This window comes from Pseudomonas sp. AB6 (assembly GCF_034314105.1).
GTDB lineage: Bacteria > Pseudomonadota > Gammaproteobacteria > Pseudomonadales > Pseudomonadaceae > Aquipseudomonas.
Window position 1 is genome coordinate 344258 of record NZ_JAVIWJ010000001.1, and the last position, 57671, is coordinate 401928.

Sequence of the window (57671 nt, forward strand, 5' to 3'; positions counted from 1 at the left end):
GCCGAGCAAGGTCTGGACAAAGAGAAAGCCGACAAGCTCGCGCAAAAACTGAAGAAAGGTAAGGGCTTCGACCTCGAAGACTTTCGCGATCAACTGCAACAGATGAAAAACATGGGCGGCTTAGGTGGCCTTATGGACAAGCTGCCAAGCATCGGCGGCATGAACGTGGCCCAAATGGGTAACGCTCAAGGCGCGGCCGAGAAGCAGTTCAAGCAGATGGAAGCCATCATCAATTCGATGACGCCTGCCGAGCGCCGAGACCCTGACCTGATCAGCGGCTCGCGCAAGCGCCGGATCTCCCTGGGTTCAGGTACTCAGGTGCAGGACATCGGGCGTCTGATCAAGCAGCACAAGCAAATGCAGAAAATGATGAAAAAATTCTCTGCGAAAGGCGGCATGGCAAAAATGATGCGCGGAATGGGCTCAATGATGCCCGGCCGCACTGGCCCGAAAATGTAATTGCAGTGCCCTCATATGGAGGTTCGCCTCCAGTAATCCTGCTTTTGGCGGGATTGAAATGCCGCTGTTTACAGCGGCTCCATAGCAGATCTCGATGGCATGGCGGTAGGCGCCTGAAAAAGACATTTGCAAAAGTGCGGATATTCCTTAGAATATGCGGCCTTTCGGGCACCTATGCCCGTTGTGCATCTTAGATTTGCAGCACGACTACAGGAACGATGCTTATATGCTTACCATCCGTCTTGCCCTCGGCGGCTCCAAAAAGCGCCCGTTTTACCATTTGACCGTGACCGACAGCCGCAACCCGCGCGACGGTTCACACAAAGAACAAGTTGGTTTCTTTAACCCGGTTGCTCGTGGTCAAGAAATCCGCCTGTCTGTGAATAACGAACGCGTTGCCTACTGGCTGAGCGTTGGTGCACAACCTTCTGAGCGCGTTGCTCAGTTGTTGAAGGACAATGCTAAGGCTGCGGCCTGAGCAATATGAACGCGACGCCAACCATTGCAGATGATTTGATCGTTATCGGCAAGATCTACTCGATTCACGGCGTTCGCGGCGAAGTGAAGGTTTTTTCCTTTACTGATCCAATTGGTAACCTCCTGGATTACAAACACCTCACGCTTCGGCGCGACGGTGAAGTACGACAGGTAGAGCTGGTCAGTGGACGCTTGCAAAACAAGTTCCTGGTCGCAAAGATCAAAGGTCTCGATGACCGTGAAGAAGCTCGTCTTCTGGCCGGTTTTGAAATCTGCGTTCCGCGTAACCTGTTCCCTGATCTGACCGACGGCGAGTACTACTGGTACCAGCTTGAAGGTCTCCAGGTCATCGACCACCTCGGGCAATTGCTCGGGAAGATTGATCATCTGCTGGAAACCGGCTCGAACGATGTAATAGTGGTCAAGCCTTGTGCAGGCAGCCTGGATGATCGCGAACGCTTGTTGCCCTATACAGAGCAATGCGTGTTGGCAGTCGACCTTGGTGCTGGCGAGATGAGGGTGGATTGGGATGCGGACTTCTAAGCGACATGGCTAGCCTACGCGTAGAAGTGATCAGTTTGTTCCCCGAGATGTTTTCCGCCATCAGCGACTACGGCATTACCAGCCGTGCGGTGAAACAAGGGCTGCTACAGCTGACTTGTTGGAATCCGCGGGACTACACCACTGATCGTCACCACACTGTTGATGATCGCCCTTTTGGCGGTGGTCCGGGCATGGTGATGAAGATCAAGCCTCTGGAAGATGCTCTGGTTCAGGCCAGGCATGCAGCAGGGGACGCGGCGAAGGTTATTTACCTGTCGCCACAAGGCCGTCAGCTGACTCAGTCGGCGGTACGCGAACTGGCGCAAGGGGAGGCTTTTATCCTCATCGCAGGTCGTTATGAAGGCATTGACGAGCGTTTTATTGAAGCTCATGTCGATGAAGAGTGGTCGATTGGCGACTATGTACTTTCCGGTGGCGAGCTGCCGGCGATGGTCCTGATAGATGCGGTTACGCGGCTGCTGCCTGGAGCTTTAGGGCATGCGGACTCTGCGGAGGAAGATTCCTTCACAGATGGTCTGCTGGATTGCCCGCACTACACCCGACCGGAGGTGTATGCGGATCAGCGTGTTCCCGACGTGTTGCTAAGTGGCAATCACGCACATATCCGGCGTTGGCGTTTACAGCAGTCCCTTGGGCGGACCTATGAACGACGACCCGATCTTCTGGAAAGCCGCTCGCTTTCTGGAGAAGAGAAAAAGCTGCTGGCGGAATATATTCGCGAGCGGGACGATAGTTAACGTATCGATGGTAGATCTTGATGATCTGCCTTAGGAGCACAGCATGACTAACAAAATCATTCTGCAACTCGAAGCTGAGCAGATGACTAAAGAGATCCCTCCCTTTGCCCCGGGCGACACTGTTGTCGTTCAGGTGAAAGTGAAGGAAGGCGACCGTTCGCGTCTGCAAGCGTTCGAAGGCGTAGTAATTGCCAAGCGTAACCGTGGTGTAAACAGTGCTTTCACTGTTCGTAAAATCTCCAACGGTGTTGGCGTTGAGCGTACTTTCCAGACCTACAGCCCGCAAATCGACAGTATGGCTGTGAAACGTCGCGGTGACGTTCGCAAAGCCAAGTTGTACTACCTGCGTGACCTGTCCGGTAAAGCAGCTCGCATCAAAGAAAAACTGTCCTGATTTCAGTTTTTCCCGATGTAAAAAAGCAGCCTAAGGGCTGCTTTTTTGTTGACCGAATAAAAGTCTCTACAGACATACAGAGAGATCGCTCTACGCTCTCATTTGTGAAAAACTCCCGCTATTATTTTTCGCAGAATCCGTCACCCCCATGCCCGCCATCGACCACCCTTTGATCGACCGTTTTCTAGACACCTTGTGGTTGGAAAAAGGCCTGTCGGATAACACCCGCGATGCGTATCGCAGCGACCTGGCTTTGTTCAATGGCTGGCTTCAGGAGCACGGTATCGAGCTCGATCAGGCCGGTCGTGAACTTATCCTGGATCACTTGGCATGGCGCTTGGAGAAAGCCTACAAGCCGCGTTCAACAGCTCGCTTTCTTTCAGGGGTTCGCGGTTTCTATCGGTACCTGTTGCGCGAAAAGATGATTCAGATCGATCCAACGTTACGCATCGACATGCCCCAGTTGGGTCGTCCGTTACCAAAATCAATGTCCGAAGCTGACGTTGAAGCGTTACTGGCCGCACCGGACCAGAGCGAAGCCATCGGTCAACGCGACCGGGCCATGCTCGAGGTACTCTATGCCTGCGGGCTACGTGTCACTGAGTTGATTGGCTTGACCCTTGAGCAAGTTAATCTGCGTCAAGGTGTTGTGCGTGTGATGGGCAAAGGCAGTAAGGAGCGCCTGGTGCCGATGGGGGAGGAGGCAATCATCTGGATTGAGCGCTACCTGCGTGATGCCCGTTCAGAGTTATTGAACGGGCGCCCTAGCGACGTTTTATTCCCCAGTCTGCGCGGTGAGCAAATGACCCGGCAAACGTTTTGGCATCGGATCAAGCAACACGCTATGGTCGCTGGCATCAGTAATTCGTTGTCACCGCACACCCTACGTCACGCGTTTGCGACTCATTTGCTCAACCACGGCGCCGACCTGCGCGTGGTCCAGATGTTATTGGGACACAGCGATTTATCCACCACGCAAATCTACACCCATGTGGCGCGCGCTCGGTTGCAAGAAATGCACGCCAAGCATCATCCGCGAGGATAAACACCCGCTTTCCTCGGTCGGTCCCACATCAGCCGAAGTCGGCCTCACAGCCCTTATGTGATAGGCTTTGCCGGTTAGCAAATTGGGCATCACTAAAACGCCTTCGGTCCTCCGCGATCGCCGTTATTAGCTCCCCATAGACCATCGCCCGAGGAGTCCCCATGCGCGTGCCCCAGATTTTCGCCGCTGCAGCTATTGTGTTGGCCAGTTCATTTAGTATGTTTGCCTTGGCTGATGATGCCGCCGATAAAGCCATCCGTAAAACCCTCGACACACTGAAGCTCGATGTGCCGATCGATAGTATTGCGGCCAGCCCGCTGAATGATTTGTACGAAGTGAAACTCCAGGGCGGCCGCGTGCTGTATGCCAGCGCTGACGGCCAGTTCGTGATGCAAGGTTATTTGTTTCAGATGCAGGACGGTAAGCCGGTCAACCTGACCGAGAAAGCCGAGCGTCTGGCTATTTCAAAAACAATCAATGGTATTCCTACAGCTGAGATGGTCGTCTACCCCGCCATCGGTGAAACCAAGTCGCATATCACCGTATTCACTGACACCACCTGCCCTTACTGCCACAAACTGCATGCCGAAGTGCCGGAGCTGAACCGCTTGGGCATCGAAGTTCGCTATCTGGCCTTCCCGCGTCAGGGGTTAGGTTCACCAGGCGACGAGCAGCTGCAAGCGGTTTGGTGTTCCAAGGACAAGAAAAGCGCCATGAACCGTATGGTTGAGGGCAAAAACATAGACTCGGTGAAATGCGCTAATCCTGTTTCCAAGCAATACGCCATGGGCCAGTCTATTGGGGTGAATGGTACTCCGGCCATCGTGCTGGCAGACGGCCAAGTCATTCCCGGTTATCAACCAGCACCGCAAGTGGCCAAATTGGCGTTGAGCGCAAAATAATCCTGACATGCAGGGATAACCTCTGACGGTCAAGAGCGTGCGAATCATTAGCCGCTTCATTAATAGAGCCACCTCGCAGCAGGTGGCGGTTTTCGCGGCCGGCCTTGCGTCGGCCGTTTTATGGGGAGTTCATAGTGAAACCGGTCAAAGTAGGCATCTGTGGGCTTGGTACTGTCGGTGGCGGCACCTTTAACGTGCTTCAACGTAACGCTGAGGAAATTGCTCGTCGTGCCGGGCGTGGCATTGAAGTTGCGCAAATTGGCCTGCGTCGGCCAAATCCTAATTGCCAGGTAACCGGTATCCCTACGACCGCTGATGTTTTTGCCGTGGCCACCAACCCCGAAATCGATATTGTTATCGAACTGATCGGGGGTTATACCGTTGCCCGCGAACTGGTGCTCAAAGCCATTGAAAATGGCAAGCACGTTGTAACTGCCAATAAAGCCCTGATCGCCGTGCACGGTAACGAGATTTTTGCCAAAGCTCGCGAAAAGGGCGTAATCGTAGCGTTCGAAGCCGCAGTGGCTGGCGGCATTCCCGTGATCAAGGCGATTCGCGAAGGCCTTGCAGCTAACCGTATCAACTGGGTGGCCGGGATCATCAACGGCACGGGTAATTTTATTCTCACCGAAATGCGTGAGAAGGGTCGCACCTTTCCTGATGTGCTGGCGGAAGCTCAGGCATTGGGCTACGCCGAAGCTGATCCGACCTTTGACGTTGAAGGTATTGACGCTGCGCATAAGCTGACAATTCTTGCGTCCATTGCTTTCGGTATTCCGTTGCAGTTCGACAAGGCTTACACCGAGGGCATTACCAAGCTGACCACTGCGGACGTGAACTACGCCGAAGCGCTGGGTTACCGCATCAAACACCTGGGCGTGGCACGCAGCACCGCCGCAGGTATCGAGTTGCGGGTGCACCCGACCCTGATCCCTGCTGACCGTCTGATTGCTAACGTCAATGGTGTGATGAACGCAGTGATGGTCAATGGTGATGCGGCAGGCTCGACCTTGTTCTATGGCGCCGGCGCCGGTATGGAACCCACCGCATCATCAGTGATTGCTGATCTGGTCGACGTGGTTCGTGCCATGACCTGCGACCCTGAAAACCGCGTGCCGCACCTGGCTTTCCAGCCAGACTCGCTGTCCGCGCATCCGATTCTGCCGATCGAAGCCTGTGAAAGCGCTTATTACTTGCGTATTCAGGCCAAGGATCACCCCGGCGTCCTGGCGCAAGTGGCGAGTATTCTGTCGGAGCGCGGAATTAACATCGAGTCGATCATGCAGAAAGAAGTCGAAGAACACGACGGCCTGGTGCCGATGATTCTGTTGACTCACAGTGTGCTGGAGCAACGCATGAACGATGCCATTAAGGCACTGGAAGCGTTGCACGACGTGGTTGGACCGGTGGTTCGTATCCGCGTGGAGCATTTGAACTAGGCAGCAGCAAGCTACAACAAAAGCAAATCAACATCGCGGCAAGTTTCACGCCGCAAGCTGCAAGTAGAAGCCAAGCTGCTTTAACTTGTAGCTTGTAGCTTGTAGCTTGCAGCTCAAACCGAAGGTTGCCCCCATGCGCTACATCAGTACCCGCGGCCAAGCGCCCGCGCTGAATTTCGAAGACGTGCTGCTTACTGGCCTTGCCAGCGATGGCGGCCTGTATGTGCCGGAAAACCTGCCGCGCTTTACCCAGGAAGAAATCGCCTCTTGGGCGGGCCTGGCGTATCACGAGCTGGCTTTTCGGGTGATGCGGCCCTTTGTCAGCGGCAGCATTCCAGATGCCGATTTCAAAAAAATTCTTGAAGAAACCTATTCGTCGGGAGAAAACGGCGTGTTTGCCCACGGCGGTATTGCGCCTCTGCGCCCGCTGAACGGCAACGAGTGGGTGCTTGAACTGTTCCATGGTCCGACCCTGGCGTTCAAGGACTTCGCCCTGCAACTGCTCGGGCGTTTGCTCGACTACGTGCTAGCCAAGCGTGGCGAACGGGTGGTGATTCTCGGCGCGACCTCCGGCGATACCGGCTCTGCTGCTATCGAAGGCTGCCGTCGTTGCGACAACGTCGACATTTTCATCCTGCACCCGAACAAACGGGTGTCTGAAGTTCAGCGTCGGCAGATGACCACCATTGCGGGCGAGAACATTCACAACATCGCCATCGAAGGTAACTTCGATGACTGCCAGGAAATGGTCAAGGCCAGCTTTGCCGATCAGGGCTTCCTGAAGGGGACGCGCCTGGTGGCGGTCAACTCGATCAACTGGGCGCGGATCATGGCCCAGATCGTCTACTACTTTCACGCAGCCTTGCAACTTGGTGGCCCGGCGCGGTCAGTGGCGTTCTCAGTCCCAACAGGTAATTTTGGCGACATTTTCGCGGGTTATCTTGCGCGTAACATGGGCTTGCCGATCAGCCAACTGATCGTGGCTACCAACCGCAATGACATTCTTCACCGCTTTATGAGCGGCAATCAGTACACCAAGGAAACCTTGCACGCGACGTTGTCGCCGTCCATGGACATCATGGTTTCGTCGAACTTTGAACGCTTGTTGTTCGATATGCATGGACGTAACGGCGCATCTATTGCGGGCTTGATGGATACGTTCAAGCAAAGTGGCGCCTTTAGCGTCGATGCAGAGCGCTGGACCGAAACCCGCAAACTGTTCGATTCGCTGGCAGTCAGCGATGAAGAGACCTGCGAAACCATCGCCGAGGTGTTTGCAAACACAGGCGAAGTGCTCGATCCGCACACGGCGATCGGTGTCAAAGCCGCTCGCGATTGTCGCCGAAGCCTGGACACCCCGATGGTCATTCTGGGGACCGCGCACCCGGTCAAATTCCCGGAAGCGGTCGATAAAGCTGGTGTAGGAAAAGCGCTCGAGCTACCTGCACATCTATCTGATCTTTTTGTTCGTGAAGAAAAGTACACCGTACTGCCAAATGACTTGAAAGCCGTACATGACTTCGTTGCTCAGCACGGTAATCGCGGAGCACCTCTTTAACGGTATCGTCGTGTAACAACATAAGGCCTGCCGTTTGGCGGGCTTTTTTATTTCCGCGTGCCACACTCGTGAGGTATTGGATCCATATGGAATGGAATAGCGGTGAAGGAATTCAGCATGCACCCTGCGGGTGCCCCTAATAGAATTATTTTGTACACAGCCCTTCTGTTTTGGCTGTTATGTCTAAGTCAAGTGGCGTTCGCAGCTAATAGCTTACCGTTCAGACTCGTCCCGCCCTTTGTCAACCTGACGCCGTTGTCACTCGACCCAAAAGACAGGCAGTGGTTGGATCAACGCCAGAAATTGCGTGTGGGCATCTCGATTGCTGACTACGAACCGATTGACATCACCAGTGACCGTAATCGCTACCAAGGTATCAGCGCGGATTACCTGAGTCTGATTGGCAGTAAGCTTTCTGTCCCCATCCAGGTCGTCGGTTTCGCCCAGCGCAATGAAGCCGTTGAGGCGTTACGCAATGGCACTGTCGATATGCTCACGACGGCCAACGGCTTTGAGCGTGGGGTAAAAGCGCTTGAGTTTTCTGTTGATTACCTTCCAGACCGCTCAGTCATTGTTGGGCGAAGCAGTGACTTCACCCTGCCTTTAAAGTTGAAAGGCAAGAAAATCGTACTACTCGATGGTTACGCCGATGCTGAGGTAGTTCATCGGGTCTACCCGGCAAGTGAGGTGATTCTCGCTCCCAATCTGTTCAGTGCCCTTGAAGCACTGAGCCAAGGCGAGGTTGATGCCTTTATTGGTAACGAAGTCATCGTGCGTGCCTACATGGCTTTGCGGCCCTATATGGGGTTGCAGATCAAATCCGAAAGTGCGTTGCCGCCTATTGGTTTTTCATTCGCTACCCGTAAGGAAGACGCCGCTCTGGTGGCGCTGATCAATCTTGCGCTGGCGAGTATCGATGATTCGGTTCGGCGCGAAGTGCTCGGACGTTGGACTACAGGTCTGGGATCGGACGTTGCCCGTCAGCGCATTAAGCTGAATACCGCTGAACAAGCCTGGATTCGAAAGCATCCCCAAGTCACGGTCGTGTCCGGGCAACATGCGCCGTACCTTTACAAAGACTCAAACGGCCACTGGGTCGGCCTGAACGTGGACATGCTGGAGCGAATTTCACGCATGACGGGTTTGCAGTTTGTGCACAAAGAAGTGGCTTCTACCGAGGAAAGCATCAATTTGCTGCGAAGCGGTCAAGCCGATATGAGTACAACACTCGCCGAAAATAACGAACGCGAGCGATTTCTTGATTTCACATACTCGTTTGGAGGCAGCAACTGGGTGTTTGTTTCGCGTGAGAACGAGGCGTCACCCATTAGCCTCCAAACGTTATCGGGACGTGTCCTCGCGCTGCCCGCCCGGCATGCGTTGGAGGACTATATCCGCCGAAACTATTCAGGCATCCGGATCTACTCGGTCAACACTTACGAACAAGCGCGCAGGATGGTTGAAAACGGTCAGGCCGATGCCACGATCCAGAGCGAGGCTGGCGCTCATCTGCTTCCGCTCGCTACGCTGAAAATTGGCCGCACCGTTGAGGGTCAGTGGTCATCTGATCGCTTCTCCGTAGTACGGACGCAACCCGAACTGCTCAGCATTCTGAATAAAGCCCTCGAAGAGTTTCCGGTGGCGGAAATGCGCGCGATTCGCATGAAATGGTTGGGGGCAGTTGTCGTTCCGCCGCCGGTGTGGTTGCGAATTCCGGCTTGGGTCTACTGGGCTATGGCGGTCACACTTCTGTTCGGCCTGATCTCCCTGATCTGGAGCGGCCGTTTAAATGTGCAGATACAGCAGCGCCTCAAAGCCGAGGAACAACTCAACGATCAATTGGCATTCAAGCGGGCCTTGCTCGATGGTATTCCCAATCCGATCTACGTCCGTGACCTACGCGGTTGTTTGATTTCGTGTAACCGCAGCTACGAGGAAAGTTTTGGCATCAGCTTCGAGCAAATGAGCGGACGTCGCCTGATTGATGTCGAGTTAATCCCGAGCATAAGCGCCGAACAGATGCATGCCGACTACCTGAAATTGCTTGAAAACCAGCAACCGGTGTTTGCTGATCGGCGCATGGAACTGTTTGGTCGCTTGATTGATGCCTATCAATGGACCGTACCGTTCTATCGGGCTGACGGTCAATTACAGGGGTTATTAGGTGGCTGGATTGATATCACCGAGCGCAAACGACTGGAAGCTCAGCTCACTGAAGCACGGCAACTGGCTGAACAGGCTAATGAAGCCAAAAGCGTTTTTCTGACGACCATGAGTCACGAAATTCGCACGCCGATGGGGGCGATCATTGGCTTGCTCGAACTCGAGCGCGAACTGATCTTGCAGCGCGGCGAAACACCGTCTCAAGGGCTGAATCTTGCCTGTCAGTCTGCCCATGAGCTGATCGAGCTGATTGGCGACAGTTTGGACTTGACCAAAATTGAAGCCGGCAGCATGCAATTGGCGTTGGCGGTGACTTCACTACGGCCGTTTTTTGATGGCATTTTTCGGTTGTTTAAGGTCAGTGCTCGTGAAAAGGGACTCGATGTGCGATTGGAGTTTGCCGACCAGGCCGAGGGGGATTTTTGGGTCGACCCTCTGCGTCTGCGTCAAATCATGCACAACTTGCTGGGCAACGCCTTAAAGTTCACCCGAGAGGGGTCAGTGGTCGTGAGTGTCACGACCTCGGGCTTGCCGCAACGGCCGTGTCTGCGGGTCAGCGTAAAAGACAGTGGAGTAGGTATCGACATCGCGCAGCAATCTCAGCTGTTTCAGCCTTTCGCACAAGCCACCGACGATACGGCTGCCAAATACGGTGGGTCCGGCCTTGGTTTGAGTATCTGCAAGCAGTTGGTTGAGTTAATGGGAGGCCACGTCGGCCTCGAAAGTACCCCAGGCACAGGGACTTGCGTGACGGTTGAATTGCCCTTGGTCCGCGTGCTCATAGAGCATGATCGGGCCACCGAAACGGATAAACATCTCGCCGCTAGCCGCTCAATTCGGATACTAATTGTTGATGACCTGTCGGCGAACCGACTGGTACTGAATCAGCAGTTAGAATTTCTCGGCCATGAGGTGGTATGTACCGGCGATGCAAGGTCAGCCCTTAAGCTTTGGCGACAAGAGACATTCGATGCGGTCTTTACCGACTGCAATATGCCGGTAATGAGTGGCTATGCGTTGGCCGAAAATATTCGATCGATTGAGATAGAGGAACAACGTCAGGCCTGTCCGATCATTGGTTATACCGCCAACGCCATGAGTGGGGAGCGTCAGCGCTGCGAACAGGCAGGCATGAGCCAACTATTGATCAAGCCAGTGTCGTTGAGCCGGCTGGCGCAAGTGCTAGCCGAGATTGCACCGATGCAGTCTTTTGACGTCGATACTCTGCGCAAAATGACCCAAGCCAACGACAAACAGATGCACCAACTGTTGTCAGAACTCTGGAAAAACCTGCAGCAGGAGGTGGAAGTGCTTGCGCCTGCCACCAAGACGCAGGACTGGAAGGCCCTGAGTGCCTCTGTGCACCGCTTAAAAGGTGTAGCGTGCCTTATCGATGCAGTTCCGTTGGCGAAGGCGTGTGCCAGTCTTGATGGTAGCGTAAGTCAACAGAACAACGCTTCGCTTGCCGTGCAATGGCAAACGTTGAGTTGCGCGATTGAGCAGTTGCGTGCGGATATCCAGCATCACCTGTCGCCTCCAGTTTAAGACATGTCTTATTGGGAACAGATGCTGACCACTTTAAAGTGCAGAGACCGTTGGCTAAAACTGCTCTGACCCGGGAGGCGAAATTGTGCGCTCACTTAATGTTTTGATACTTGAAGACAATGCATTTCAACTGATGGCGCTGCATCAAATGCTCAACGCAAATCAGGTGTTCAATGTCATGACGGCTCACAGCGTTGCCGATGCGCGGCAATCATTGGCTAATCGCGGCGATGTCGATATTGCTATCTGTGATTTGCAAATGGAGGGTGCGGACGGGCTTGAGATGATTCGATACCTCGCCGAAGGTCAGCGCGCTCGCGCGATTATTATCCTTAGCAGCAGTGATAGAAGCGTACTCGACGGTGCGGCCTATCTAGCGCGGCAGCAGGGCCTGTGGGTTTTAGGCAGCCTGCAAAAGCCAGCGTCCGCTGCGGTGCTTCGGGAATTGCTTGAGTCTTACTGCGCCGGCCGACAGGCTCTCGAGCCGTTACCTCTGTCTCCCGGTTGCGCCGTGTTTTCTTTGGAAGAACTGCACCCACTGGCACCCGGTCAGCATATTCGCGAAATTGATGTTGTCGAGCAGTGGACCGCCCACTACCAACCTAAAGTCAATATTGGAGGTGATGTGCTTGGCGTCGAAGCGTTGATTCGCTGGCAGCATCCCCGTCATGGCTTGTTGTCGCCGGGCAGCTTCATGGCCGCCGTCGAGGGCGCGGGGCTTATCGTGCCGCTGACCTGGCGCATGCTGGAGTTGGCATTGAAATTATCTTCCAAGGTTATGCAGGCAACTGGCAGCGCATTGCCCGTTGCGGTGAATATTGCGCCGACAATGCTTAATGAAGCAGATTTTGTTGAAGGCGTCGGCGCACTTCTGTCACGACTGGATTTACCGGCCAGCGTCCTCACTCTTGAGATCGTAGAAAGCTCAGCGCTGCAAACCACTACTGCGCAGCTGGAAGGCTTGCTGCGCTTGCGCATGCGGGGCTGCACTTTGTCTATCGATGACTTTGGGACGGGCGCATCGAATATTCAGCGCCTGCTTCAATTGCCGTTCTCGGAGTTGAAGATTCCGGCCGAATTCATACGCGGTATGGCCGAAGATGCCCGCAAAGCTGCCGTAGTAGCGGGTGCTTGGGTGATGGCGCGCGAGATGCAAATGGAGGTGGTAGTAGAGGGCGTGGAGACAACTTGTGATTATGAGGCGGTCAAGGCATTAGGCAGTCCGATGTTGCAGGGATATTTCGTGGCTAAACCTATGAACGAGGCGGACCTGTTTGGCTGGATGGCAGGGCGTTCCAGCGTTGATTTCAAGTCAAACCATGTTCCTGCAAATAAATAAACAATCCTGCATCATTGCTAAGCCCTAATTTGCGCATGGCGCTAACTTTATGTGCGCTCACGGTTTGCTTGCTACGGTTGAATTGCGCGGCAATCTCACCTACTGAGCGACCGGCCCCTAGCAGGCGGAGTACCTCTGACTCCTTGGGGGATAGGTGTTGGTGGGCGATCAATGTGTCCGAGCCGTAATCACCCGCGTCAAGTAGCGTTTTGGCGACCGATGCTGCGACGTACTGCTTGCCCTGATGGATGCACTCGATCGCAGCGGGCAATTCCCCCGCCAAGCTTGCCTTGCTCAAAAGTGCCGTGACACCTGACGCTAGGATCGAGCGAAACAGCCCTGCATTATTGAGCATAGTCACGACGACGATGGGCAGCTGTGGGTAATCACGGCGAACCCGCTCCAGCAATATTAGCCCGTCGTTCTGCAGATCGATGGGCATCATGAAGTCGGTCACCAGTACATCACAGGGGTGATTTTTCAGTGCCTCGGCGAGCGCCGATGGCGAGTCGGCCTCGGCGATTACGGTGGCATGGCTGTGTTGCTCAAGCACAACCCTCAACCCGATCAGGAAAATAGGATGATCGTCGGCCAGAATGACGCGCAACGGTTTGGCAGGAGCGGCGTTCAATATTGGGGTCCTTTATAAGAGATATCTGCCGTTGTTTTTTATCTGTCATCTTCGGCAGGCATGCTCAGGCGTCTGGTAGCGGGCAATCACCCCACTCAGGTGAGAAGAACTTTCTTATCGAACGGATGGTCATTGATAAGCACCTTGCATTCAAACTATCGAGTGGTGACCAGATGGAAAATATCAGCTTATTGCTGAGTGAAGCCCTGACACCTTATCAGGCAAACCTAGGGCCAGCGGGCGCGAATGGCGAACGCGTCGTCACTTTGAAAAATGCGGCAGGTGCGATTGTGATCGAACGCACACTTTGCGTGGCGCAGCTTTGTGACAAACGGCAACTGACGGATGTGGTAGATGGTTTTCACCGGGATCTACTGATTGCTGAAGGCCGAATTGAACCTTGCGTCATCGCAGCCATGCGGTATGCGACGTCTACTCAGGTTTTTACTTCGTTGCAGGCTTTTAATTGATTGTTCGGGAACCTTTTTCGCGCCGAGTGCTCTGATTAATTACGGCAGGTTCAAGCATTGTGCTCCGGTGATTGATACCTGCCGTACTGGTCCTGAGGGATCACGGTTTGACCCCGAGTGAGTGCCCCACTGCTCGGGGTTTCTTTTGCCTGAAATTCGGCCAATGAGTCTGATTACTGCAATGAACTCTTCCCCTTATGGGCTTTCAAAAAATGCCTTGGCGTCTTCCAGGTACGCCAAGCGGGAGTTGGGGTCTAGCCAGTCGGCGTAGAAGTCGATGAGTTTGGTTTGACGCAGGACACGCATTTTGCGGTTGATGATTTCCATCGCGTCGCGCCCTTGGGCCGTATCCGAGCAACCAATATGGGCGAACTGATATTTAGCCGTGCCCATGATCGGGTAGAACTTTAGATCGTTGGGGTCGATATCTTCTTGCGTCGCAGTGAATCGTGCCTCAGGCCAGTAACTGATTAGCGCACGCAATCTGCCCACGCGCTCCATCTGTAACAGGCTGCCAACAGCGTCATTGCCATAGTGCCGGCTGACCGCATCATTTGGTGCGGCCTGAAGTATTTGATCGATCACCGGGCCATAGCTTCGCTCTGCGACGATTCCGAGCTTGATTTGTCGACTTGCCAACAGCGCCGCTAGATCGACCTGACCCTCCTTGATGAAAGGGCTTACGCGACTGAAGTCATTGCGGCGAATAACTATGCCATTACTGATCACTGCGTAGGTTGGGATCGAAAATACAATGGTTTTAGCGCGCTCAGCGGTCCACAGCAATGTCGGGTCACAGGTAAACGACGGTTCATTGAGCATCTGTATCCCCCGGGCCCGATTTACACGCAACATTAAATGATCGTACTCAGGCATCCCGGCTATCAGCAAAGGCATTAGCTTATCAATAGCGCCTTGTCCCTCTTGGGGGCCTGAGCTAATGGTCAAAGGGGGAAAGTCTCGCAGTAACCACATAATTGTGTCTTTCGCCATACCAATGCGCGGAACGCATAAAAGCATCAGCGTGATCAGCGCTACCTTTGCGTAGGTTCTGGTAAGTAGTAAGCGGCAGGTCATTCGCTGAATCCATCCGCAAAAAAAAGTGACTGAATTATAGCGCCATTTAGCTGGCGTTCTGCTTGTCTAGATTAAAATCTGCCTTCCGCTGTCTCTGCCTCAAGCAACGTACCTGCTGAGTTCGGCCCAACGTGCTCATAAATAGAGGTGTTCCCAAGTCGTTGGCAGACCATCGTCGTCGTTGAAGAGGTCAGCATCGGGTAGACTTGTCGCCTTTCCCCGTATCTAGAAGCCCGTCCATGGCCCAGCCGTCCACGACCTACAAATTCGAACTCAACCTCACCGACCTTGATCGTGGCGTGTATGAGAGCGTTAAACAGACTATCGCCCGGCATCCTTCGGAAACCGAAGAACGTATGACCGTGCGTTTGCTCGCCTATGCCTTTTGGTACAACGAGCAGCTGTCATTTGGCCGTGGTCTGTCAGAAGTAGACGAACCAGCGCTGTGGGAAAAAAGCCTAGATGATCGCGTTTTACACTGGATCGAAGTCGGTCAGCCTGACGCAGATCGGTTGACCTGGTCTTCGCGGCGAACCGAACGCACCAGTTTGCTGGCGTACGGCAGCTTGCGCGTTTGGGAAACCAAGGTGATTCCGGTTGCGAAAAACCTGAAAAACGTGAATATCGCCGCTGTGCCGCAAGACATTCTGGAAGTACTGGCCAAGGACATGCCACGGGTTATCAAGTGGGACGTGATGATCAGCGAAGGGACTATTTTCGTCACCGACGACCGCGGCCAGCACGAAGTTCAGCTGCAATGGCTTACCGGTGAGCGCGACTGATTAGCGCCGTCTCTGACTGCCCGGCCAGCATGGTCAAAAAGTAAAACATCAGCGGAAACCGAATGCGTATCGAAGCTCGCCTGTTGCCTGACACCTTGCCATTCCTTGGCGACCTGCCACCCTTGTTGACCCGTCTATATGCCGCACGCGGCGTGGTGTCCGAGGTGGAGCTGGACAAGAGTCTGGCGCGGCTGATCCCGTATCAGCAACTCAAGGGTATTGATGCGGCGGTCGATCTGCTGGTTATTGCGCTGAAAGAGCGCCAGCGCATTCTGATCGTTGGCGACTTCGATGCTGACGGAGCAACCGCCAGCGCCGTGGGCGTGTTGGGGCTGCGTCTGTTCGGCGCGGCTCATGTCGATTATCTGGTGCCCAATCGATTTGAATATGGTTACGGCCTGACCCCGGAAATCGTCGCGGTCGCACTTCAGCGTCAGCCGCAATTGTTGATTACCGTGGACAACGGCATCTCCAGCGTCGAGGGTGTGGCGACGGCCAAAGCGGCGGGGTTGACGGTACTGGTCACCGATCACCACTTGCCCGGCCGTGAATTACCGGCTGCCGATGCCATCGTCAACCCGAATCAGCCCGGTTGTGAGTTTTCCAGCAAAGCCCTCGCGGGTGTCGGCGTTATCTTCTACGTGTTGATGGCCTTACGCGCTCGTTTGCGTGACACCGGTTATTTCCAGGCCCACCAACAGACTCAGCCGAACCTCGGTGACCTGCTGGATTTGGTCGCGTTGGGCAGCGTTGCCGACGTCGTGCCGCTGGACGCCAACAACCGCATTCTGGTGCATCAAGGTTTGTTGCGAATTCGTGCGGGTCGCGCGCGGCCGGGGCTCAAAGCGATTCTCGAGGTCGCACGTCGTGAAGCCTCACGCATTACGTCCACCGACCTGGGCTTCATCATTGGTCCGCGCTTGAACGCGGCGGGGCGTCTGGATGACATGAGTCTGGGCATTGAATGCCTGCTCTGCGAAGACGAAACCCTGGCCCGTGAAATGGCCACGCAGCTTGATGATTTGAACCAGGACCGCAAATCCATCGAGCAAGGCATGCAGCGCGAGGCACTGGCCCAACTCAAGGACTTGCCGTTGGAGTCAATGCCGTTCGGTTTATGCTTATTCGAAGCCGATTGGCACCAAGGGGTGATTGGCATCCTCGCTTCGCGCATGAAGGAACGTTATCACCGTCCAACCATTGCCTTCGCCAGTGCGGGGGAGGGTGTGCTTAAAGGCTCAGCGCGTTCGGTGCCCGGCTTCCACATTCGCGATGCACTAGACGCGGTTGCCGCCAAACACCCAGAACTGATCAGCAAGTTCGGAGGCCATGCAATGGCGGCCGGCTTGTCATTGCCAGAAGCGAACTTCCCCGCCTTTGCCGAGGCTTTTGACGTTGAAGTCCGTCGCCAATTAGATGAAGAAGACCTGACCGGGCGACTGCTGTCTGATGGCACGCTGGCGGTGGAAGAGTTTCACCTGGAACTGGCTCGCGCCTTGCGTAACGCCGGTCCTTGGGGCCAGCACTTCCCCGAGCCACTGTTCCACGGCGTATTCCAACTGGTCGAACAACGCATCGTCGGTGATCGACATTTAAAAATGGTGCTAAAAAGCGAATGCGGGTCGCTGAAGCTCGACGGTATCGCCTTTGGTGTTGATCGTGAGATCTGGCCCAATCCAACCATTCGTTGGGTGGAGTTAGCCTACAGACTCGACCTAAATGAGTTTCGAGGTAATGAAACAGTTCAATTGATGGTTGCGCACATCGCTCCGCGTTAGAGCAGGCAAGTAGGCAGGGGTACGAACCCTCGCTACCTCGGGTTGTCTACTAGGCTCTAAGCACGATCGAGAACGTTAATTAGAGTCTGGAAGTTTAACTTGAGAGGTGCCCATGAGCCTGCTGCTTGAACCCTATACTATTCGCGAACTGACCTTACTTAACCGCATTGCGGTGTCGCCGATGTGTCAGTACTCCTGCGTCGATGGCTTGGCCAATGATTGGCATCTGGTCCATTTAGGTAGCCGCGCCATCGGCGGCGCGGGGCTGATTTTCACCGAAGCCACAGCGGTGACCGAAGATGGCCGCATAACCCCTGAAGACTTGGGGTTGTGGAATGACGAGCAGATCGAGCCGCTGCAACGTATTACCCGGTTTATTACGGCCCAAGGTGCAGTCGCCGGTATGCAATTGGCCCATGCCGGACGTAAATCCAGCACGTGGCGCCCCTGGATCGGCAAACATGGCAGCGTGCCGATCAGTGAAGGCGGTTGGGTGCCTGTTGGCCCTTCCCCGATTGCCTTTGATCCGCAACATACAGCGCCAACTCAGCTGGAAGAACCGCAGATTCAGGAAATCATCACCGCGTTCGTTGAAGCCGCCAAGCGCGCATTGATCGCCGGCTTTAAAGTGATCGAGCTGCACGCCGCCCATGGCTATTTGCTGCACCAATTTCTGTCGCCTCTGAGCAACCAACGTCGCGATCAATACGGTGGTTCATTCGAAAATCGCATCCGTTTAACGCTGCAAGTCACCCAAGCCGTGCGTGCGGTCTGGCCGCAAGAGCTGCCCTTATTCGTGCGCGTCTCTGCGACCGACTGGGTGGAGGATGGCTGGAACCCTGACGAAACCGTCGAGCTGGCACGGCGCTTGAAAGACTTGGGCGTCGACTTGGTTGACGTATCCTCAGGCGGCACGGCGGCCAAAGCTGAAATTCCGGTAGGACCAGGCTACCAGACGCGATTCGCCGAGCGCGTGCGCAAAGAGTCCGGCATAGCCACCGGCACGGTGGGCATGATCACCGAACCGGCACAGGCCGAACACATCCTGCGTACCGGCCAGGCCGACCTGATCCTATTGGCCCGAGAACTGCTGCGTGACCCGTACTGGCCCCTCCACGCCGACGACGATCTCGGCGGCCGCAAAGCCGTCTGGCCCGCCCAATACCAACGCGCCACCCACCGTGATCAACCGATCCACGAATCCGATTTGCGCGATTGAATGGACAGGCGGCGTGTCCAACACGCCGCTGTGAATCCTTCGCCAACAAATTGGTCTCTACAGGGGGTAGATCTCAGCTTTTCCCGACCTTGCACGCATCCCCGGCTGGTGCCGTCCCGTGGTCATACGGTTTGCCGAGCCACATGTAGAGCAGGCCCAGGCCGATGACGATGGCGGTGGTCAGGGCCATGGCGTAGTTGATGTACCACGCCGCGTCTGGGGTGCGCGGCCAGGCCATGTTGATGATCGCTAGGACGCCATAGATCAGCGCACCAAGGTTAATCGGCAGGCCCCATATGCCGAGGCTAAATTGGCCGCTGGGTATCCAGCCATGTGCGCGGGCGAAAAGGGCAGCGGCCACGATCATTTGGAACGCAAGGTAAATTCCGATGGCGGCGAAGCTGACGATGGTGGCAACCGCATCCTGCAACACAAGGCCCAGGCAAATGATCAGCGCCGGCAATATACCGGCTACAAACAGTGCCGCGACCGGCACTTGGGTATTGGGCGACAGACGTTTAAGCACGTCGCTGCCCACGATCATTTCATCTCGGGCGTAGGCATACAGCAGTCGGCTAGCGGCGGCCTGTAGGCTTATCACGCAGGAGATAAACGAAATCATTACAACGGCCATGACCACTTTTGAACCGGTGACCCCGAAAGCGTTGCTGAGAATAGTGGTCACCGGGTCTTTGTCGGTGCCGTTGATCACCGCCGCCATGTCCGGCACGGAAAGAATCAGCGCCAGGCACGCGAACATTGCTGCGGCGCCGCCGATGTAGATGGTCATGCGCATGGCGCGCGGAATCATCTTGCTCGGGTTGGGTGTTTCTTCGGCCACGTCACCGCAGGCTTCAAAGCCGTAATACAAAAACATTCCCGCCAGCGATGCAGTCAAAAAAGCCGGCAAGTACGAGCCGTCTATACGGATGTCGAAGGTGTTAAACAGCACGCTGATTGGCTGGTGGCGCTCGAATATCAACAAGTACAAACCGACGATTACAGCGCCGATCAACTCGCATAAAAAGCCAAACATGGCGATGCGCGACAGTACCTTAGTGCCGCTTAGGTTAACCAACGTGGCAAACAGCGTTAGCACCAGTGCAATGACGATATTGGTAGTGTTGCTCGGTGCGAAACCCAACATCGCGGCCAAATAAGGCCCGGCACCCACTGCAACAGCGGCAATAGTCACGCATAAGGCAATCGCGTAAATCCAGCCCACCATCCACGCCCAGCGCTTACCCACTAAACGGCGAGCCCACGGATAAACACCACCTGAAATCGGAAACTGGGACACCACCTCACCGAAGATCAGGCACACCAATAATTGGCCGATACCCACCAATAAGTAAGCCCAGAACATCGGGGGGCCGCCCGCTGCCAGGCAAAAGCCGAACAAGGTGTAAACGCCGACGACCGGCGACAAGTAGGTGAAGCCCAGCGCGAAGTTTTCCCACAAGCTCATGGTGCGGTTGAAGTTAGAGGTGTAACCCAACTTCCTCAGTTGTTCAGCGTCGCTGTCTGCGGCTGAATTAAGGGATGGAACAGTCATATATTTCTCCTGGAAATCGCCAGATTTTGGGTATGGGAATCCGCAGCCATGCACTCAAGCGCGGCCCGGTTCAGTCGTTATTGTTTTGATCCCACTAAAGGCTACGATCAGTTCTAATGCTTAAACATCACATGCCTGACGGTGGTGTAGTCTTCCAATCCATACATGGACATATCCTTGCCATAACCGGACAGCTTTTGCCCGCCATGGGGCATTTCGCTGACCAACATAAAGTGGGTGTTGACCCACGTGCAGCCATACTGCAAACGGGCGGCCAGCCGATGGGCGCGGCCGACGTCCTTGGTCCACACCGAGGACGCCAGGCCATAATCCGACTCATTGGCCCACGCCAATGCCTGTGCTTCATCGTCGAATGGAGTCACCGTAACCACCGGTCCAAATACTTCGCGGCGGACGATTTCGTCATCCTGCTGAGCGTCGGCCAACACCGTTGGTTCGAAGAAGAAGCCATTGCCTTCTATCGCCTTGCCACCGGTGATCAGTCGAATGTGTGACTGGGCAAGTGCGCGCTCAACGAAACCCACAACTCGATCCCGATGCTGCGCAGAAATTAACGGACCCAATTGGGTTTCCGGATCGTTTTGCAAACCCACCTTAATGCTGCTGACCGCTTCGCCGAGTTGAGTGACGAATTTTTCGTAGATGCCTTTCTGTGCATAAATCCGGCACGCAGCGGTGCAGTCCTGCCCCGCGTTATAGAAGCCGAAGGTGCGAATACCGTCCACGGCGGCTTCAATATCGGCATCGTCAAAAATAATCACCGGCGCCTTGCCACCCAATTCCATGTGCATGCGTTTAACGCTGTCGGCGGTGCTGGAAATGATGTGCGAACCGGTAGCGATTGAGCCGGTTAGCGAGACCATCCGCACTTTCGGGTGGGTCACCAGCGGATTTCCCACGGTTTGCCCGCGACCGAACACCAGATTCAGCACGCCCGCCGGGAAGATATCGGCGGCCAACTCGACCAAGCGCAACGCGGTCAGCGGGGTTTGTTCTGACGGTTTGAGCACCACAGTATTACCTGCCGCCAACGCCGGTGCGATTTTCCAGGCGACCATCATCAGCGGGTAGTTCCACGGCGCAATCGAGGCAACAACGCCCACTGGATCACGGCGGATCATGGAGGTATGTCCCGGCAAATACTCACCCGCCGCCGAACCGCTCATACAACGGCTGGCGCCAGCGAAGAAACGGAACACGTCGGCGATCGCCGGCATTTCATCGTTGAGGGCGGCGTGGTACGGCTTGCCGCAGTTATCGGATTCAAGTTTTGCCAATTCTTCTGCATGAGCGTCGATGGCGTCGGCCAGTTTAAGTAGCAACAGCGAACGATCCTTGGGCGCGGTCTGCGACCAGCATTCAAATGCGGTCTCTGCGGCCCGCACGGCAGCATCGACCTGAGCCTCACTGGCTTCGTTGATTTCTACCAATACACGGCCCAACGCCGGGTTGAATATCGATTGGCTAGGGCCTTCGCCCGCGACCAAGTGGCCATTGATCAACAGTTTGGTTTGCATGGTTGGCTCCTACAGGGGAATTGGTTATTTACCACCACTGCCCGCGACGCTTTCGCCGCCGCGTGTCAGGTAATACGCGCCAAGGATTGGCAGCATAGTCACCAGCATCACCAGCATGGCGACCACGTTAGTCACCGGCACATCGCGCGGTCGACTGAGTTGGTTAAGCAGCCAAATCGGCAACGTCCGCTCATGGCCTGCGGTAAAGGTGGTCACGATGATCTCGTCAAACGACAACGCAAACGCCAGCATCCCGCCCGCTAATAAGGCTGAGCCGAGGCTGGGCATGATGATGTAGCGAAAGGTCTGCCAGCCGTCGGCGCCCAAATCCATGGATGCTTCGATCAAGCTGTGGGAGGTGCGGCGCAGTCGAGCGACAACGTTGTTGTAGACGATTACTACACAGAAGGTCGCGTGGCCGACGATGATGGTGAACATTCCCGGTTCGATGCCCAACGTCTTGAACGCCGAGAGCAAGGCGATACCGGTAATGATTCCCGGCAGTGCAATCGGCAGAATCAGCATCAGCGAGATACCGTCCTTGCCAAAAAAATCCCGGCGATAGAGCGCAGCGGAGGCCAGTGTGCCGAGGACCATCGCAATCAAGGTGGCGATGCAAGCAATCTCCAGCGAGAGCTTGATCGACTCCAGCACATCCGTCCGCGAGAAGGCCACGCTGAACCACTTGAGAGTGAATCCCCGTGGCGGAAAGCTGAAGGCGGCGTCTTCGGTGTTGAAGGCGTACATGAAGATGATGAAGATCGGAAAGTGCAAAAATACCAAACCGCCCCAGGCCGCCAGTTTCAAGCCCAGAGGTGCGTGCGCGCTGCCAGTCGAAGAGTTAAAGCGCATCGAAGGCTCCCAGGCGTTTGACAATGGACAGGTAAATCGCAATCAGCACGATGGGCACCAACGTGAAGGCCGCCGCCATGGGCATGTCGCCAATGGCGCCTTGCTCGGCGTAAACCATGCTGCCAATGAAGTAACCGGGCGGCCCGATCAATTGCGGCACGATAAAATCGCCCAAGGTCAGGGAGAAGGTGAAAATCGAACCGGCGGCGATCCCCGGCACCGACAGCGGCAATACCACGTTCATGAAGGTCTGGCGCGGCGTGGCCCCAAGGTCCGCAGAAGCTTGCAGTAATGAAGGCGGCAAGCGCTCCAGTGAGGCTTGAATCGGCAGGATCATGAATGGCAGCCAGATATAAACGAAGACCAGAAAGCGCCCCACGTTCGAGGTCGACAAGGTGCTGCCGCCAATCTCGGGAATGCTCAGGATCAACTGTAAGATCGATTCCAGGCCCAGATGCTGAACAAACCACTGCGCAACGCCGCCTTTGGCCAACAGCAGGGTCCAGGCGTAGGCCTTGACGATGTAACTGGCCCACATCGGCATCATCACCGCGATGTAAAAGAACGCTTTGGTTTTGCCGGTGGTGTAGCGCGCCATGTAATAAGCAACGGGAAACGCGATGATGCCGCTGGCAACCGACACGGCTACTGCCATGCTCAGGGTGCGGGTGATGATGTCGAAGTTGGCCGGATTGAACAGAGCTGCGAAGTTTTCCAGGGTCAGGACCGGGATGACCGCCATGGTGAAGTCGTCGAAGGTGTAGAACCCCTGCCACAAGAGGTTCAGCAACGAGCCGAGGTACACCGCGCCAAACCAAAACAACGGTGGAATCAGCAGCAGAGACAGGTACAGATTGGGTCGTCGATACAGCAGATTGGAAAACCGCCGCAAGGGCGGTTGCCCAGTCGGCATCGCCTGATGAGAGATGGCCTGGCTCATGACTACGCGCCCTCGCTCAAGGCAGTTTCATGCAGCGTAATCATGGCTTCACGGGACCAGCGGGCCATAAGCCGCTGCCCCGGTTGGTGCTGCGCCGTGGTGTCCAGCCATTGGCTATTGGCGTGGCTGATGTTCAAGGTCTGGCCGTTATCGAGCGTGAGTTCGTAGCGGGTGGCGCTGCCCTGATATTGAACGTCGTGCAGCAAACCGCTGACCTCAATCTCATGGCTGCCGGCCTGGCCTTCGGCGAAACGAATATGCTCCGGGCGGATAGAAAAGGGCAGGGTGGTGCCGCTGAGTTGCAAGGCCAATTCACCGCGCAGCACGTTGGAGGTGCCGACAAACTCGGCGACAAAGGTGGTGGCCGGTTTCATGTACACATTGCGCGGGGTATCGACCTGCTCGATGCGACCCTTGTTGAACACCGCCACGCGGTCGGACATTGACAGCGCTTCGGTTTGATCATGGGTGACGAAAATGAAGGTGATGCCGAGTTGGCGTTGCAGCTTCTTCAGTTCACCTTGCATCTGCTCGCGTAGTTTCAAATCCAGCGCGCCCAGCGGCTCATCAAGCAATAGCACGCGCGGCCGATTGACCAGTGCCCGCGCCAAGGCGACCCGCTGGCGTTGGCCACCGGAAAGCTGCACCGGTTTACGCTCGCCGTAGCCGTCCAATGCGACCATGCCCAGTGCGTCCTGAGCGCGATTCAAGCGTTCGGTCTTGCCGACGCCTTTGACCTTCAGGCCGTAAGCAACGTTGTCCCGAACGTTCATGTGCGGGAACAGTGCGTAATCCTGAAACACGGTATTAACGTCCCGCTCATAGGGCGGCAGGCCTGCGGCTTCCTCGCCGTGAATACGAATCGACCCTGCGCTGGGCTGCTCGAAACCGGCAATCAAGCGCAGGCAGGTCGTTTTGCCCGAGCCCGATGGGCCCAGCATGGAGAAGAACTCACCGTCCTGAATATCAATAGAAACCCGGTCAACGGCCTTCACTTCGCCGAACTGACGGGAAACGTTAGTGAACTGGACTGCGAGTGTCATGGTTTAAGATTCCGAAATTCGAGAGCCCGGTGGGCTTTGAAACGCTGTGCAGGCTGTGTGGAACCGAACTCATTCGGGAAGCAAGCGCCACGGTCTATTAGAAAAGCCGCGCAATGTCATTCGCCAATGAATTCGCCCCACAGGGATGCCGCAGATTCAGCGTTAGCGGCCGCCCATGATCGCAATGTAGTCCTGGGTCCAGCGGCTGTACGGCACGAACTTGCCGCCTTCAGCTTGTGGAGTGGTCCAGAACGCGATTTTGTCGAACTGGTCGAAGCCGTTGGTATTACAGCCCTCAGCCCCGAGCAGTTCGCTGGCCTTACAGGCGGCCGGTACAGCTGGCAGCGAGCCGAACCACGCGGCTACATCCCCCTGGACTTTCGGTTGCATTGACCAGTCCATCCATTTGTAGGCGCAGTTTGGATGTTTGGCGTCGGCGTGCAGCATGGTGGTATCGGCCCAACCAGTGGCGCCTTCTTTGGGAATGGTCGAAGCCACTGGCTGTTTGTCGGTTTGCAGGCCATTGACCATGTAGCCCCATGAACTGGTGGCCGCGACGCCTTCGTTTTTCACGTCACTCATCTGCACGGTCGCGTCGTGCCAGTAGCGGTGGATCAACGCGTGTTGTTCACGCAGTAGATTCAGCACGGCCTTATATTGGGTTTCGGTCAGTTCGTAGGGGTTTTTGATGCCCAATTCAGGCTGGATGGATTTCAAATACAGTGCAGCATCGGCGATGTAGATCGGGCCGTCATACGCCTGCACCCGACCTTTGTTGGTCTTGCCATCGGGCAGCTTTTGTTCTTTGAACACTACGTCCCAGCTCACGGGCGGAGTTTTGAATACGTTGGTGTTGTACAGCAACACGTTCGGACCCCACTGATAAGGTGTGCCGTAGGTTTGCTTGTTGACCACATACCACGGTCCATTTACCAAGCGTGGATCAAGGTTCTTCCAGTTCGGAATCAGCGCAGTGTTGATCGGTTGTACCCGTTTACCGACGATCAAACGCAATGATGCGTCGCCGGATGCGGTCACCAGATCGTAACCGCCCTTGGCCATCAAACTGACCATTTCATCGGACGTGGCGGCGGTTTTGACGCTGACCTTACAGCCGGTTTCCTTTTCAAAACCTGTCACCCAGTCATACGCTTTATCACTCTCCCCCCGCTCTATGTAGCCCGGCCACGCCACAATATCGAGCTGGCCTTCACCTGGTCCCACTGTTTTAAGCATTTCTGCTGCCTGCACGCCACAACTGCTGAACAAGCTGGTGACAATAGCGCTGAGTACGGCGGTCTTGAGCACTGACATGGAATTCCCTCTTCTTTAATTATGGTCGGGGCAGTTTTGCAGGCAGCTGTAAGCTGTAAGCCGTAAGAGGTTTCGCTCTTACTATTACGTATAGCCGCAAGATCACAGGGTGTAGCCATTCTTCTTGTTTTTGATTCAGCTCTTGCTTGAAGCTTGCCGCTTATAACGCCACCCCATGTTTGGCCATAATGTGCCGCACTACGCTGTAGTCCTGCAGTGAGTCGCTGGACAAATCCTTGCCATAGCCCGAGCGCTTCAAGCCGCCGTGAGGCATTTCGCTGACCAGCATGAAATGGCTGTTGATCCAGGTGCAGCCATACTGCAACCGCGCGGCCACTTGCATGGCTTTGTCCAGATTCTGGGTCCATATCGACGACGCCAAGCCATATTCCGAATCGTTAGCCCAGTCCACCGCCTGTTCCAGTTGATCGAAGCGGGTCACTGTCACCACCGGCCCGAATACCTCGCGCTGGACAATTTCATCGCTTTGCTTGCAGCCCGCCAGCAGCGTCGGTTGATAGAAAAAACCCGCGCCGGAATGTACGGCCGCGCCGGTGATTCGCTCAATGTGCGGCTGGCCCAGCGCACGTTCGACAAAGCTGGCCACCCGGTCGCGCTGACGAGTACTAATCAGCGGCCCCATTTCATTGTCGGCGTCGCGTTTACCGGCAAAGCGCAGGCTGCTGACCGCCGCGCCGAGTTCGGCCACCAAGCGATCATGAATACCGGTTTGAGCATAGATTCGGCACGCAGCGGTGCAGTCCTGGCCGGCGTTGTAATAGCCGTAGGTACGAACGCCTTCGACCACGGCCTGAATGTCGGCGTCGTTGCAGACGATTACGGGGGCTTTTCCGCCCAGTTCCAAGTGTGTGCGTTTAAGGGTTTTGGCGGCGGCCTGAAGAATTTTCTGTCCGGTGACAATGTCACCGGTCAGCGAGACCATACGTACTTTCGGGTGGCTGACCAAATGGCTGCCGACGCCTTCGCCACCGCCGCAGATGATGTTGATCACCCCACGGGGCAATAGCTCGGCCAGGACAGGGGCCAATGCCAATATCGACAGCGGCGTATGTTCTGACGGCTTGAACACCAACGTGTTACCCGCCGCCAGCGCGGGGGCAATCTTCCAAGCGGCCATCATCATCGGGTAGTTCCATGGCGCAATGGACGCCACCACGCCAATAGCGTCACGGCGGACCATGCTGGTGTAACCCGGCAGGTATTCCCCAGACAATTGCCCCATCTGACAGCGCACGGCCCCGGCGAAAAAGCGGAACACATCGACGGTTGCGCTCAAGTCATCCTGACGTGCCAAGTGCAGCGGCTTGCCGCAGTTCAGCGATTCTAGGCGCGCCAACAGGTCGGCTTGTTTTTCGATGGCATCGGCAATCGACAACAGAATGACTGAGCGTTGCTGCGGCGTGGTTCGCGACCAACTGGCAAACGCGCGGTGCGCAGCGAGAATGGCAGATTCAACTTGCTCGGTACTGGCTTCCGCAACGCCGATCAGGACATCTCCGTTGGCCGGATTGATAATCGGCTCGGCAAAGCCCTGTCCAGCGACCAGTTCTCCGTCGATCAGCAGTGCAGTGAATAATGGAGTCGGGTTACCGGGCATTTTCGCTGTTCTCTTTTTAGGCGGGGGCATCCATGCATAGGCAAGCTCCGTTGCACGCCCGGCCTTAGCTCTGTCACAGAGACTAGTGCGCGGACGTACGGCCGACAAATGCTAAATACCGAAAGCAGCGTTCGATTAAATAGATAGCCGGCGTCCTGCGTTCGGTTGCTCTCGGGCAACGGTCAAAAAAGGGTCGACCAATGCTGGTCTGGCGGTGCCGCGGCGCCATGCCAAACCGACGTCCAGGGTCTGGGTGAGGTCGGCCAGCGGACGGGCCTCGATGATGTCGCCCTCCAGAGACCAAGGGCGGTAGGTCATGTCCGGCTGAATCGACACGCCCAGGCCTGCGGCGACCAAGCTGCGCACCGCTTCAGTGGAGGCGGTGCGCAACGTGATATGCGGTTGCAGCCCGGCACGGACCCACATGCGCAGCGCGTTTATGTCCATTTCATCGACATTGAGCTGGATTAGCGGCTCGCGGGCGATGTCCGCAAGGCTAATGCTGTCGTGTTCCAGCAGTGGATGCTGTGCGGGTAGCCAAACCCGGTGAGGTGAGTGGGTCAATACTTCTGTTTGCAGCGCATGGCGATCTTCCAGGTTCGAGAGGATCAATACGCCGACATCAATTTCGCCGCTTACCAACAGGTGTTCGATGTATTGACGCTCATCTTCCATCACCCGCAGCTCGACGTTGGGGTAGGCGCGCTGAAAACGGGTTAACAAGTCCGCCAAGTAATAGCCTGCCACCAAGCTGGTCACGCCGATGATCAACTGTCCCGCCACTTGATCGGTACTCTGTTGCAAGCTGCGCTTGGCGTTGTCCACCGTTGCCAGAATCAGATGCGCTTGACGCAAAAATTGATGGCCTTGATGCGTCAGGGTCATGCCTTTGGCGTGACGATTGAACAGGCATACGCTGATTTCCTGCTCCAGTTGTTGAATGGCGAGAGTCAGCGTTGATTGAGATATGAACACCGCTTGGGCGGCCGCCGATATCGAACCGGTTTCGGCGACCGCGATAAAGTGACGAATCTGACGCAGCGTCATCATGAGAATGGCTCTAGTGGGTAACGTTTTTATTGATTTTTTCGAGTGTATATCTTTTTTATCGATAGGCCCGTTTGCCCTGCTTCAGGTCCGGATAAAGGCTGCAACTTCGCCCGGTTTATACGTTTTGCACTGCATTGGGGCTTTTCTCGAATAAGCGTTGGAAAAACCTCAAAAGTATGTGGGAAACATCGATCTAAGGCCGAATGGCCTGGGCTATACTCAGCCAGCTTTGGATCGCCTGTCGGTCCACTTCTTGAACGCGGCAAACGCTGCCGAGTTGAACTCTTGAGGGCAGGACCGTGAAGAATTGGACATTGCGCCAGCGAATATCGGCGAGTTTCGCTGTGATTATCGCCATCATGTTATTGATGGTTGTCGTGTCGTATACCCGGCTGTTATCGATTCAATCCAGTGAAGAGAAGGTTGAAACCGACGCCCTTCCTGGTCTTTATTACAGCACCATGGTTCGCAGTGCTTGGGTAAACAGTTACCTCGCTACCTTACAGTTGTTCAGTGAAGACCAAGGCAGAGTGCTCACGCCTGCCGAAATCAGCAATTTCAAAGGCTACGAAGATACGTTGGTCGGTGAACTGAATAACTACCGCAAGACGGTTTTCGACGCCGAGGATCAGGCGTCTGTCGATGAGTTTGAGAAACAGCATGCTGACTATATAAAGATCACCAATGAGGTGCTCGCCCTCTATCAAGCCAATGATTTTGTTAAGGCACACAACCTGTTTGCCTCACAAATGGAACCCTCGTGGAACCGGGGCCGCGCGTTGCTGACGTCGTTGATCGTCCAAAACAAACAATCGGCAGACCGGTCGATGGCTTCAATCGCGTCAACGGTGCTTTCCGCGAAAATCAGCATGGGTGTCTCCTTGCTGATTGCCATCATTGCCGCAGTTTTCTGCGGACTACTGTTGATGCGCGCGATCATGGCGCCAATGCGGCGGATCGTCTGGGTGCTCGACATCATGCGCGCCGGTGACCTTAGCAAGCGCTTGAACCTGGGACGTAAAGATGAGTTTGGCGCAGTAGAAACTGGTTTCAACGACATGATGGCCGAGCTGACCGGTCTGGTCTCACAGGCCCAGCGATCATCAGTACAAGTCACCACCTCGGTCACTGAAATCGCCGCTACGTCCAAGCAACAGCAAGCTACGGCTACCGAAACCGCTGCCACTACCACTGAAATTGGCGCAACGTCTCGAGAAATTGCAGCAACGTCTCGGGATCTGGTACGCACCATGACGGAAGTCACCACCGCCGCCGATCAAGCTTCGATCCTCGCCGGATCTGGCCAGCAAGGCTTGGCGCGTATGGAAGAAACCATGCACTCGGTCATGGGCGCCGCCGATCTGGTAAATGCCAAGCTGGCGATCCTTAACGAGAAAGCCGGCAACATCAATCAAGTGGTTGTGACCATTGTCAAAGTCGCCGACCAGACCAATCTGCTCTCACTTAACGCAGCCATTGAAGCGGAAAAAGCCGGCGAGTATGGGCGCGGATTTGCGGTGGTTGCGACTGAAGTTCGGCGTCTGGCTGACCAGACGGCTGTGGCCACCTACGACATTGAGCAAATGGTTCGCGAAATTCAGTCCGCAGTGTCTGCGGGCGTGATGGGTATGGACAAATTCTCTGAAGAGGTCCGGCGCGGCATGTTCGAGGTGACCCAAGTCGGCGAGCAACTCTCACAGATTATTCATCAAGTGCAGGCGCTGGCGCCGCGCGTGTTGATGGTCAATGAAGGTATGCAGGCCCAGGCGACGGGTGCCGAACAGATCAACCAGGCGCTGGTGCAATTGGGTGACGCCAGTAGCCAGACGGTTGATTCGCTGCGCCAAGCCAGCTTCGCTATCGACGAGTTGAGTCAGGTGGCGGTTGGGTTGCGAAGTGGCGTGTCGCGTTTCAAAGTTTGAGAACGAGCGATGATTGAGCAATCGGCCAAGCGGGGCGCCTCACCGCCACGGAGCACCTTATTTCTGCTGTTTCTCATCGGCCAAGACCGTTACGCGCTGGAGGCGGTGGATATCGCAGAAGTATTACCGCGCCTGCAGCTCAAACCCATTGCCCAGACACCGCATTGGGTGGCGGGCGTGTTCGCGCATCGGGGCACTATGGTGCCGGTTATCGACCTTAGCGCGCTGACCTTCGGCCATCCTGCACAGGCTCGGACCAGTACTCGGCTGGTGTTAGTGAACTATCGACCGGACGCCGATCGTCCTAGCCAACTGCTTGGCCTGATTCTCGAACAAGCGACCGAAACCTTGCGTTGCCTTCCTGCCGAGTTCAAACATTACGGGTTGGATAACCCCCAGGCGCTTTATCTGGGGCCAGTACGTGAGGATGAAAAAGGCTTGTTGCAATGGGTGCGAGTGCAGGACTTGCTCAGTGATCCCGTGCGCGAACTGCTTTACCCCGTGAAGTCTTCGGACATCGAGCTTTTTGAGGGTGAACCATGAGCAGTGACCAACACTTTTTTACCTTCCTTAAAAACCGGATAGGTCTGGACGTCGCGTCTGTGGGCGAGGCCATTATCGAGCGTGCGGTGCGGCAGCGCAGCATTCTGGCAAAGTCCCAGAGCATCGAAGATTATTGGCAACTTTTGCTCACGTCGGCCACTGAACAACAAGCGTTGATTGAAGCCGTAATCGTGCCTGAGACATGGTTTTTCCGTTATCCGGAATCGTTTGCGACCTTGGGCAAGCTGGCTCAGGCACGCTTGGCTGAACTCATGGGTGTGCGGCCGTTGCGCATTCTCAGCTTGCCGTGTTCCACAGGCGAAGAGCCTTATTCAATCGCCATGGCGTTGTTCGACACCGGGTTGATGCCGCAGCAATTTCAGATTGATGCCGTAGACATCAGCCCGCTATCAATCGAGCGCGCCCAACATGGCATTTACGGAAAGAACTCCTTTCGCGGCGAACACATCGAGTTTCGCGACCGACACTTTAGCGCCAAAGACGACAGCTGGCTGATCAGCGAGCGCGTGCAAGCGCAGGTTAGCTTTCAGCCTGGCAACGTGCTTGATCCCGGTTTGTTTTCCGCTCAGCCAGCCTATGATTTTGTGTTCTGCCGCAATCTGCTGATCTATTTCGACTTGGCGACTCAACAGCGGGTGTTCAACGTGCTCAAAGGCTGGACCCGTGTGGACGGAGTGCTGTTTATTGGCCCTGCTGAAGGGAATTTGCTGGCTCGCTTGGGGATGCGTTCGATCGGCGTTGCGCAGTCGTTCGCCTTCAGTCGCCATGCCGACAACGTTCCGGAGCCAGTCGCCACTGGGGTGGCACCGCCGCTTTCGCGGCCGCTCACGCCCGTGACGTGGCCGTCGACGCCACGCCCGCTGGTAGCCAGGCCGTCAATCACGACCCTGACGCAGCGGTCATCCATTGAACCCGCCGCCGTGGATACCGACGCTGCCAGTCTACTGAGCACCATCGCAGCCCTCGCGAACCAGGGTAGAAGCGCGGAGGCTCGTGCGGGCTGTGAGCGTTTTCTGCAACTGTTTGAACCCTCGGCGCAAGTGTTTTATTGGTTGGGCCTGCTGAGTGATCTTGGTGGTCAGCGCTTAGAGGCGCAAAGCTTGTATCGCAAAGCGCTGTACCTGCAACCGCAACATCCCGAAGCGTTAGCGCAGCTTGCGGCGCTACTCACCTCCCAGGGTGATCTCGCGGGTGCGCGACGATTGCATGAGCGGGCAACTCGGAGCTTGGGCAAGGACGGACATAAACCATGAGCGCCCCGCAGAATGAGGTGAGCTTGATTCAAGAGGACACTCAGGCAATTGATGATTGCTGGAACCGCATCGGCATTCATGGCGTGCGTTCGTGCCCACTATTGGTCGAGCACATTCATTGTCGTAATTGCGCGGTGTACTCTGCTGCGGCCACGCGGTTGCTGGACCGCTATTCGCTGGTTCAGGAACAACGTATACCGACCCACAGCAGCAAGGCTCATAACGAAATTAAAACCCGGTCGGTTCTTATATTTCGCCTGGGCGAAGAGTGGCTGGGGTTGCCTACCCGCTGTCTGATTGAAGTGGCGCCACTACAGGCTATTCACTCGTTGCCACATCAGCGCTCTCGAGCTTTGCTGGGCGTTGCCAATGTCAGGGGTGCGTTAGTGGCGTGTGTGTCGTTGGTTGAGCTTCTTGGGTTGGACAGTACTGCGGTAGTCAATCCATCAAACCGAATCATGCCTCGCATGTTGATAATTACCGCTGAGGGTGGGCCGGCGGTAGTCCCGGTGGACGAAGTCGACGGTATACACGCCATTGACCAAGGCACCTTGGATTCAGCATCGAATCCTGGTCAGCACGCCAATGCCAAATACACCCGGGGCGTCATCCGCTGGAAAGCCCGCAGTCTGCGCTTGCTCGATGAAGACCAGTTGCTGTCGGCCATGAACCGGAGCTTCTCATGACCCCAGAGCAAATGCGCGACGCTTCGTTGTTCGAGCTCTTTGCGTTAGAGGCCGAAGCGCAAACCCAGGTTCTCAGTACGGGGTTGTTGGCGCTGGAGCGCAATCCAACCCAAGCCGATCATCTGGAAGCGTGTATGCGTGCTGCCCATTCGTTCAAAGGTGCGGCGCGGATTGTTGGGGTTGATGCTGGAGTCAGCGTCGCTCATGTAATGGAAGATTGCCTGGTCAGCGCTCAAGAGTCGCGCTTGTACCTGATGCCTGAACATATCGACGCTTTGCTGCTGGGTACTGATTTATTGTTGCGCATCGCCACGCCAGGCAGTACCGGCGTCAGGCCGGAAGATATCAACGCCTACGTGTTGCAAATGAACCGTTTGCTGGCGCCCACGGTTGTAGTTGCAAAGTCGCCCGCGCTGCCGCCATCACTTGAATCTCTACTGTCGACTTCAGCGACTCTTACAACCGACTTTTCGACTGCTGATTTGTTGGCGCAGGCGCTACGGCTTGACGCCTTGGCACTTGAGGTCGCACCCGCGCAGAGCGCGGCACCGACGACTGATGTCAGCTCTGCCTCGTCCCGTGTTTCACGGCGCAGGCGTCAAGACACAGAAGGCGGCGAGCGTGTTTTGCGTGTTACCGCTGAACGTCTGAACAGTCTGCTCGATCTGTCGAGCAAAGCCCTCGTTGAGACCCAGCGGCTCAAACCATATTTAGCGACGATGCAACGGGTCAAACGCCTGCAAAACCAAAGCGGTCAAGCCCTGGACAGTCTTGAAGCGAAGCTTAATGAAGCGGGCGCCAGCGCTGAAGTCCATGACGCACTGGAAGAATCACGGCGTTTGTTATCCCAGGCCCAAGCGATGTTGACCCAGCAAACGGCTGAGCTGGACGAGTTTGGTTGGAATGCCGGTCGGCGTGCCCAACAACTCTACGACACCGCGCTGGCGTGTCGGATGCGACCCTTTGCCGATGTATTAGGCGGGCAAGCTCGCATGGTTCGTGACTTGGGTCGCGAGCTGGGTAAGCAGGTGCGATTAGAGATTGAGGGTGAGAAGACTCAGGTTGACCGCGATGTCTTGGAAAAACTCGAAGCGCCATTGACGCATCTGTTGCGCAATGCAGTTGACCATGGCGTGGAGTTTCCCGCAGAGCGGTTGCTAGCAGGCAAGCCCGCTGAAGGGTTGATCCGCTTGAAAGCTTCCCACCAGGCCGGGTTGTTGGTATTGGAGATCAGCGACGACGGCGCAGGAGTCGATCTGGACAGGCTGCGCCGCAGCATTATCGAGCGCCAGCTATCGCCCACCGAGACCGCCGCACAATTAAGTGAAGAAGAGCTGCTGAGTTTTCTGTTTTTGCCCGGTTTCAGCCTGCGCGAGACGGTCACTGAGGTGTCCGGGCGCGGCGTGGGTCTGGACGCCGTGCAGCATATGGTCCGCCAATTGCGCGGTTCGGTTGAGCTAGAGCAAGGCGCTGGACAGGGCAGCTGTTTTCATATTGAAGTTCCGCTGACGCTGTCGGTAGTCCGTAGCCTTGTGGTGGAAGTCGGTGGTGAGGCTTATGCCTTCCCGTTGGCTCACATCGAGCGCATGCGGGATTTGAAATCCGACGAAATTGTGCAGCTTGAAGGTCGTCAGCATTTTTGGCACGAGGGACGACATGTTGGCCTGGTTGCCGCGAGTCAGCTACTTCAGCGACCGCAGAGCACGTCGGTGTCTGAGGTGCTGAAGGTCGTCGTGATACGCGAACGCGACGCCGTGTATGGCGTGGCCGTGGAGCGCTTCGTCGGCGAGCGAACGCTGGTGGTGCTGCCTCTTGATCCGCGTCTGGGTAAGGTCCAGGACATTTCTGCCGGGGCGTTATTGGACGATGGTTCAGCGGTATTGATCATCGACGTCGAGGACATGTTGAGGTCGGTGGAAAAGCTCCTCAATACAGGGCGACTGGAACGTATTGACCGCCGCAGCCAACAGGTTGATAAGGCGGTGCGCAAGCGCGTGCTGGTAGTGGATGACTCACTGACGGTGAGGGAGCTGCAGCGCAAGTTGCTGGTCAACCGTGGCTATGAAGTGGCTGTTGCAGTCGACGGCATGGACGGTTGGAACGCGTTGCGTGCCGAGGATTTCGATTTGTTGATCACAGACATCGATATGCCACGCATGGACGGCATCGAACTGGTGACGTTGCTGCGTCGCGACAGCCGTTTGCAATCTTTGCCGGTGATGGTGGTTTCCTACAAAGATCGAGAAGAAGATCGTCGGCGCGGCCTGGATGCTGGCGCGGATTACTACCTGGCCAAAGCCAGCTTCCATGACGATGCCCTGCTGGACGCGGTCACGGAGTTGATAGGGAGTGCGCAAGGATGAAAATCGCAATCGTCAACGATATACCCATGGCGGTCGAAGCGTTGCGCCGTGCCATCGCTTTGGAACCGCAACACCAGGTGATCTGGATAGCAAGCAATGGCGCCGAAGCGGTTGAGCGTTGCGCTCAATTGACACCTGACTTGATCTTGATGGACTTGATCATGCCAGTCATGGACGGCGTAGAGGCCACCCGCCAAATCATGGCCGCGACGCCTTGCGCCATCGTCATTGTGACTGTCGACCGGGAGCAAAATGTCCATCGGGTATTCGAAGCCATGGGGTATGGTGCACTGGATGTGGTTGACACTCCATCGCTTGGTGCCGGTAATCCAAAGGATGCCGCAGCTCCATTACTGCGCAAGATTCTTAATATTGGCTGGCTGATTGGCCAGCGCGACAGCCGCGTACGCACCGTCTTGACCCCGTTGCGGCAAAGTGTCCAGCGTCGCGGATTAGTTGCTATTGGTTCATCTGCGGGTGGTCCCGCCGCATTGGAAATACTGCTTAAAGGATTGCCGACGACATTCCCGGCGGCCATTGTGCTGGTGCAGCATGTTGATCAGGTTTTTGCGGCGGGCATGGCCGAATGGCTAAGCAGCGCTTCAGGTTTACCGGTGCGGTTGGCTTGCGACGGCGAACCCCCGCAAAACGGCACGGTCTTATTGGCCGGTACCAATCACCATATTCGCTTGTTGAAAAACGGCAACTTGGCCTATACGGCTGAGCCTGTGAACGAAATTTATCGGCCCTCTATCGATGTGTTCTTCGACAGTGTGGCCCGCTTTTGGAGTGGAGATGCGGTGGGTGTGTTGTTGACAGGTATGGGGCGTGACGGTGCCGAAGGGCTTAAGTCAATGCGCCAACAGGGATTTCTGACCATTGCGCAGGATCAGCAGAGCAGTGCGGTGTACGGCATGCCTAAGGCTGCTGCAGCCATAGATGCGGCCGTTGAAATAAGGCCCCTGGAAAAAATCGCATCCAGATTAATGGAGGTGTTCGCCCAATGATCATTGAGATGAGTTTTTTTCCAGCCAACTCGCGGGAGCCCCGTCATGCATGACTTACAAATAGATGGTTTTAAAAAAACCGACGAAAACTCTGCGATGGTGCTGCTTGTTGATGACCAGGCGATGATCGGTGAAGCTGTGCGACGTGGCCTTGCCAACGAAGAAAACATCGATTTCCATTTTTGCGCCGATCCCCATCAAGCGGTCAGTCAGGCCATTTTAATTAAACCGACGGTGATCCTGCAGGATCTGGTGATGCCAGGCCTTGACGGACTGACGCTGGTCCGCGAATACCGCAACAATCCTCAAACCAAAGATATTCCGATCATTGTGCTATCGACCAAGGATGACCCGCTGATCAAAAGCGCGGCGTTTGCCTCTGGCGCAAATGACTATCTGGTCAAGCTGCCGGACACTATTGAATTGGTGGCGCGCATTCGTTATCACTCGCGCTCCTACATGACCCTGCTTCAGCGCGACGAAGCTTACCGCGCTCTGCGCGTCAGCCAACAGCAGTTGCTCGACACCAATCTGGTGTTGCAACGTTTGATGAACTCCGACGGCCTGACTGGGTTGTCCAATCGTCGGCATTTCGACGAATACCTGGAGTTGGAATGGCGTCGGGCTGCGCGTGAGCAGACCCAAATGTCGCTACTGATGATCGACGTCGATTACTTCAAGGCCTACAACGACAGCTTTGGCCATTTGGAAGGCGATGAGGCGTTGCGCGGGGTCGCCCAGGCAATCCGCGCAAGCTGTGCGCGGCCTTCCGATCTGCCGGCACGTTACGGCGGCGAGGAATTTGCGCTGGTGTTGCCCAACACGTCACCGGGCGGCGCGCGATTGCTAGCAGAAAAACTGCGCCACACCGTGACCGCCCTGGCAATCCCACACAACTCCCCGGTGCCGGGTTCTACTTTGTCGATCAGCATCGGCTTGGCGACCATGATCCCTCAGCCGGGCTCTAACAGCCGCCAACTGATTCAAGAGGCCGACAAGGGCCTGTATTCAGCAAAGAACAACGGGCGTAATCAAGTGGTGGTGGGTGGGTAGTGTTTTCGCAAATGTCGCGCGGCTCTCTGTATTAGGCAGCTTGTTCGCGAGAGGCGTTATTCGATCAGCCTGACATGACCCCCGCCAACCAGTCGGCTGCTACGGGGATTGCGCGGTATCAGGCACAATAATCCCGCCAGGGGTGCTTAACAGGCTGCCTTAGCGGTCTTCTGTGGGGTATACTCGTCGGCTTTCAAAAGTTCGCCTACGAGTGCTGCCTACCATGGAAATCAACCCGATTCTAAACAGCATCAAGGACCTGTCCGAGCGTTCCGAAACCATTCGGGGGTATCTTTGACTACGATCAAAAGCATGAGCGCCTGACCGAAGTCAATCGCGAGCTTGAAGATCCTGCTGTCTGGAACAACCCCGAATATGCACAGAACCTGGGCCGCGAGCGTTCCTTGCTGGCACAGATCGTCGACACCCTGGACGAAATGTCCTCCGGTTTGAACGACGCCAAAGACCTGTTGCTGATGTCGGCTGAAGAAGAAGATCAAGCTGCCGTGGATGATGTGGCCGCTGAAGTAGAGCGCCTGCGCGAATCGCTTGAAAAACTCGAATTCCGCCGGATGTTCAGCGGTGAGATGGACGCTAACAACGCTTACCTCGATATCCAGGCCGGCTCCGGCGGGACCGAGGCTCAAGATTGGGCCAACATCTTGCTGCGCATGTACCTGCGATGGGCGGATAAACGCGGTTTCGACGCGACCATCATGGAGTTGTCTGCCGGTGAAGTCGCTGGAATCAAAGGCGCGACCCTGCACATCAAAGGTGAGTACGTGTTCGGTTGGTTGCGCACCGAGATTGGCGTGCACCGTCTGGTGCGCAAGAGTCCGTTCGACTCCGGCAACCGTCGTCATACCTCATTCTCCGCGGTGTTTGTTTCCCCGGAAATCGATGACAACATTGAGATCGACATCAACCCGTCGGACCTGCGGATCGATACTTATCGTTCGTCCGGTGCCGGTGGTCAGCACGTTAACACCACTGACTCTGCGGTACGGATTACTCACGTGCCGACCAACACCGTGGTCAGCTGTCAGAATGAACGTTCCCAGCATTCCAACAAAGACACCGCGATGAAAATGTTGCGAGCGCGTTTGTACGAGCAGGAAGTGCAGAAGCGCAACGCCGCTTCGCAGGCCCTTGAGGACACCAAGTCGGACATTGGCTGGGGTCATCAGATTCGTTCATACGTGCTCGATCAGTCGCGGATCAAGGATTTGCGCACCAACATCGAACGCAGCGACTGCAACAACGTACTCGACGGCGACATCGACGAATACCTTGAGGCCAGCCTCAAGCAAGGACTGTAGTCAGATGTGCACACTTCGTTTCAAGACGCAGCGGCGCTGATCAGGCATTGATCAATAGCCCCGATTCAAGTCCCTCGTCTCTGGCGAGGGCACCGAACCTGTGATGGAAATCCAAGACATGAGCGACCAACAACTCGACCCGCAAGACCTGCAACAGGAAGAAAACAGCCTGATCGCCCTGCGCAAGGAAAAACTTGCCGTCGAGCGCGCCAAAGGCCATGCCTTCCCCAACGACTTCCGCCGCGACAGCTACTGCAATGACTTGCAGAAGCAGTATGCCGACAAGACCAAGGAAGAGCTGTTGGCTGCAGCGATTCCGGTCAAGGTTGCGGGTCGTCTCATGCTTAACCGTGGCTCGTTCATGGTGATTCAGGACATGACCGGTCGCATCCAGGTCTACGTCAACCGCAAGACTCTGTCAGAAGACACCTTGGCCTCGGTCAAGACCTGGGACTTGGGCGATATTATTGCTGCTGAAGGCACCTTGGCCCGTTCCGGCAAAGGCGACCTGTACGTTGAAATGACCAACGTGCGTTTGCTGACCAAGTCACTGCGCCCGCTGCCGGATAAGCACCACGGCCTGACCGATACCGAAACCCGTTACCGCCAGCGCTATGTTGATTTGATCGTCAACGAAGAAGTCCGCGACACTTTCCGCACTCGTTCACAAGTCATCGCGCACATTCGTGCCTTCTTCATGAAGCGTGATTTCCTTGAAGTGGAAACACCCATGTTGCAAACCATTCCCGGCGGGGCTGCGGCCAAACCGTTCGAGACTCATCACAACGCCCTGGACCTGGACATGTTCCTGCGTATCGCACCGGAGCTGTTCCTCAAGCGCTTGGTCGTTGGTGGTTTCGAGCGAGTGTTTGAGATCAACCGCAACTTCCGCAACGAAGGCGTTTCGACTCGGCATAACCCTGAGTTCACCATGCTTGAGTTCTATCAGGCATACGCCGATTACGAAGACAACATGGACCTCACTGAAGAGCTGTTCCGTGAGCTGGCGCAATTGGTCTTGAACAGTACTGATGTGCCTTATCAAGGCAAAGTATTCCACTTTGGCGAGCCGTTTCAGCGCATCTCGGTGTTCGCATCGATCCTCAAGTACAACCCGGACATCACCGCGGCCGACCTTGAAGACATTGACAAGGCCCGCGCTATCGCCAAGAAGGCCGGTGCTGCGGTTAAAGGCTTTGAAGGTCTGGGCAAGCTGCAAACCATGATTTTCGAAGAGCTGGTCGAGCATCAACTCGAACAGCCGACGTTTATCACTGAGTATCCGTTCGAAGTGTCGCCGCTGGCACGTCGCAACAACACCAACCCTAACGTCACCGACCGTTTCGAATTGTTCATCGGCGGTCGTGAAATCGCCAACGCCTACTCCGAGTTGAACGACGCGGAAGACCAGGCCGAGCGTTTCCAGGCGCAGGTTCGCGACAAGGATTCCGGTGACGATGAAGCCATGCATTACGATGCTGACTTCGTTCGCGCGTTGGAATACGGCATGCCGCCCACCGCTGGTGAAGGCATAGGCATCGACCGCCTGGTGATGCTACTGACCGACGCACCGTCGATTCGCGACGTGATCCTGTTCCCGCATATGCGCCCACAAGCGTAATAATCGATGAAGAAGCCGCCCGATGAGGCGGCTTTTTTATACGCTAAAGGAGACCCATCGTGACCCGTGGCATCGCTCAAGAAGGGGCTGCTGGCATCGCAACGGCGGTGGCGCTCAGTGTTCAATATCAAGGGCGTAAAGCCAGTCAGCGGGGCAGTGAGCAGCGTCGACAAGACATTCTCGACGCGGCGATGCGAATTGTCGTACGTGATGGCGTACGGTCTGTGCGCCATCGCGCAGTGGCCACTGAAGCCCGCGTGCCGCTTTCGGCCACCACTTACTATTTCAAAGACATGGACGACCTGATCACTGACGCCTTTTCCCAATACGTCGAACGCAGTGCGGCTTACATGGCCAAACTATGGGGCAATACTGAAGTGGTGCTGCGCGGCATGCTTGCACGCAGCGATGGCAGTGCCCAATCGCGGGCTCAATTGGCCGACGACATTGCGTTGATGGCCCTTGAATACCTGCGCCATCAATTGACCACACGACGCGAGCATTTGATCGCTGAGCATGCATTCCATCATGAGGCGTTGATCAACCCGCGGCTGGTGCAGTTAGTGAGTGCACATCAGCAGATTTTGCTGCAGGGCACCTTCCAGTTTTTACAGGTTATGGGGTCGACGCAACCGCAACAGGACGCTCAAGTGTTGACGGGGATTATCTGTCGGATGGAATATCAGGGCCTGCTAGACGGTCCGCAGCCTGATGCGGACGAAACAATGCTTGGAATTCTTACCCGTTACATGCATTTGGTACTGGGCGCACCAACACTGACCAGCGAGTAAATATGCGATTTTTCAGGACATCCTCAGTCGTCATCGCTTTATCGTTCTTGTTATTAAGCGGCTGTCTGGTCACGTTCAAAGACCCTATTGCGGCAAGCGACGACGCGCCCGCTGGACTGCTTGGCAAGTGGACAAGTCAAAACGCCTGGGGCGAGGCGCTTGAACTGGAGATTACTCGTTCAGGCAATCACCAATACAAAGCCGTCAGTTATCGCAAAGGGGATCGCAAAAACCGCGACGAGTACACGTTTACCGTGTCGCGGCATGGCAGTCGCTGGTACCTGTCGGCAGCCTTGCCAAAAAAATATGGCGCTAATTTCGTCATTGCCGGGTTTGAATTGACCGAAACCCATGAATTAGTGGTCTACCCCCTCGATATTGATCGGATCGATCAGTTGGTCGACCAGAAGCTCTTGGCGGCAGACAATTTGGAAACCGAAAAAGGCGACGGTGTGTTGGTCACTAGCCCCCTGGATCAGGTGTTTCGCTATCTCGACGAACCGGCGAATTCCGATGTATTCATCGAAATGGCGCGATACCAGCGCCTGATTCAGTAGCGGCGCCTGTATGCAGCGAGCCGTCATTTAGCAAGGAGTATCGGGTGGACGATTACCAGCAGACTATTCGTGCGTTGTCGGACCGTATCGTCGTGGCTCAAACCCCAATCCGGGTGCTCGACGCGGTGAAGTGGGACGACAACGTTCGCAAGGGCTTCCTCGAAGCGAAGGGCAAGAAAATGCCCGCCGTGGATCGCGCCTATTACGACAATCGCCCGCTGGCTTTCGACTCTAACGCAGTGAAGCTGGAGTTCCAGAACATTGAGCGCGACATCACCCGGCAGCTGGGCCAATTCAACCCGGTCGGGCAGATCATGCGGCGCATGTGCAAGGAATACCGCATGGTCATCCGCATGCTCGAAGCGCGAGGTACGCCAGACTTTGGCCTGATCTCCCAAGAACTGTATGGCGCCGCTTCCGACGCCTTCCATGCTGGTGATCCTACGCTGGCCGACTTGGGCATGATGCTTTCTGACTACCTAAATAACATTGCGGGCCGAGGCGACCTCAAAGACGAACCGAAAACCCTCACCGCGAAAGACGCGGTGGATAGGTTGCAATCGCGACTGAACAAAGTGTTCGGCGAGGCGGAGTCAACTATTCGGGTGTTCGAGTCCGACGGAATCGTTGCCGATGCGGCAGCAGGTGCCGATTACATCAAGATCCGTACTGACGCTATGTTCAACGAGCGTGATGTGCGTGCGCTGGAAGTACACGAGGGGCTGGTCCATGTCGGGACTACGCTTAACGGTCAAAACCAGCCAATCTGTACCTTCTTGTCAAAAGGACCTCCGTCGTCGACGGTGACTCAAGAAGGTTTGGCGATCCTGATGGAAGTCATCGCGTTTGCTTCTTATCCGAGCCGCCTGCGCAAGTTGACCAACCGTACACGTGCCATTCACATGGCCGAAGAGGGCGCTGATTTCCTGCAGGTTTTCGAGTTTTATCGCGAGCAGGGATTTGAAATGGCCGAAAGCTACGGCAACGCCAGTCGCGTATTTCGTGGTTCGGTGCCCAACGGTCTGCCATTCACCAAAGACTTGTCCTACCTCAAGGGCTTCATCATGGTTTACAACTATATTCAGTTGGCCGTGCGTAAAGGCAAACTGGAGCAAGTGCCGCTGTTGTTCTGTGGCAAGACCACCTTGGAAGACATGCGCACCTTGCGTCAACTGGTCGATGAAGGCTTGGTGGTGCCACCCAAGTACCTGCCCGAGCAGTTCCGCGACATGAATGCGTTGTCTGCCTGGATGTGTTTCTCGAACTTCCTCAACCACCTGAGCCTGGACCGGATCGAAGCGGACTATTCCAATATTTTGTAATTTTCACGCGCCTACCTACCGTGTCGTCCAGCCATCGCAACCAAAAGGGATATCAGGTGAAGATTTTCGCTGCATTAGCGTTGATGCTGACCCTGGCAGGTTGCAGCTCCCTGTTGTTTTACCCTGAACCCGGCTTGCCCTTTACCCCTGAAAAAGCCCATGTGCAATTCCGCGATGTCACATTGATCGCGGCTGACGGCACGCACTTGCATGGTTGGTGGCTGCCTGGAAAAGCCGGGGTGCCGGTCAAAGGCACGGTTTTGCACTTGCATGGCAATGGCGGCAATCTGGCGTGGCATCTGGGTGGCAGTTATTGGCTGCCGGCGCAGGGCTACCAAGTGTTACTGCTGGATTACCGGGGATACGGGTTGTCTCAAGGCGAGCCAAGCTTGCCGGCGATCTATCAAGATATCGACGCTGCCTTTGCCTGGCTCAATACCGCGCCGCAGGTACAGGGCAAGCCCCTGGTGGTTTTGGGACAAAGCATCGGTGGATCACTGGCGGTACATTATTTGGCTGAGCATCCACAGCAAAGGGCGCGGGTCAAAGCCTTGGTGTTAGACGGCACGCCGGCCAGCTACCGGGATGTTGCGCGCTACACCTTGAGCACGTCGTGGCTGACTTGGCCGCTGCAAACGCCACTGTCATGGCTGATCCCGGACTCAGAAAGCGCCATCAAAGGAATGCCGCAGCTGGCGGGCACGCCCATCATGATGTTTCAAAGCATCGACGATACGTTGGTCCCACTTTCCAATGGCATCAGTCTGTATCAAGCTGCGCCGCCGCCGCGGGTCCTGCAATTGACGCGGGGTGGCCATGTGCAAACGTTCTTTGACCCGACCTGGCGTCAGGTGTTGCTGCGTTATCTGGAAGATCCGCAGCACTTCAATGGGCTGCGTCGATTGGCCGAAGTACCGAATTATCCGGAGACCCCCGTTGTGCAACCCGCAACTCAGCATTTAGAAATCGAACATTCAGAGAGTCCGCAATGAGCGAAGAACGTAACGCAATCCCCCTGATCCTTACCGGCATTGGCTGCATCCTCGGCACCGTCGGTTGTCTCTGGTATTACGGCTATTTGCATTTTGCCAAGCCCGAAGATGCGTTGTTGTTGAGTGAATTCACCATGCTCAAGACCGTGCCAGGTGAGGATTACAAAATTTCCGTGGATCCTGCTACCGAAGTCGCACAGTGCATTGACGGCGTATTGGTCTTGTTCGACACCGCACAGAAAGGCTTGAGCGGCGTCTTAGTTAATGGCAACAAACAAGCCGTGCATTGCATGGGCCAAGAAACCCCGCAGCAATTGCAGCCTTAAAGTAAAACTTTTACGGGCGATAACAAACGCCCCGCCTGCTCAAGCAGACGGGGCGTTTTGTCGTGCATCAATTAGTCGATTGCATCGACGAGCGCGGCGCAACCGGCTGGTTGTCATTGGAAATAGTCACTTCTACACGGCGGTTTTGCGCACGACCCGAGTTGCTGCTGTTATCTGCAACGGGATATTCTTTGCCGTAGCCCTGAGTCACGATGCGAGTAGGGTCAACGCCCATTTTTACCAGGGCGGCGCGTACCGAATTGGCCCGACGCTCCGATAACGACTGGTTGTAAGACGAAGAGCCGCTGGCATCGGTGTAGCCCTCGACCACTACTTTGCGATCGGGATTTTGTTGCAAGAACTGCGCAAGCTTGTTGACGTCCATCATGCCGGACGACTTAAGCTCAGCTTTGTTCAGATCAAACAACACGTCACCGAAGGTCACCAACGTACCGCGAGCAGTCTGCTTGGCGTTCAGGCTGTCCTGAAGCTGTTTGATCTGTGCATCACGAGCCGCCAGACGCGCTTGTGCTCGCATCGCTGCGGCATTTTTCAATTGATCTTCTGCGGTGCGCAGGTTAATGGTCTGCTTGGCCAATTCAATCCGTTGAATGGTCAGGTATGACAGTTGATCAACCTTTTTTGCATCTTCTTTATTTCGATAGGCCATGTCAGCCTTGTCTAACCACTCACTCGCGTCTTTGGTTTCCAACGCGGCAACCTGGCTCGATTGCGGATTGGCTTGTAGCGCGCTGAAGTTTGTCCGGGCTTGTTCAAGGCTTGGATTAGGTGGCGTTGCGCAAGCTGCCAAACCAACGCTCAGCGCGATAAGAGCAGGAACCATCAATTGTTTACGCATGATATTTTCGTCCTTTAAATCAATGTCAATCTAGGCAATACGAATACACGGGAGGGTTTTGGCCGCTTTTATTGCGTGGTCTTCATGCCGTCCTGCCGCAGTTCATCAGCACCCTGACGGGCATCCTGGACAGCTTTTTGAGCCTTTGCCGCTTGAGCGGTACGTTCAGCGACCCTGGCATCCCATTCCGACTGCTCTGCGAGCATTTTCGCTTCATCGTATTTTTTGTCATGCATCGCCATTTCCGCTGCTTTGAGCTTGTCCTGAGCCGACTTCATCTCAACGGCGGCGTACTCAGTACCGCCAGCGCTGACGGCACTGTTAACGGCAGATTGGGTGACCGCGTATTGCGCCGTCGGTGGGTTACCGGCACACCCGGCCAGTACAGTGCTGCTGCCGAGTGCCAAAACAGCCAGTTTCAATCCGCGAAAGCGGCTAAACGAGGTAGTGGCAGTATTGATTTTCATCGTGTTCAACTCCATTGGATGTTTCTCTTAACCAGATTTTCCATGACAGTCATGCCTGAAGCCGGACATAGCGTTCACGCCAACTGCTATCAGGTTTGCTGCGATGGTTAATGGCTGTGACCCTTGGCATTTTTGAATAGTTCAGTCAGGTTTTTAAGCCGGATGAAAAATAAAATTAACAGGTCGAAGGCTCTAGCACGTGACTTAGCGGTCGCGCACGAGCATGCCCGCCGTAAAAACGGCAGGGCGTATGTCGTTAGGAGGATTTAAATATCGCGGGCCGAAGCCTGTTTAAGCGTCAGATTTTTCGTCCAGCTCATGTAAATGTTGCCGCGACAGGGCCAGAAACCGAGGAGTCGGGCCGATGTCCTCGTAGAGCGGGTCACCTTCTTCATCCGTGGCCACGATATGGTTGCCTTTGACATAAGGAAAGCTGGCCTCAAGTTCTTCCAGCGCTGCCCCGATCAATTCACCGAGTAGGTCCTCGGGATGGCGTTTAGGGTACATCTCGGCAATGGCTGCCAGTCGGGCGGCAGCTTCCATATCCAGATGAATCGTATAGCCAGTTTTACTCAGACGGCCCTTGGCATTGTGTTCCCAGTGCTTGGCAAGTTCGCGAATTTTCATATGGAACCTCATGGTTAGCCGCTTGTGGCCGGCACATTGTGTAAGCGAGTCGCGGTACAACTTCCCTTACAGATTAGCTCATCCCCTTGAAATGTATGAGCTAGACAGAGGTGTGCTTGTCAGAACCCGCCGCGCTGTGCACTCTTATGGATCAGATTTTTGCGCGCTTGTTCAGTCCTGTCCTTTAATCACTGAGCGGCACCCGTCAAGAAACGCTGGAGAGTAGGGCAATGGCCGATATCGACGCACGTTTACGCGAAGACGTTCACCTATTGGGTGAGTTGTTGGGCAATACCATCCGTGAGCAACGAGGGCCTGAGTTTCTCGAAAAAATCGAGCGAATTCGCAAAGGCGCCAAAGCCGGGCGTCGCGGATCGGCGGCAGGCACCGAACAACTGAGCACCAGCGTTGATGAGCTTAGCGAGGATGAGTTATTACCGATGACGCGAGCGTTCAATCAGTTTTTGAACCTAGCGAACATTGCCGAGCAATATCAACTTATCCACCGCCGTGAAGATCCGTTGCCGCAGTCCTTTGAATCCCTTGTGTTGCCTGAGCTGCTGGAGCGCTTAAAAAACACCGGCCACTCCCCGGAGGCGTTGGCGCGGCAGCTGGGCAAGCTGGAAATTGAACTGGTATTGACTGCACACCCCACCGAAGTGGCGCGCCGGACCCTGATTCAAAAATACGACGCTATCGCCTCGCAATTAGCTGCGCTCGACCATCGCGATCTCAGCGCTGCTGAGCGCGAAGACATCACCGTGCGCCTGCAGCGGCTGATTGCCGAAGCTTGGCACACTGAAGAAATCCGCCGCACCCGTCCGACGCCGATTGACGAGGCTAAATGGGGCTTTGCGGTGATCGAGCATTCCCTGTGGCAGGCGATTCCCAACTACTTGCGCAAGGCCGATCATGCGCTGCATGCCGCTACCGGACTGCGCTTGCCGCTGGAGGCGGCACCCATACGCTTTGCTTCGTGGATGGGCGGCGACCGGGACGGCAACCCTAACGTTACCGCTGCGGTTACTCGAGAGGTTCTGCTGTTGGCGCGCTGGATGGCGGCGGATCTGTACTTGCGCGACGTCGATCAATTAGCTTCCGAACTGTCGATGCAAGAAGCCAGTGACGCCTTGCGTGCCGCCGCCGGGGACAGCGCCGAACCTTATCGAGCCATCCTCAAACGGTTACGTGATCGCCTGCGCGCGACGCGCAAATGGGCTCAATCTTCATTGGCCGTTACGCAACCAGCGCCCGACAGTGTCCTTCATAACAATCGTGATCTGTTTGAGCCGCTAAACCTGTGTTTTCAGTCGCTGCATGAATGTGGCATGGGTGTGATTGCCGATGGACCGTTGCTGGATTGCTTGCGACGTGCGGTTACATTCGGGCTGTTTTTGGTGCGCCTGGACGTACGCCAAGACGCCAGTCGCCACACGGCGGCCATGACTGAAATTACTGACTATCTAGGCTTGGGTCGTTACGAGGAGTGGGACGAAGATGCCCGGATCAAATTCTTGCTGCGCGAGCTGAAAAACCGTCGTCCGTTGTTACCCGGACATTTCAAACCGGCGGCCGACACCGCTGAAGTGCTCGCCACCTGCCGCGAAGTGTCGGCGGCCCCGGCCGCTTCACTGGGTTCTTACGTGATCTCAATGGCGGGCGCGGCTTCTGATGTGCTAGCGGTGCAATTACTGCTCAAGGAAACCGGTCTGCAACGGCCCATGCGTGTGGTGCCGTTGTTCGAAACGTTGTCTGACCTGAACAACGCTGGGCCTGCCATCGAACAGTTGCTTAGCTTGCCGGGCTATCGTTTGAGTCTTCATGGTCCCCAGGAGGTAATGATCGGTTATTCCGACTCAGCCAAGGACGCCGGCACCACCGCAGCGGCGTGGGCGCAGTACCGAGCTCAAGAGCAGTTGGTGGATATCTGTCGCGAACGGCAAGTCGAACTGCTGTTGTTTCATGGTCGCGGAGGCACTGTCGGCCGCGGTGGTGGCCCTGCCCACGCGGCGATTCTGTCGCAGCCACCGGGGTCAGTGGCGGGACGCTTTCGCACCACTGAACAGGGCGAGATGATTCGTTTCAAGTTCGGTCTGCCAGACATCGCCGAGCAGAACCTCAATCTATATCTGGCGGCAGTACTCGAAGCCACATTACAGCCGCCCCCTCGGCCTGAACCGGAGTGGCGTGAAATGATGGACCACCTGGCCGCTGATGGCGTTGACGCATACCGTGCCGTGGTGCGCGACAATCCAGAATTCGTCGAGTACTTCCGTCAGGCCACGCCGGAGCAAGAGCTGGGGCGCCTGCCGTTGGGCAGTCGGCCAGCCAAGCGTCGTGAAGGCGGCGTTGAAAGTTTGCGTGCTATTCCGTGGATTTTTGCCTGGACCCAAACCCGCTTGATGCTGCCCGCGTGGCTCGGTTGGGAAACCGCCTTAAGCAAGGCGCTTGAGCGGGGCGAAGGCGACTTATTGGCGCAAATGCGTGAGCAGTGGCCGTTTTTTCGGACACGTATCGACATGCTAGAAATGGTATTGGCCAAGGCTGACAGTGATATCGCTCGCTTGTACGACGAACGTTTGGTCGAGCCACATCTGCAACATTTAGGTACTCATTTACGCGACCTATTGTCGCAGGCGTGCCAAGTGGTACTGGGCCTGACGGGACAATCGCAGCTACTGGCACATAGCCCTGAGACACTTGAGTTCATTAGTTTACGTAACACCTATCTTGACCCTTTGCACCTTTTGCAGGCCGAATTATTAGCCCGCTCGCGTAAGCGCGAAGCGGCGCAGGACAGCCCTTTGGAACAGGCATTGCTAGTATCTGTGGCAGGCATCGCCGCTGGGCTGCGTAATACTGGTTGAAAGCTGTTGGGTGTATAGCGCTGCCAACCAAGGTAGCGCGCTTCACAAAAACGGCAATCCATCGACCGTTAAAGACGCATTTTTACAAGGTTGCGCCAAGTCATACCTGTAGAGAATAGTGCTTTTGGATGCCAGTGAGTCCTTGGTTACTGCGACTTTCGGCTGCTTGTGTGGGGATAGCCTGCTGTGTATCTTGATCAGCCTTTGGCCGATTGGCTGAACTTTTTTTGAGATTGGCCCAAAGAGGCGAGTCTGACGATATCCATATAAAAATTTAGGAGCACATCGATGCGCGTGATTCTGCTGGGAGCTCCCGGGGCCGGTAAAGGTACTCAGGCAAAATTCATTACCGAAAAATTCGGTATCCCGCAAATTTCCACGGGTGACATGCTGCGCGCAGCCGTCAAAGCCGGCACTGACCTGGGCTTGAAAGCCAAAAGTGTCATGGACAGCGGCGGTTTGGTTTCCGACGACCTGATTATCGGGCTTATCAAAGACCGTCTGTCTCAACCAGATTGCGCTAATGGCGTGCTATTCGACGGTTTTCCTCGCACGATTCCCCAAGCTGAAGCGTTGCTGAACGCCGGTTTGGAAATCGACAATGTTGTCGAAATCGCAGTAGATGACGAAGAAATCGTGAAGCGTATCTCCGGTCGTCGGGTACACGAAGGTTCTGGCCGCGTTTATCACCTGATCTACAACCCGCCCAAGGTTGCAGGTCTGGATGATGTCACCGGTGAGGCGCTGGTTCAGCGTAAAGATGACGTCGAAGCCACCGTGCGTCATCGTCTTGAGGTTTACCACGCTCAGACCAAGCCACTGGTAACGTTTTACCAGAATCTGGCCACTCAAAACGGTAAACCAAAGTTTAGTCATATCGAGGGCATCGGTTCTGTCGATGACATCACTGCCAAGGTGCTGGCTGCGTTTAGCTGACACCTGATTGCGGTCATGAACTACGGCCCGCTTGCGGGCCGTAGTTGTTTATAATGCGGCACTTTTTTACGCACTTTTTTCAAATGGACACACCGATGACCACGTTGCTGGCCCTGGATACCGCCACTGAAGCTTGCTCTGTCGCTTTGCTGCACGATGGCAAAGTGCTGAGTCACTACGAGGTCATCCCGCGTCTGCACGCACAGCGCTTGTTACCTATGATCAAGGATCTCCTGGCCGAGGCAGGGATTACTTTGTCCGCAGTAGACGCCATTGCTTTTGGTCGCGGGCCGGGTGCATTTACCGGCGTGCGGATCGCTATCGGCGTGGTTCAAGGCCTGGCGTTCGCCCTGGAACGCCCGGTATTGCCGGTGTCTAATCTGGCCGTGTTGGCGCAACGTGCCTGGCGCGAACGCGGTGCACGCCAGATCGCCTCGGCTATCGATGCGCGTATGGATGAGGTCTACTGGGGCTGCTATCGCGAAACAGGCGGTGAAATGCGCCTTGCTGGGATCGAAGCGGTATTGCCGCCAGAGCAGGTCGCATTACCGGATGATGCGACGGGCGAATGGTTCGGGGCGGGCACGGGCTGGGGATATGCCCAGCGGATCGCAGTAAAGGTTGCCGGATCTGATGCTCAGTTGCTGCCCCATGCACAGGACTTGTTGACCTTGGCCACCTTCGCCTGGGAACGTGGCGAAGCCGTTGTCGCTGATCAGGCGCAACCGGTTTACCTGCGGGATAAAGTCGCGACCCCCAAGGCGCGGCCGGTTTGATTCCGGAAGGGTATCCGCGAGTCCTGTTCCGCCGAGAAGGTTGGATAGGCGTTAGTTGACCTAAATGCGACACTTCATCGGTGTTTTTAAACCTTCGGCATAAACTGTGGTCTAGTTATCGTTCGGATATTTGTGAAGCCGTGTCCGTACTGCTAGATTGCCACTACAAGACGCCGAGTACGCATTGATGCGCATAGACGGACCCTCACCACGCTCATACCCCATAAAGCGCAAGCCTCTCAAAGGCGCTGCGACGCTTGATGACGGGTTTGAAGAAGTGGACGGCGAGGTTGAAGTTCCCCCGCAACTTCCCGCTCGCACCGCCCGACCGCAAACATCACAAGCAGGATCGACCGCGAATGTCCCTGCTCGTCAGCAAGACATGATTTTTCCTCGTTCTGTCAGCAATCGCGTCGCTCAGGCGCTGTCCAGTTACCTCACTACCGCCAGTTATGTCGATTGGGACATGGAAGTGCTGGGACTTGATCTTCACGTTTGAACTCTTCACGCCCCCCTTATTATCTTGGTTGTCCATCTTGGAGTGAAAGCGCCTGGCGTGACTCCCTGTACCCGGAAGATGCCCGACCCAATGAGTTCCTTGGCTTGTACTCGCAGGTGTTCAACGCGGTTGAAGGCAATACTACGTTTTACGCCAGACCTTCACCGGTGATTGTTGAACGATGGGCTCAGACGCTGCCGGAGCACTTTCGAATCACTGCAAAATTCCACCGTGACATCAGCCACGGTGGGGATCTGCGCCAGCAATTGCACGCGGCCGACGACTTCATTGCGCTCCTCGCCCCGCTGGGCCAGCGCGTGTCGCCGTTGTGGCTGCAATTACCAGCGAGTTTCGGACCGCTGCGACTCGCGGAGCTGGTGAGTTTTATCGAAGCCGTTGAGCATTCACTGGCGGTAGAGGTGCGGCATCCTGCGTTTTTCGCCAAAGGGAATGAAGAGAGGATGCTCAATCGCTTGTTGCTGGACCGTGGCGTAGAGCGTGTCTGCCTTGATCCGCGAGCGTTGTTCAGTTGCGTGTCAACAGATCCAGCGGTGCTGCATGCGCAGTCGAAAAAGCCGAAAGTCCCGCCCCGGCCAGCAGCCCTTACGCAACATCCCCAGGTTCGCTTCATTGGGCATCCGCTGTTGGAGGCCAATGATCCGTTTTTGGCGCCATGGGTCGAGAAAGTCGCGGGCTGGATCGAGGAAGGGCGCACGCCTTATTTTTTCCTGCACACCCCCGACAACCTTCAGGCGCCTGATTTGGCGCGACGTTTCCATGAGCAATTGATGATACTTCTGCCTGGATTGTCGCCGTTGGCGGTTGTTCCCAGAGAAGCACCTGACGTACAGCAGCAATTGGGGTTGCTGTAACGATCGGCCGCGATCAGGCGGCCATGCGCAGGTTTTGCAAAATGATTGGCCGTGCCCAACCGTTGTCGAAGTCAAGATGACGCTGCTGCTCTTCGACAGTTTCAGGTGCAAGCGGTAGGGCAGGTTTGTTGGCCAAATCCCATTCAAACTCGGCGATGGGCAGATGCAATGGCCGCGCCACTGGTCCGGGCCCGGGATTTGCAACCGCTTGATGTGGATCGAGTACTAAAGGCCGAACCCAGCCACTGTCGAAATTCAAATGCCGTTGTTGTTCGATCATATCCGCAACGCTGAACGGTTGCGCAGGCTTGGGCAGCAGGTGCAGTTCGAACTCGGCAATCGGCAAATGCAACGGGACAGGTGGGCGACGCTGCACATCGTCTACCGGGAGTTCGCGCTGATCAACGATTTGCCCGAGGGCGTTGGTCCCGCCCATTGGTTCGCCGGTGGCCGGGTCGGTCGCGGCTACGGTTGGCGCCACTGAAACGCTGGTTTTGTCTGCGGTTTGCTCTGCCATTGCGCGAGCGAACGCATCCGACCAGAGCTGGGTAACACCGCTTAGGATTCTGGAATTGCGAAGACTGTAGTCGCCTGTGTGCGACAAATAGCCTATCGATGCGGATTCAATGTCAGACATAGCGCTCGTTGTTCGTCTGGCTCTGGCAAAATGCTGGATATTCTCGTTATCGGCCACTTTCGCCGATCATTTAAAAATAGTTGAGCGCGTGGGCAAATGAGTGAGCAACAACCGGGCAGCCGCATTCGCGTCGAGACCCTGATCAGCAACGGACAGTCGCAAGCGGAACACTGGGCGCAACGTCTCGGCCTGCCATTGGAAGATACCCAAGCCGAATTCGCCTTGCAGGTGACAGATGACGGTTTGCAGTTGCAGCAGTTGGGCGCGGACACCGCTGGGCCGGTGCGAGTGGATTTTGTCGAAGGCTCTGCTGCGCATCGGCGGTTATTCGGCGGCGGCAGCGGGCAAATGATTGCAAAGGCCGTGGGTATCCAGCCAGGGGTAAGACCCCGAGTACTGGATGCAACGGCGGGATTGGGCAAAGACGCGTTCGTGCTCGCCAGTCTGGGATGTGAAATAAGCCTGATAGAACGTCAGCCAATCATTGCGGCGCTGCTTGAAGACGGTTTGATCCGTGGGCTAAGAGATCGCGAAATCGGGCCAATTATCGCGCAGATGCGTTTGCTGACTGGCAACTCAATTGAGTTGATTCGTTCTTGGGAGGGCGAGCCCCCGCAGGTGATTTATCTAGACCCAATGTTTCCCCACCGGGAAAAAACCGCACTTGTGAAGAAGGAAATGCGCCTGTTCCGGCCTTTGGTGGGCGACGACATGGACGCACCGGCGCTGCTCGAAGCCGCGTTGTCGCTGGCCACCCACCGAGTAGTGGTTAAACGCCCGCGCAAAGCGCCCAGTATCGATGGTCCAAAGCCCGGTTATGCGTTGGATGGAAAATCGAGCCGATACGACATTTACCCGAAAAAGGCATTGAAAAGTTAACCCTTTGAACTGCGTCTGGCCGTCAACCTGTGGCTGCAGGCCTGTCTGCGAACTTAACAGCGCGGCTCGTGGTTCAGGCGCGATATGCGCGCATGAACACGCTGACTACTTCGCGCACATGCTCGTCGTCCGCCGCCTCGTCGGGCGCATCGTTGCAGCCAATCAGCAGGCGAAAGTTGCACGTGCCTTTGAGCAAGCACAGAAAATGTTCGGCGGCGAGGCGCGGTTTGTCGATCTTCAGGCTGCCGCTGTTGTCCATTTGAATCAATAGCCGCTCCATCTCTTGCAGAATACGTTCAGGTCCAGCCTCGAAAAATATCTGTGACATCTTGGGATCTTGAGTACCCAACGCCACCATTAGCCGATGCAGCTCAATTGAATCCGGACTATTGATCAGCGCATGAAAGCCCTGTCCGATATCGCTCAGCACTTTCTCTACTGGCGCGCCCTCAGGCATCTCGAAAAAGAGTTCAGGCAGTTGTTCTTCGCAACGTGCCACCAGAGCTGCCGAAAATAAGGTCTCTTTGTCGGTGAAATGGTTGTAAACCGTCAGTTTTGAGACCCCCGCTTCGGCTGCCACAGCGTCCATGCTGGTGCCGACAAACCCATTGCTAATAAACAGATTTTTCGCAGCATCAAGGATAGCCTGGCGTTTTGCCAGGTCTTTAGGGCGACCGGGGCCAGAAGCAATTAATGAATTATCAGGCATCTTCGTTTTAATAGTGGACTGGTGAGTTTGGTATTTCTTACTATGCGCGGCAGTACAACAATTAAAGCATCCTACTCCAAAGGTCCATCACCATGTTTCGCGATGCCTTGTCCCTTACTCTGTCCATCAGCCTAGCTCTGCTAATGGCTGGCTGCGGTCATGAAGAGTCTCCTCCAGTCACCATTCGCCCTGCCATGGTCGTCCAGCCACAGATTGCGTCGCTGTCGATGGACAGCTATCCCGGCGAAGTCCGTGCTCGGCTTGAACCTGACTTGGCGTTTCGGGTTCCTGGCAAGGTCATCAAGCGCTTGGTGGAAGAGGGGGACCGCGTCAAAGCCAACCAGCCGTTGGCCGAACTGGACCCCCAGGATATGCGCCTGCAATTGGAAGCGAGCCGCGCTCAGGTGGCAGCAGCTGAAGCCAACTTGCAACTGGTCCGCGCTGAGCGTGATCGCTACAAAACCCTGATGGACCGGCAGATGGTCAGCCATTCGCAATTCGACAATGCCGAAAACTTGTTCCGCTCAGGTGAGGCGCGGCTCAAACAGATGAAAGCCGAATTTACGGTGGCCGATAATCAAGCCGGTTATGCCGTACTGCGCGCTTCTCAAGATGGCGTGATTGCTCGACGTCTGGTGGAAGTTGGGCAAGTTGTCTCCGCCGGGCAGACGGTATTTACCCTGGCTGCCGATGGCGAACGCGAAGTGTTGATCAGCGTGCCGGAACAAAGTTTCAGCCGCTTCAAAATCGGTCAAGCAATAGCCGTCGAATTGTGGGCACAAGGCGATCAGCGTTTTGTGGGCCGAATCAGAGAACTTTCGCCAGCCGCTGATCCGCGCTCACGGACCTTTGCTGCCCGCATCGCGTTTGTCGGTGGCAAAGTGCCGGCCGAACTGGGGCAGAGTGCTCGGGTTTTTTTTCAGACGGGGCAAACCGCAGCCTTGTCGGTGCCATTGTCTGCATTGACTGCCGAAAACGGCGCGACGTATGTCTGGCGTATCGACGCAGAGAACAGGATAAAGCGCACCCCGGTTCGCGTCGCGGCCTATGGTCAAGATACGGTGCCGGTTCTGGAGGGCCTCAGCGCCACTGATTGGATCGTAGCGGCCGGCGTGCACGTGCTTCATGAGGGCGAAAAAATACGCCCGGTGGATCGCAGCAATCGGGAAGTGAAACTGGCGGCCAAGGAGTAAGCAAGGATGCGTTTCAACCTTTCCGAATGGGCGTTGCGCAATCGCCAGATCGTTTTGTTTTGTATGTTGCTTTTGGCCGTGGTCGGCGCTTTGTCCTACACCAAGCTCGGGCAAAGTGAAGACCCGCCGTTTACCTTCAAAGCCATGGTTATCCGCACGCTTTGGCCAGGCGCCAGTGCCGAGGAAGTGGGTCGGCAAGTGACCGACCGCATTGAGAAGAAGTTGATGGAGACCGGTGAGTACGAACGTATCCTCTCGTTCTCGCGGCCGGGAGAATCCCAGGTCACGTTCTTTGCCCGCGATGCCATGTCGTCAAAACAAGTGCCTGAACTGTGGTATCAGGTGCGCAAAAAAATTGGCGACATCCGGCAAACTTTGCCGTCCGGTATTCAAGGGCCGTTTTTTAACGATGAATTTGGTACCACGTTCGGCAATATCTACGCGTTGACCGGTGACGGTTTTAACTATGCAGTGCTTAAACACTATGCCGACCGTGTACAAATTCAGCTGCAACGGGTCAAGGACGTCGGCAAGATAGAGCTGTTGGGGTTGCAGGACGAAAAAATCTGGATTGAGCTGTCGAACCTGAAACTCGCGACCTTGGGCTTGTCATTGGAGGCGGTCCAGCAGGCCCTTGAGGCTCAGAACACGGTTTCGGCTGCCAGTTTTTTTGAAACGCCCAGCGATCGCATTCAACTGCGAGTCACCGGACGGTTCCAATCTGTTGAGGAGATAAAGAATTTCCCGATTCGCGTGGCGGGTCGTACATTTCGCATCAGCGATTTCGCCGAGGTTCATCGCGGCTTCAATGATCCACCCGCGCCGCGCATGCGTTTTATGGGCGAGGACGCCATCGGCCTGGCTGTGGCGATGAAGGAAGGCGGCGATATTCTCTCTCTCGGTCATGCGCTAGAGACTGAGTTTGCCCACATACAACAAAACCTCCCGGCCGGCATGCAACTGCGCAAGGTGTCGGACCAACCAGCGGCGGTTAAAACTGGGGTCGGTGAGTTCGTCCATGTGCTGGCCGAGGCGTTGGGCATTGTACTGCTGGTGAGCTTCTTCTCCCTTGGTATGCGTACCGGTTTGGTGGTTGCCCTGACCATCCCGCTGGTGTTGGCGATGACCTTCGCCTGCATGTATTACTTGGGCGTGGGCCTAAACAAAATTTCCCTTGGCGCGCTGGTATTGGCACTGGGCTTGTTGGTGGACGATGCAATCATTGCCGTGGAGATGATGGCGATCAAAATGGAACAGGGTTACGACCGGCTCAAGGCCGCTAGTTTCGCCTGGACCAGTACCGCATTCCCGATGCTCACCGGCACATTGATTACTGCTGCCGGTTTCTTACCAATTGCCACCGCGCAATCGACCACGGGTGAGTACACCCGCTCTATTTTTCAGGTAGTAACTATCGCGTTATTGGCATCTTGGATCGCTGCAGTGGTGTTCGTACCTTACTTGGGCGATCGGTTGTTGCCGGACTTGGCAAAAATTCATGCGGATAAACATGGTTCACATGCACCGGACCCTTACGGCACAGCGTTCTATCAGCGCGTGCGACGCTTGGTGGGCTGGTGCGTGCGACGGCGTAAAACCGTATTGGTGTTAACTGTCTGCTTGTTCGTGTTGTCGGTGGTGATGTTCCGTTTCGTCCCGCAGCAGTTTTTCCCCGCGTCCGTGCGGCTTGAATTGATGGTCGATTTGAAACTGGCGGAGGGTGCCTCCCTCACTAACACTGCGGCACAAGTTACGCGGCTGGAGCAGCTGCTTAAAGATCACGCGGGCGTCGACAGTTATGTGGCGTATATAGGCACCGGCTCGCCACGCTTTTACCTGCCGTTAGACCAGCAACTGCCGGCTGCCAGTTTTGCTCAATTCGTGGTGCTGGCAAAAACCATCGAAGACCGCGAGGCGGTGCGCACGTGGTTGATCAACACCCTCAACGATCAATTCCCAACCCTGAGACCTCGGGTGACACGCCTGGAAAATGGTCCTCCCGTGGGCTATCCCGTGCAGTTCAGGGTCTCGGGTGAACACATCGACGAGGTTCGTGCTTTAGCGCGCAAGGTAGCGGACAAGGTT

At 55.7% G+C, this 57671-nt stretch carries 52 protein-coding genes (2 of these 52 running past the window's edge); 37 read left to right on the top strand and 15 right to left on the bottom strand.

Annotated features, from left to right (window positions below):
• The 11 genes from ffh to RGW60_RS01740 all read left to right on the top strand — a co-directional run.
• Positions 1-459 carry the final stretch of a signal recognition particle protein gene (ffh, locus tag RGW60_RS01690; RefSeq protein WP_322201550.1) on the top strand. 918 nt of this gene lie to the left of the window's left edge, so the window shows 459 of its 1377 coding nt (coding positions 919-1377); the start codon falls outside the window, past its left edge; its stop codon occupies positions 457-459.
• 226 nt (positions 460-685) lie between these two features.
• Entirely contained in the window at positions 686-937 is a 252-nt protein-coding gene (gene rpsP, locus RGW60_RS01695; protein ID WP_297846527.1) for a 30S ribosomal protein S16, read from the top strand.
• Between the two features lie 5 nt (positions 938-942).
• On the top strand, positions 943-1479 hold the full coding sequence (gene rimM / locus RGW60_RS01700; RefSeq protein ID WP_322201552.1) for a ribosome maturation factor RimM: 537 nt from the start codon (positions 943-945) through the stop codon (positions 1477-1479).
• Between the two features lie 5 nt (positions 1480-1484).
• The gene (gene trmD, locus RGW60_RS01705; protein ID WP_322201554.1) at positions 1485-2237 is read left to right on the top strand and encodes a tRNA (guanosine(37)-N1)-methyltransferase TrmD; all 753 of its coding nucleotides are present in this window, start codon (positions 1485-1487) and stop codon (positions 2235-2237) included.
• Between the two features lie 43 nt (positions 2238-2280).
• Positions 2281-2631, top strand: a complete 351-nt coding sequence (gene rplS / locus RGW60_RS01710) for a 50S ribosomal protein L19 (protein WP_296248607.1) — start codon at positions 2281-2283, stop codon at positions 2629-2631.
• Between the two features lie 148 nt (positions 2632-2779).
• Positions 2780-3676: a site-specific tyrosine recombinase XerD gene (gene xerD, locus RGW60_RS01715; protein WP_322201557.1), complete on the top strand. Its 897-nt coding sequence runs from the start codon at positions 2780-2782 to the stop codon at positions 3674-3676.
• A 161-nt stretch (positions 3677-3837) separates the two neighbouring features.
• Positions 3838-4578 (top strand): bifunctional protein-disulfide isomerase/oxidoreductase DsbC, encoded by a 741-nt coding sequence (dsbC, locus tag RGW60_RS01720; protein WP_322201559.1) that lies wholly within the window; start codon positions 3838-3840, stop codon positions 4576-4578.
• 134 nt (positions 4579-4712) lie between these two features.
• Entirely contained in the window at positions 4713-6017 is a 1305-nt protein-coding gene (locus RGW60_RS01725) for a homoserine dehydrogenase (protein WP_322201561.1), read from the top strand.
• A gap of 133 nt (positions 6018-6150) precedes the next feature.
• Positions 6151-7575 (top strand): threonine synthase, encoded by a 1425-nt coding sequence (gene thrC / locus RGW60_RS01730; protein WP_322201563.1) that lies wholly within the window; start codon positions 6151-6153, stop codon positions 7573-7575.
• Positions 7576-7740: 165 nt separating this feature from the next.
• Positions 7741-11283 carry an ATP-binding protein gene (locus tag RGW60_RS01735; RefSeq protein WP_407074118.1) on the top strand — a complete coding sequence of 1181 codons (3543 nt, stop codon included), beginning with the start codon at positions 7741-7743 and terminating at the stop codon, positions 11281-11283.
• Between the two features lie 85 nt (positions 11284-11368).
• Positions 11369-12622, top strand: coding sequence for an EAL domain-containing response regulator (locus RGW60_RS01740; RefSeq protein ID WP_322201567.1), 1254 nt, complete (start codon positions 11369-11371; stop codon positions 12620-12622).
• On the opposite strand, the gene RGW60_RS01745 is transcribed toward RGW60_RS01740, so the two are convergent.
• On the bottom strand, positions 12591-13253 hold the full coding sequence (locus RGW60_RS01745) for a response regulator transcription factor (protein WP_322201569.1): 663 nt from the start codon (positions 13251-13253) through the stop codon (positions 12591-12593). The two genes, RGW60_RS01740 and RGW60_RS01745, sit on opposite strands and share 32 nt — an antisense overlap.
• Before the next feature lie 173 nt (positions 13254-13426).
• Here RGW60_RS01745 and RGW60_RS01750 point away from each other — a divergent pair, with 173 nt between their 5' ends.
• Positions 13427-13723 carry a DUF3509 domain-containing protein gene (locus RGW60_RS01750; RefSeq protein ID WP_322206822.1) on the top strand — a complete coding sequence of 99 codons (297 nt, stop codon included), beginning with the start codon at positions 13427-13429 and terminating at the stop codon, positions 13721-13723.
• A gap of 195 nt (positions 13724-13918) precedes the next feature.
• Here RGW60_RS01750 and RGW60_RS01755 read toward each other — a convergent pair whose 3' ends face one another.
• Positions 13919-14755, bottom strand: coding sequence for a TIGR02285 family protein (locus tag RGW60_RS01755; RefSeq protein ID WP_407074104.1), 837 nt, complete (start codon positions 14753-14755; stop codon positions 13919-13921).
• Positions 14756-15039: 284 nt separating this feature from the next.
• Here RGW60_RS01755 and RGW60_RS01760 point away from each other — a divergent pair, with 284 nt between their 5' ends.
• The 3 genes from RGW60_RS01760 (at position 15040) to RGW60_RS01770 (ending at position 18579) form a co-directional block, all read left to right on the top strand.
• Entirely contained in the window at positions 15040-15582 is a 543-nt protein-coding gene (locus RGW60_RS01760; RefSeq protein WP_322201571.1) for a YaeQ family protein, read from the top strand.
• Positions 15583-15644: 62 nt separating this feature from the next.
• Entirely contained in the window at positions 15645-17360 is a 1716-nt protein-coding gene (recJ, locus tag RGW60_RS01765) for a single-stranded-DNA-specific exonuclease RecJ (protein WP_322201573.1), read from the top strand.
• Positions 17361-17472: 112 nt separating this feature from the next.
• On the top strand, positions 17473-18579 hold the full coding sequence (locus RGW60_RS01770) for an NADH:flavin oxidoreductase/NADH oxidase (RefSeq protein ID WP_322201575.1): 1107 nt from the start codon (positions 17473-17475) through the stop codon (positions 18577-18579).
• Positions 18580-18652: 73 nt separating this feature from the next.
• On the opposite strand, the gene RGW60_RS01775 is transcribed toward RGW60_RS01770, so the two are convergent.
• From RGW60_RS01775 to RGW60_RS01810, 8 genes are all read right to left on the bottom strand, one after another.
• A complete protein-coding gene (locus RGW60_RS01775) occupies positions 18653-20134 on the bottom strand; it encodes an APC family permease (RefSeq protein ID WP_322201577.1) in 1482 nt (493 codons plus the stop codon).
• Between the two features lie 113 nt (positions 20135-20247).
• Positions 20248-21672, bottom strand: a complete 1425-nt coding sequence (locus tag RGW60_RS01780) for a gamma-aminobutyraldehyde dehydrogenase (RefSeq protein WP_322201579.1) — start codon at positions 21670-21672, stop codon at positions 20248-20250.
• Between the two features lie 24 nt (positions 21673-21696).
• Entirely contained in the window at positions 21697-22524 is an 828-nt protein-coding gene (locus RGW60_RS01785) for an ABC transporter permease (protein ID WP_322201580.1), read from the bottom strand.
• Positions 22514-23464: an ABC transporter permease gene (locus tag RGW60_RS01790; RefSeq protein WP_322201582.1), complete on the bottom strand. Its 951-nt coding sequence runs from the start codon at positions 23462-23464 to the stop codon at positions 22514-22516. Before RGW60_RS01790 ends, RGW60_RS01785 begins: the two co-directional genes overlap by 11 nt.
• A 2-nt stretch (positions 23465-23466) precedes the next feature.
• Positions 23467-24507: an ABC transporter ATP-binding protein gene (locus tag RGW60_RS01795; RefSeq protein ID WP_322201584.1), complete on the bottom strand. Its 1041-nt coding sequence runs from the start codon at positions 24505-24507 to the stop codon at positions 23467-23469.
• 162 nt (positions 24508-24669) lie between these two features.
• The gene (gene ydcS / locus RGW60_RS01800) at positions 24670-25821 is read right to left on the bottom strand and encodes a putative ABC transporter substrate-binding protein YdcS (RefSeq protein ID WP_322201586.1); all 1152 of its coding nucleotides are present in this window, start codon (positions 25819-25821) and stop codon (positions 24670-24672) included.
• A 160-nt stretch (positions 25822-25981) separates the two neighbouring features.
• The gene (locus RGW60_RS01805; protein ID WP_322201588.1) at positions 25982-27439 is read right to left on the bottom strand and encodes a gamma-aminobutyraldehyde dehydrogenase; all 1458 of its coding nucleotides are present in this window, start codon (positions 27437-27439) and stop codon (positions 25982-25984) included.
• Positions 27440-27574: 135 nt separating this feature from the next.
• A complete protein-coding gene (locus RGW60_RS01810; RefSeq protein WP_322201590.1) occupies positions 27575-28489 on the bottom strand; it encodes a LysR family transcriptional regulator in 915 nt (304 codons plus the stop codon).
• 299 nt (positions 28490-28788) lie between these two features.
• On the opposite strand from RGW60_RS01810, the gene RGW60_RS01815 reads away from it, so the two are divergent.
• From RGW60_RS01815 to RGW60_RS01880, 14 genes are all read left to right on the top strand, one after another.
• Complete coding sequence (locus RGW60_RS01815; RefSeq protein WP_322201592.1) at positions 28789-30411, top strand: methyl-accepting chemotaxis protein; 1623 nt, start codon at positions 28789-28791, stop codon at positions 30409-30411.
• A gap of 9 nt (positions 30412-30420) precedes the next feature.
• Positions 30421-30954 carry a chemotaxis protein CheW gene (locus tag RGW60_RS01820; protein WP_322201594.1) on the top strand — a complete coding sequence of 178 codons (534 nt, stop codon included), beginning with the start codon at positions 30421-30423 and terminating at the stop codon, positions 30952-30954.
• Positions 30951-32228 carry a CheR family methyltransferase gene (locus RGW60_RS01825; RefSeq protein ID WP_322201596.1) on the top strand — a complete coding sequence of 426 codons (1278 nt, stop codon included), beginning with the start codon at positions 30951-30953 and terminating at the stop codon, positions 32226-32228. The genes RGW60_RS01820 and RGW60_RS01825 overlap by 4 nt, the downstream gene beginning before the upstream one ends.
• Positions 32225-32914, top strand: coding sequence for a chemotaxis protein CheW (locus tag RGW60_RS01830; RefSeq protein ID WP_322201598.1), 690 nt, complete (start codon positions 32225-32227; stop codon positions 32912-32914). The genes RGW60_RS01825 and RGW60_RS01830 overlap by 4 nt, the downstream gene beginning before the upstream one ends.
• Entirely contained in the window at positions 32911-35277 is a 2367-nt protein-coding gene (locus RGW60_RS01835; protein WP_322201600.1) for a hybrid sensor histidine kinase/response regulator, read from the top strand. Before RGW60_RS01830 ends, RGW60_RS01835 begins: the two co-directional genes overlap by 4 nt.
• Complete coding sequence (locus tag RGW60_RS01840; RefSeq protein WP_322201602.1) at positions 35274-36284, top strand: chemotaxis response regulator protein-glutamate methylesterase; 1011 nt, start codon at positions 35274-35276, stop codon at positions 36282-36284. The genes RGW60_RS01835 and RGW60_RS01840 overlap by 4 nt, the downstream gene beginning before the upstream one ends.
• Before the next feature lie 45 nt (positions 36285-36329).
• A complete protein-coding gene (locus RGW60_RS01845; RefSeq protein WP_322201604.1) occupies positions 36330-37337 on the top strand; it encodes a PleD family two-component system response regulator in 1008 nt (335 codons plus the stop codon).
• Positions 37338-37560: 223 nt separating this feature from the next.
• Positions 37561-38656, top strand: a protein-coding gene (prfB, locus tag RGW60_RS01850) for a peptide chain release factor 2 (protein ID WP_322168031.1) whose coding sequence is annotated in 2 segments (ribosomal slippage) — positions 37561-37632 and positions 37634-38656 — 1095 coding nt in all. Because the reading frame shifts where the segments join, the coding sequence is not laid out codon by codon here.
• Between the two features lie 118 nt (positions 38657-38774).
• Positions 38775-40277: a lysine--tRNA ligase gene (gene lysS / locus RGW60_RS01855; protein ID WP_322201606.1), complete on the top strand. Its 1503-nt coding sequence runs from the start codon at positions 38775-38777 to the stop codon at positions 40275-40277.
• Positions 40278-40336: 59 nt separating this feature from the next.
• Complete coding sequence (locus RGW60_RS01860; protein ID WP_322201608.1) at positions 40337-41068, top strand: TetR family transcriptional regulator; 732 nt, start codon at positions 40337-40339, stop codon at positions 41066-41068.
• Between the two features lie 2 nt (positions 41069-41070).
• The gene (locus tag RGW60_RS01865; RefSeq protein ID WP_322201610.1) at positions 41071-41625 is read left to right on the top strand and encodes a hypothetical protein; all 555 of its coding nucleotides are present in this window, start codon (positions 41071-41073) and stop codon (positions 41623-41625) included.
• Between the two features lie 44 nt (positions 41626-41669).
• A complete protein-coding gene (locus RGW60_RS01870; protein ID WP_322201612.1) occupies positions 41670-42947 on the top strand; it encodes a flavohemoglobin expression-modulating QEGLA motif protein in 1278 nt (425 codons plus the stop codon).
• A gap of 83 nt (positions 42948-43030) precedes the next feature.
• Complete coding sequence (locus RGW60_RS01875) at positions 43031-43939, top strand: alpha/beta hydrolase (RefSeq protein WP_322206824.1); 909 nt, start codon at positions 43031-43033, stop codon at positions 43937-43939.
• On the top strand, positions 43936-44265 hold the full coding sequence (locus RGW60_RS01880) for a hypothetical protein (RefSeq protein WP_322201614.1): 330 nt from the start codon (positions 43936-43938) through the stop codon (positions 44263-44265). Before RGW60_RS01875 ends, RGW60_RS01880 begins: the two co-directional genes overlap by 4 nt.
• 67 nt (positions 44266-44332) lie before the next feature.
• Here RGW60_RS01880 and RGW60_RS01885 read toward each other — a convergent pair whose 3' ends face one another.
• The 3 genes from RGW60_RS01885 to RGW60_RS01895 all read right to left on the bottom strand — a co-directional run bounded on the left by RGW60_RS01885 (position 44333) and on the right by RGW60_RS01895 (position 46218).
• Positions 44333-45124 (bottom strand): OmpA family protein, encoded by a 792-nt coding sequence (locus tag RGW60_RS01885; protein ID WP_322201616.1) that lies wholly within the window; start codon positions 45122-45124, stop codon positions 44333-44335.
• A 68-nt stretch (positions 45125-45192) separates the two neighbouring features.
• Positions 45193-45606: a DUF4398 domain-containing protein gene (locus tag RGW60_RS01890; RefSeq protein WP_322201618.1), complete on the bottom strand. Its 414-nt coding sequence runs from the start codon at positions 45604-45606 to the stop codon at positions 45193-45195.
• A gap of 276 nt (positions 45607-45882) precedes the next feature.
• The gene (locus tag RGW60_RS01895; RefSeq protein WP_322201620.1) at positions 45883-46218 is read right to left on the bottom strand and encodes a pilin assembly protein; all 336 of its coding nucleotides are present in this window, start codon (positions 46216-46218) and stop codon (positions 45883-45885) included.
• 230 nt (positions 46219-46448) lie between these two features.
• Between RGW60_RS01895 and ppc the strand changes: the two genes are divergently transcribed.
• From ppc to RGW60_RS01920, 5 genes are all read left to right on the top strand, one after another.
• Entirely contained in the window at positions 46449-49085 is a 2637-nt protein-coding gene (gene ppc, locus RGW60_RS01900; RefSeq protein WP_322201622.1) for a phosphoenolpyruvate carboxylase, read from the top strand.
• Between the two features lie 288 nt (positions 49086-49373).
• Complete coding sequence (gene adk / locus RGW60_RS01905; protein WP_322201624.1) at positions 49374-50021, top strand: adenylate kinase; 648 nt, start codon at positions 49374-49376, stop codon at positions 50019-50021.
• Positions 50022-50116: 95 nt separating this feature from the next.
• Positions 50117-50797 carry a tRNA (adenosine(37)-N6)-threonylcarbamoyltransferase complex dimerization subunit type 1 TsaB gene (gene tsaB, locus RGW60_RS01910; protein ID WP_322201626.1) on the top strand — a complete coding sequence of 227 codons (681 nt, stop codon included), beginning with the start codon at positions 50117-50119 and terminating at the stop codon, positions 50795-50797.
• Between the two features lie 187 nt (positions 50798-50984).
• Positions 50985-51296 carry a hypothetical protein gene (locus RGW60_RS01915; RefSeq protein ID WP_322201628.1) on the top strand — a complete coding sequence of 104 codons (312 nt, stop codon included), beginning with the start codon at positions 50985-50987 and terminating at the stop codon, positions 51294-51296.
• Positions 51293-52168, top strand: a complete 876-nt coding sequence (locus tag RGW60_RS01920) for a DUF72 domain-containing protein (protein WP_322201629.1) — start codon at positions 51293-51295, stop codon at positions 52166-52168. The genes RGW60_RS01915 and RGW60_RS01920 overlap by 4 nt, the downstream gene beginning before the upstream one ends.
• A gap of 13 nt (positions 52169-52181) precedes the next feature.
• Here RGW60_RS01920 and RGW60_RS01925 read toward each other — a convergent pair whose 3' ends face one another.
• Complete coding sequence (locus RGW60_RS01925) at positions 52182-52805, bottom strand: energy transducer TonB (RefSeq protein WP_322201631.1); 624 nt, start codon at positions 52803-52805, stop codon at positions 52182-52184.
• A 96-nt stretch (positions 52806-52901) separates the two neighbouring features.
• Here RGW60_RS01925 and RGW60_RS01930 point away from each other — a divergent pair, with 96 nt between their 5' ends.
• A complete protein-coding gene (locus RGW60_RS01930) occupies positions 52902-53684 on the top strand; it encodes a class I SAM-dependent methyltransferase (RefSeq protein ID WP_322201633.1) in 783 nt (260 codons plus the stop codon).
• Positions 53685-53757: 73 nt separating this feature from the next.
• On the opposite strand, the gene RGW60_RS01935 is transcribed toward RGW60_RS01930, so the two are convergent.
• Positions 53758-54393 (bottom strand): TetR/AcrR family transcriptional regulator, encoded by a 636-nt coding sequence (locus tag RGW60_RS01935; RefSeq protein WP_322201635.1) that lies wholly within the window; start codon positions 54391-54393, stop codon positions 53758-53760.
• A gap of 92 nt (positions 54394-54485) precedes the next feature.
• Between RGW60_RS01935 and RGW60_RS01940 the strand changes: the two genes are divergently transcribed.
• Together RGW60_RS01940 and RGW60_RS01945 are read left to right on the top strand one after the other, a co-directional pair.
• Positions 54486-55586 carry an efflux RND transporter periplasmic adaptor subunit gene (locus RGW60_RS01940; RefSeq protein ID WP_322201637.1) on the top strand — a complete coding sequence of 367 codons (1101 nt, stop codon included), beginning with the start codon at positions 54486-54488 and terminating at the stop codon, positions 55584-55586.
• Positions 55587-55592: 6 nt separating this feature from the next.
• On the top strand, positions 55593-57671 hold the 5' portion of the coding sequence (locus tag RGW60_RS01945; RefSeq protein ID WP_322201638.1) for an efflux RND transporter permease subunit. It continues 987 nt past the right edge of the window; 2079 of the gene's 3066 nt are visible here — the first part of the coding sequence; the start codon lies at positions 55593-55595; its stop codon lies off the right edge, out of view.

Coding starts and splice junctions, on each gene's coding strand:
- rimM (WP_322201552.1), top strand. CDS start 943: ATGAACGCGACGCCAACCATTGCAGATGATTTGATCGTTATCGGCAAG.
- RGW60_RS01750 (WP_322206822.1), top strand. CDS start 13,427: ATGGAAAATATCAGCTTATTGCTGAGTGAAGCCCTGACACCTTATCAG.
- RGW60_RS01825 (WP_322201596.1), top strand. CDS start 30,951: ATGAGCAGTGACCAACACTTTTTTACCTTCCTTAAAAACCGGATAGGT.
- RGW60_RS01805 (WP_322201588.1), bottom strand. CDS start 27,439: ATGCCCGGTAACCCGACTCCATTATTCACTGCACTGCTGATCGACGGA.
- RGW60_RS01830 (WP_322201598.1), top strand. CDS start 32,225: ATGAGCGCCCCGCAGAATGAGGTGAGCTTGATTCAAGAGGACACTCAG.
- recJ (WP_322201573.1), top strand. CDS start 15,645: ATGCGTATCGAAGCTCGCCTGTTGCCTGACACCTTGCCATTCCTTGGC.
- RGW60_RS01810 (WP_322201590.1), bottom strand. CDS start 28,489: ATGATGACGCTGCGTCAGATTCGTCACTTTATCGCGGTCGCCGAAACC.
- RGW60_RS01925 (WP_322201631.1), bottom strand. CDS start 52,805: ATGTCTGACATTGAATCCGCATCGATAGGCTATTTGTCGCACACAGGC.
- RGW60_RS01770 (WP_322201575.1), top strand. CDS start 17,473: ATGAGCCTGCTGCTTGAACCCTATACTATTCGCGAACTGACCTTACTT.
- RGW60_RS01780 (WP_322201579.1), bottom strand. CDS start 21,672: ATGCAAACCAAACTGTTGATCAATGGCCACTTGGTCGCGGGCGAAGGC.
- RGW60_RS01940 (WP_322201637.1), top strand. CDS start 54,486: ATGTTTCGCGATGCCTTGTCCCTTACTCTGTCCATCAGCCTAGCTCTG.
- dsbC (WP_322201559.1), top strand. CDS start 3,838: ATGCGCGTGCCCCAGATTTTCGCCGCTGCAGCTATTGTGTTGGCCAGT.
- RGW60_RS01935 (WP_322201635.1), bottom strand. CDS start 54,393: ATGCCTGATAATTCATTAATTGCTTCTGGCCCCGGTCGCCCTAAAGAC.
- RGW60_RS01890 (WP_322201618.1), bottom strand. CDS start 45,606: ATGGAGTTGAACACGATGAAAATCAATACTGCCACTACCTCGTTTAGC.
- lysS (WP_322201606.1), top strand. CDS start 38,775: ATGAGCGACCAACAACTCGACCCGCAAGACCTGCAACAGGAAGAAAAC.
- ydcS (WP_322201586.1), bottom strand. CDS start 25,821: ATGTCAGTGCTCAAGACCGCCGTACTCAGCGCTATTGTCACCAGCTTG.
- RGW60_RS01785 (WP_322201580.1), bottom strand. CDS start 22,524: ATGCGCTTTAACTCTTCGACTGGCAGCGCGCACGCACCTCTGGGCTTG.
- rplS (WP_296248607.1), top strand. CDS start 2,281: ATGACTAACAAAATCATTCTGCAACTCGAAGCTGAGCAGATGACTAAA.
- RGW60_RS01875 (WP_322206824.1), top strand. CDS start 43,031: ATGCTGACCCTGGCAGGTTGCAGCTCCCTGTTGTTTTACCCTGAACCC.
- trmD (WP_322201554.1), top strand. CDS start 1,485: ATGGCTAGCCTACGCGTAGAAGTGATCAGTTTGTTCCCCGAGATGTTT.
- RGW60_RS01885 (WP_322201616.1), bottom strand. CDS start 45,124: ATGCGTAAACAATTGATGGTTCCTGCTCTTATCGCGCTGAGCGTTGGT.
- RGW60_RS01845 (WP_322201604.1), top strand. CDS start 36,330: ATGCATGACTTACAAATAGATGGTTTTAAAAAAACCGACGAAAACTCT.
- RGW60_RS01790 (WP_322201582.1), bottom strand. CDS start 23,464: ATGAGCCAGGCCATCTCTCATCAGGCGATGCCGACTGGGCAACCGCCC.
- RGW60_RS01895 (WP_322201620.1), bottom strand. CDS start 46,218: ATGAAAATTCGCGAACTTGCCAAGCACTGGGAACACAATGCCAAGGGC.
- RGW60_RS01880 (WP_322201614.1), top strand. CDS start 43,936: ATGAGCGAAGAACGTAACGCAATCCCCCTGATCCTTACCGGCATTGGC.
- xerD (WP_322201557.1), top strand. CDS start 2,780: ATGCCCGCCATCGACCACCCTTTGATCGACCGTTTTCTAGACACCTTG.
- thrC (WP_322201563.1), top strand. CDS start 6,151: ATGCGCTACATCAGTACCCGCGGCCAAGCGCCCGCGCTGAATTTCGAA.
- tsaB (WP_322201626.1), top strand. CDS start 50,117: ATGACCACGTTGCTGGCCCTGGATACCGCCACTGAAGCTTGCTCTGTC.
- RGW60_RS01930 (WP_322201633.1), top strand. CDS start 52,902: ATGAGTGAGCAACAACCGGGCAGCCGCATTCGCGTCGAGACCCTGATC.
- RGW60_RS01840 (WP_322201602.1), top strand. CDS start 35,274: ATGAAAATCGCAATCGTCAACGATATACCCATGGCGGTCGAAGCGTTG.
- rpsP (WP_297846527.1), top strand. CDS start 686: ATGCTTACCATCCGTCTTGCCCTCGGCGGCTCCAAAAAGCGCCCGTTT.
- RGW60_RS01760 (WP_322201571.1), top strand. CDS start 15,040: ATGGCCCAGCCGTCCACGACCTACAAATTCGAACTCAACCTCACCGAC.
- RGW60_RS01835 (WP_322201600.1), top strand. CDS start 32,911: ATGACCCCAGAGCAAATGCGCGACGCTTCGTTGTTCGAGCTCTTTGCG.
- RGW60_RS01865 (WP_322201610.1), top strand. CDS start 41,071: ATGCGATTTTTCAGGACATCCTCAGTCGTCATCGCTTTATCGTTCTTG.
- RGW60_RS01820 (WP_322201594.1), top strand. CDS start 30,421: ATGATTGAGCAATCGGCCAAGCGGGGCGCCTCACCGCCACGGAGCACC.
- RGW60_RS01775 (WP_322201577.1), bottom strand. CDS start 20,134: ATGACTGTTCCATCCCTTAATTCAGCCGCAGACAGCGACGCTGAACAA.
- adk (WP_322201624.1), top strand. CDS start 49,374: ATGCGCGTGATTCTGCTGGGAGCTCCCGGGGCCGGTAAAGGTACTCAG.
- RGW60_RS01915 (WP_322201628.1), top strand. CDS start 50,985: ATGCGCATAGACGGACCCTCACCACGCTCATACCCCATAAAGCGCAAG.
- ppc (WP_322201622.1), top strand. CDS start 46,449: ATGGCCGATATCGACGCACGTTTACGCGAAGACGTTCACCTATTGGGT.
- RGW60_RS01795 (WP_322201584.1), bottom strand. CDS start 24,507: ATGACACTCGCAGTCCAGTTCACTAACGTTTCCCGTCAGTTCGGCGAA.